Below are 57,671 nucleotides of genomic sequence, written 5' to 3' on the forward strand. Positions count from 1 at the left end.
AAGCGGTGTTTTTCTATTTACAAGCCCAATACCTGATCACCTTGAAAGACTACAACGACATGCTCTCAAGATGATTTGTGCTCTGCGAAAGTTGAGTTATTAAGCCAAGATCGTATGCAAGAAATAAGGTTACTCCACCAGCAAACAAGCACTCTGCAGTGAGATATCGATAGTAGTGCCCCTTCACCAATAAAAAAGGGACAAGATTGCACAGTAAAAGAGGAGCAAACACCGTCCAAAAAGGAAAAGCAGGTTGGTCCAGATACATCAATATAATAACGGCGACAACCCATAGGATGCGAATGGCAAGCATAGTCCAATCCTGCCATGACCACCGATTCGTGATAAGAACACGCATATAATGCAACTCCATTCACTCTTAGTGAAATGAACGACAACTGGCCCGACCACGCCCGAGATTCCTTGTCATATCCAGGTCATGACTTCTTGTCACTCGGCTTTATGACAACTGTTCTGTTAGGGTGAGGATGGCTGAGATGAATCCGTAAGAATACGGAAAATTATATCTTATTCAAATTGCTAAAAAAAGGAGTGGTTGCATTGTCGCTGCTGCAAATTCGTGATCTCACAAAAAAAATAAGAAACAAGACCATTGTCGATCAGGTAACACTGGATATGGAAAAGGGAGAGATACTTGGATTGCTAGGTCCTAACGGAGCAGGAAAAACGACGACGATTCGGATGATCGTCGGCCTTATGTCTAAATCAGGAGGCCAAGTGCTGATTGCTGGTACGGATGCTCATGTACACTTCGAACAAGCCATGAAGCATGTTGGCGTGATTGTGGAAAATCCCGATTTGTACAAATATCTATCCGGCTATGACAATTTGGTTCACTTCTCACGAATGACGCCAGGAGTGACAGAAGCAAGAATCCGGGAAGTCATAGCTCTCGTTGGATTGGAGCATAGCATCAACGACAAAGTAGCCACTTACTCCCTAGGCATGCGGCAGCGCTTAGGCCTCGCCGTGGTTCTCGTCCATAAGCCTTCCCTGCTTGTACTGGATGAACCGACCAACGGACTCGATCCGGCCGGGATCCGCGAACTGAGAGGCCACTTGAAGCATTTGGCACAAAAAGAAGGAGTGGGAATTATGATTTCCAGTCACCTCATGTCCGAAATGGAGATGATGTGCGAGCGCGTCGCCATATTACAAAAAGGAAAGCTTGTTGGCATTCACAAGATATCGGATATGGCAGACGATGAACGAACGCAAGTCCGATTCGAGATCGACCGACCGGATTTAGCGGTACAGATCCTGCAATCGATCATGTCCGGCGATGAAATCACGACCGATCAACGGCACATACAAGTTCAAATCGCCAAGGCGAACATTCCGGAGATTAGCAGGAAGCTTATGGCAGCTGGAATTAACGTGTACGGTGTTCACCTGGTCAAGAAGACACTGGAAGACAAGTTCATGGAGATAACGGGAGGAGAAGAACATTGATTCCATTCATTCGAAATGAAAATATGAAGATTTATAAACGGAAGCGTACGTGGGTGATGATTGCTATCGTCCTGATATACGTGCTGCTCCAAATCGTGAATTTGAAAACAGCCGATACCAGCACTGCAAGCGATAACTGGAGGGCACAGCTCGAACAAGAGAACATGCAGTTTCGGAAAGAAGCTGCTAAGCCGGATGCGTTGAAGATTGAAATCAAGCAGGCCGAGAAACACCTTGTACTGAATCAATACTATTTGGATCAAAACATTCCGCCTAGCACCAATGCATGGAGTTTTGCGGTGAGCCAGGTACAAAACATCATATTTGCGGTTTCTCTCATCTCCGTCATTATTGCCGGCGAGATCGTTGCCGCCGAATTCGTATCCGGTACAATTAAGCTGCTGTTGACGCGATCGGCGAGCCGCACCCAAATTTATTTGTCCAAGTACATCGCTGCCATCCTGTTCGGTCTGCTATTATCTGCAGTCGGCATACTAGGGTCTATCCTTCTTGGAGGCTTCATATTCGGTTTCGATGGGTTAGTGGACAACTATTTCTATGTAAAGGGTCAAGTCGTAGGAAAAATTCCGATACTGCAGGCTTTACTGTCAGGATACGTGCTCAATATTCCATTTCTGCTAATCGCAATTACATTAGCTTTCATGATTTCTGCTGCCTTCCGGAGTACGACATTCTCTATCGTGATCTCCCTGCTCGTATCGCTGACTGGGTTCATTATCGCGATTGCGATGAACGGCTGGGCCTGGACGAAATACTTCGTCTTCTCTCATACTGACCTAACGCCGTTCCTATACGGGAATCCTTCTGTTGGTGGGGTAACATTAGGATATTCCCTTGTGTTTGTAGGGCTCCATCTCGCGGTCATGCATTTGATATCATACCCTATTTTCGTAAAGCGTGATGTGATCTGATAAAGAAACCTATAACGGAAGATAAAGGATGAACCTAATGAAAAGAATAAGGAGCACCGTACTCTTCGCAATATTGCTGTTGATTGCGGCCTGCGGAGCGAGTGAGGAGACGGCGACGAAGAAGCTGGATTTGCCGGTGAACGATCTGACTAAACTTATCATTGACCATCGGAATGGGGACATTCAGATTACCGGAACCTCCGATTCGGATAAGATCGAAGTCGTTGCTCTGGTCAAAGCCAACGGGGTCAGCATGGACAAATTGAGGATAAAGTTGGAAGCCCAGGGTGATACAGCCTATTTAGATGCATGGTTTAAAGGGCAGTTCCTTGCTACGGGATCGGGGGCAGTCGATCTGGAAATCAAAGTTCCGAAGGAGCTTATGCTGGATATAACGTCACATCGTGACGGCAATGTCCACATTTCAGATCTATCGTCTAGTGCCAAGATTGACAACGTTAATGGTAATATCCAAGTGGTAAACCTGTCCGGCTCGCTTGAAATCGATAATCGAGACGGCGACATCACGGTACGCGATATCGGTACGGATGTATCCATCAACAATATCAATGGACATATTACAGTCGACCAGGTAGGTGGCTCAGCCAAGATACTTGTGGGAGACGGCAGTCTGGATATTAACCATGTGGCGAAAGATGCATCCATTACGCAGTCAGGTAACGGCACAATCAATATCGGCGAGGTAAAGGGAAACATCCTTCGGAATAAATAAAAGCAAATGAACCTTCTTAACTTTTCACCCTGCTTGTGGTACGGATTGAAATCCACAATGCTAATACCTCCGCCGCCGCAGAACTTTACCGCAATGATGCAAACGCGCGTTAACCCGCAGCCTTGCGGGGCTGAAAGCTTTGCGGTAGAATGCACCTAACACTTGAATAAGCTGCCTAACGGCAACGACGGAGAGAGTAAGCGAACAGCCTTTGCTGCCAGGGACGGAGCGCCACCGACTGAGAGCGCCCGAGCGAAGAATCCGCCGAAGTTCACTCCCGAGCCGGTTCCTGATAGCGTATCCTACGAGGATTCGCGGTAGGGCAACCCGTATCCCTGCGTTAAAGGTTAGAGTGAGAAATGAATCCGAGGCCGTATCCGGAGCGGCGAGATGCATTTCTAATGAGGGTGGTACCACGACTTCTCGTCCCTTGCGGAGGAGAGGTCTTTTTTTTGTTATACGCGAACCTACGACCTATATAAGGAGAGATTGATCATGAGCAACGCTAAATTGGAGGAGCTTCGCGGACAGCTCGACTCCGTGAATCAGCAGCTTTTGGAGCTTCTATCGGAACGAGGCCGCATCGCGCAGCAGATCGGACAAGAAAAAGAAAAGCAGGGCGTACCCAAGTACGACCCCGTTCGGGAGAAAAAAATGCTCGACGAGCTGGCCGCCTTGAACAAGGGGCCCTTCGATAACGAGACGATCCGCCATCTGTTCAAGCAGATGTTCCAGGCCTCGCTTAAGCTGCAGCAGTCGGATCATGTCAAGCATCTGCTTGTCAGTCGCAAGAGACATAAGGAAGATACGGTCGTATCCGTCGGAGACATCGCGGTCGGCGGCGGCAAGCCGATTCTGGTCGCCGGCCCTTGCTCCGTGGAGAGCTACGAGCAGGTCCGCAAGACGGCTGCCGTGCTGAAAGCTTCGGGAATCTCGGTCATGCGCGGAGGCGCGTTCAAGCCGAGGACGTCTCCTTACGACTTCCAGGGACTTGGCGTCGAAGGCTTGAAAATCCTGAAAGAGGTTGCGGACGAATTCGGGTTGAGAACGATCAGCGAGATCGTCGATCCCGCGCACGTCGAACTGGCTTGCGAATATATCGACGTCATTCAGATCGGCGCCAGAAACATGCAAAATTTCGAACTGCTCAAAGCCGCCGGCGACGTGAGGACGCCTATTCTGCTTAAACGCGGGCTCGCCGCGACGATCGACGAATTTCTGCACTCGGCGGAATATATCGTATCAAGAGGAAATACGCAAGTGATGCTGATCGAGCGGGGCATTCGCACTTATGAGAAAGCCACGCGCAACACGCTCGACATCTCGGCCGTGCCGATCCTGAAGCTTGAGAGCCATCTTCCGGTGCTCGTCGACGTAACCCATTCGACCGGCCGCAAAGACATTATGGGGCCATGCGCCCGGGCCGCTCTCGCCGCGGGAGCCGACGGAGTGATGGTGGAAGTGCACCCGGATCCGGCTACCGCCTTGTCCGACGCCGCCCAGCAGATGAATTTCGACGAATTCCGACGGTTCCTGGAGGAGGTCGGCTTGCCGACGCAACGGCTTGCCGGCAAATGATGTAGAAACAATAGTTCCAGGAAAAAAGCTCCAGTAGTTCCAAGTGCACTTCCACATATAACCATATAATTATAAGTTAGAATTACAACTTGTAGGCGGCGGACAGCTCTTTCGGAAGGGGGAGGCTGTATGATGGATTTATCCCAAACGATCTCGGCGCTCTTCGCATTCGGCATGTTTCTCGTAACGTTGCTCGCTTACATTGAGAAGAGGAAATAATCCGCGTGGTTCCTGGTGTGAAACCATACTGTGAAACAACCGCCTAATACAAGTTGAAGAGCCGGATCGGTTGCCCGATCCGGCTCTTATGTCTGCCTTGAACGCCTATTGAACAAACTCGACCTCGTAGCCCTTCTGTTCCAGAAGCGATACCAGGCCGCCTTCCCCGACCATGTGCAGGGAGCCGACAGCGATGAGATAGGTGCCGTTATCCCCATGCTGGAGATAGTCGTCGATCTTGTCCGTCATCTCGACATTCCGCTTGAGCAGCAATGCTTCATTATACTCGTCGAACAGCTCGCCCATCGATTCGCGTCCTTCCTGTTCGAATTGTTCGTGGACGGCTTCTAACGCGTCTATCTCCCCGGCCCGCCACATGTCGATCAACTGCTGCATCCCTTCCATTGCTTTGCCGCTATTGCTCACCGTCTGATGGAAATAGTGCTTTTGCAGCTCCTCGGAAAGCCCGTCGAACAAGTCGAGCTGGGATTCCAACGACTCCAGTTCGATGACCCCTTTTCCTTCCTTATGGGCTTGCTTCGCAAAATGCAAGTCGATCCCATCGGTCAGCATGAACCGCATGGCCGGGAGGCTCTCCAGCATCATCGCCGCGTACCAGGGCTCGTATTGATCGAGCATCGGAGCGGCAGAGGCCAGCAGCGACTTTTTCAGAATCGACTGGAATCGTTCGTAGTCTTTCTCGTCCACGACATCCTTAAGCGTCGTCCCCTCCGGCAGAAGCGCTCTCTCGTTCACGAGCTCGAGCGTCCGCTTCTGGTCGGCTCTCGTCAAATCCAGCTCCAGCGCAACGAAGTCCGCTTCGTCCAATGCCTGCTCCAGCTGCGGATCGAGCGGGTACATCCCCTTGTTGGCGATATGGATCGTTCCGACCAAATAGCCGGGATGGGCGCCGCCTTCTACTTTCCATAGGAAACCTTTGGCGGGCTCAGCCGGTTCCGGGTAAGGAGATTGTCCGGGACTCGGGGAAGGAACCTCGTCCACGACGGGAGCTTCGGAAGCGATCGGCGTCCCGGAAGCCGTCGAGCCGGGTGCCGTCTCGGTCGCCGAGCTGCACGCGGATGCGAGCAGCAGGAAGACGGCCAACAGCGCCGGCGCCGCGAATCGCGCAAGATGCCGGATCATTTCATCTCCCCTTCGATTCGCTTCATGAATTCCTCCATCGCGCTGTAGCCCTGCTGCTTCAAATACCAGCTGTTGGCCGCCGCTTCGATCATGCCGGCGACGTCCCTGCCCGGCTGAAGCTGGATTTCCAGGTGGGGGATTTGCACGCCGAGATAGTCGGTGTACTTCTGCTCCATCTCCAGCTCGTTGTTCAGCGCTTGGTCCTTCCACGGGCACAGCTCGATGTCCAGAACGATGCGCGTCTCGTCCTGGAACGCCTTTCTGCCGTACAGACGAACGACGTTGATCAACCCGATGCTGCGCAGCGCGAGAAATTCCCGCGTCGTCTCGTTATGCGTGCCGAGAATCGTCTTCGGGCTCAGCTTCTTCAGCACGACGATGTCGTCGGCGACGAGCCGATGCCCTCTGCGGATGAGCGTGTGGGCCGTCTCGCTCTTGCCTATGCCGGATTTTCCCCGCAGCAAAATGCCGATGCCCGACACGTTAACGCATACGCCGTGAATGGCGATCTCCTGAGCCAGCGCTTGCGTTAAGTAGGCGTCCAGCTTGCCGAGAAATTCCGTCGTCGCATCCGGCGTCCGAAGCAGCGGAATGCCTTCCTGCTGGCAGTAAATCATCAAATACTTCAGACCTTCTTGGTTCGCGGTTACGATAAAGCAAGGAGGATGATATTTCACGACGTTGCCGATGTGCAGCTTCCGTTCTTCCTCGGTCTGCTTATGCAAGTAATTGATTTCCTTCCGGCCGAGTACCTGCACCCGGTTCATCGGGAAGAAATCGAAATAGCCGACGAACTCAAGCCCCGGCCGATGGGCTCTCGAACGCGTGATGACGCGATCCAGACTGTCTTCTCCGGCCAGAATCTCCAGCTTGAACTTCTCCTGCAATTGTTTCACCGTAATGGATTTCAATCGATTCCCCCCTAACGCCTTCATTATAGCAAAAATAACCTCATCTTCCACATCGGCAGCCGGCTTACATAAGTTCTTTCATTCTCTCATATCTATGGAATATCGAAAGAGATGGAGGTTATCGAATGAACGTCGACAAGCTAACCCGGTACTGCCAGCTGAAAGCCCAGATCAAGCAGACGGAAGACGAACTCGAACAGCTTCGCAGGGAGATCACGAACGAAATCTCGCAGGACGCGGAATTCGCCTTCGGCGACTACACCCTCAAGATCGTCTACCAGGAAAAAAGACACTACAACGACCAGCAGTTGGCCGCCGCCTTGCCCGATCCCGAGCTGTGGAGAGCGTTTTTCAAAGCCGATGCGGCGAAAATATCCGCGCTCGTCAAGACGGGACTGCTAAGCGAGAAATCGCTCGAAGGCACCTACACGACGACTCGCACGCCTTACTTATACGTGACGTCCACGCTTCGCGAGACGCAAACGTAAAGCCCGAAGGCGCAGTTGCCTTCGAGCTTCAAGTCGCATGCTTGGGGGCCGGATGCGGTCCTTCCCTTACGCGTTATCCCTTTCGTTCAGCCTTGATCCTGTCCGCCAGCACCGCCAGATCCTTGCCGTTCTTAATGGCGGCGGCGTTGAGGGCGAGACTGTCCACGTAGGACTCGGTCAACTGATTCATGGGATCCCTCGCATCGTTATAGTCATCTTTGATTACCTCCCGATTGAACTGGGGTTTCCCTCTCACAATGGGGAAAAAAGGTCGCAACTTATATAGATTCGCAACTTCGGGCGATTAGAATCGTTAAAATAAGTAAAAAGCCTTATTCTGCAAGGAGACCGTACGTCTATGTACCTGAAAGAAGTGACAATATTGCAAGACCGCTTCCCGTCCCGCGGCGGTTATCCGTTCTCCGTTCCCGCCCTGCGCAAAACCGACAGGCTGCGCTTCGAAGCTCCCGTGACGTTCTTCGTCGGGGAGAACGGCTCCGGCAAGTCCACGCTGCTCGAAGCGATCGCTTGGCAGTGCGGCTTCCACACGGGAGGCGGAGGCGTTAACCAGATTTACGAGCTGGAAAACAGCGAGGCGGCTTTCGGCCCCTATATCCGCCTTTCCTGGCTGCCGAAGGTGCGCAACGGCTTCTTCCTGCGCGCGGAGTCGTTCTTCGACTTCGCCAGCCATCTGGATCGGGAAGCCAGAGAGCAGCCCCGGTATCGCGACGAGATCTACGCTTCTTACGGAGGGAGGTCGCTGCACGAGCAATCGCACGGCGAATCGTTCCTGAGCCTGTTCCGCAGCCGCTTCGGCAAGCAGGCGATCTACCTGCTGGACGAGCCCGAGGCGGCCTTGTCGCCCGCGCGCCAGCTTAATCTGCTGTCCATCCTCCACGGGATGCGGTCGAGCGCCCAATTCATCATCGCGACGCACTCTCCGATTCTGCTCGGCTTTCCGGACGCGCGCATCTATTCGTTCGACGAAGCTCCGATCGCCGAGATCGCGTACGAGGACACGCTGCATTACCAGTTGACCCGAAGGTTTCTCGAAAACCGCAGCGCCGTGTTCCGCGACTTGTTCGGCGGCGATTGACTTTTCGCAAGCCAAGGCGTCTCAACAACACAGAGGGGCATGCAGCGTTATCCGGCAACCCGGAGAACGCGCATGCCCCTTCTGTCCGCTTCTGATCAGCGCCGGACCGGCTTGCCGACTTTGGCCGACACGGAAAAATAACTCAGCTCAACGGGCGAGACAGCTTCCTTCCTTAAAGCTCCGTCCTTGCTTTCATTCGAGCAGTCCCCTCGGTATTTCCCTTCCTTCAGCTTCATGTCGATAAAATCGACGACCTGCTGCAGCGAGGCGATCTGGCTGACGATCGTTTCCCGGTGGCTCCTCAAGCGCTCTGCCAGCTCCGGGTATTCCGCAGGATCCGCGTCAACGGAAACCGCCAGGAACGGCCGCATTTCCTCCAGCGGCATCCCCGTTTTCTTCAGGCAGGAGATCAGCCGGATCGTATTGACGTCCTCCTCCCGGTAGACGCGGTGCCCGTTGTCCTTCCGGTTCGCCCGGGGCAGCAGCGCGATCTTCTCGTAATAACGGATCGTGTCCTCGGAAATTCCGGTTTGCGCGGCGGTTTGCTTGATCGTAAACGTCTGCCCTGCCTTCATTCCGTTCCCTCCCGGATATCGCTTTTGGGTGCATTATACAACTTGGAGCTGACTCCAAGTCAACCTTGTTATTTTCGGGATATTAAATTTGGTTTACGCGCCTTGACTTGGAGCCGACTCCAACATCTAGAATGTACGCTATCCGGCGGGAAATAGCCTGCCCCATACAGGAGGAGACGTACGATGAACGCGAACCAAAGCGAAAATATTGCATTGATTACGGGCGCAAACCACGGCATCGGGCTGGAGTTAAGCCGGAAATTGCTGGCGGAGGGCTGGCAGGTAGTTGTTTTGAACCGCTCGGACTTTCCGGCGGACGATACGAAGATCCGGGAAGCGGTCGAGAGCGGGCAACTTCGCGTGTATAAAACCGAGGATCTTGCCGATTATGCCAGCTTGAGACGGTCTTTGGAAGAAATCAAAAGCAAGGAGCGGCGGATCGATGTTCTGTTTAACAACGCCGGCGGGAGCTTCTCCCAATTGAGCTATTCGAAACAAGGGCGCGAGAAGCATTACGAACTGCAGACGGTCGTTCCCTATATCATTGTGATGGAATTGATGGAGCTCTTGAACAACGGCCTCTTGAAAACGGTGATCAACACCTCGTCCTCCGCACTTGCCTATACGAAAGAGTTTAATCTGGAAATTTTGGAGCGACCCAAAACCTTCCGGAAGCTGCTTGGCCCTTACGCCGCCTCCAAGCTGGCGCTTTCGTTATGGACTCGGGCCATCGCGCCGCAGCTTGCCAAGGCCGGCATCAAGATCCGCAGCGTAGACCCGGGCGGTAACAATACGCTGAGATCGGGGAAAAAATCCGGACTCCCTCTAGCGGTTGGCTTGCTTATGAGACTGTTTTTCGCTCCTCCTACCCACGGGGCTAATCGACTGTACGAAGGCGCTCTCGGGAAGCACCGTAACGAGACCGGCGTGTTTTTGCTGAAAGATCGGATTGCGGACCTGAAATTCGCGGATCAAGCGCAGAACGTTTTGGAAAGGCTTCATTCGATTTATGAGCGCGAGTTTCTTGACGCGACCTCGCTCTAAAGTCACCGCTGCATACACATAGAAAAAGCCTTCAAACACTCGGGGGACTGACCCCTTGCGTGTCTGAAGGCTTTTTCTTTAGGATGCGAATGCGTCAAGCCGCCTTCGCTTGTTCCACTTTGCCGGCTCTGGGCAGCAAACCGGCGATGAAGATTTTGACCAGCGCGATGGCCAGCAGCAGAATGAAGATCGCGTGCATGCCGGCCGCCATTTGCGACGGGACGTCCTCGGTCACGACCCGGTTGAACAGCATGCCGAATACGGCCACCGCCACCGTCTGCCCGAGCGTCCCCATGAAGGAGTTCGTCGAGGTCGCGACTCCGCGCATGTTGGCGGCGGCGGAATTTTGAATCGTCACGATCGCCGGCGTGCTGATGCAGCCCATGCCGAAGCCTACCAGTACGAGCAGCCCGATCACGTGCCAGTATGAGGAACCCTCGTGCAGCGTGTACAGCCACAAAGCTCCGACTGCAACGAGAATCGTTCCAAGCAGCATGAATCTGCCCGCCCCGAAGCGGAACATGTACCTGCCCGACAGATTCGAAGCGATCGGCCAGGCGAGCGACATCGGCATCAGCATCAATCCCGATGTCGTGGCGCTGAGCCCCATGACGTTCTGAATCCACAGCGGAATGTAGATCGTCACCCCGGCGACGATGCAAAATCCGAAAAAGCCGAGCACGTACGGAATCGTAAGCCGCCGCTCGCGGAACAGCGACAGAGGCAGCATCGGCTCCTTGGCCTCGGATTCGACGAACAGGAAGACGGCCAGAAATACGAACGACACCGTAAAGAGACCGATGATGGTCGGCGAATTCCACGCGTACGTCTCGCCTCCCGTCAGCAGCGCGAGCAGCAAGGACGAGACGCTGATCGTAAACGTCAACGCGCCCCAGTAGTCGATTCTGCTCTTGGCGACTTTGTCGAATTTCTCGTTCAAGAAACCAAGAACGAGGACAAAGGAGACGATGCTGATCGGAATGTTCATATAGAAAATCCAGCGCCACGAGATCGTATCGACGAAATAGCCGCCCACGAACGGACCGATCAAGCCCGCGATCGACCACATCGAGGACAATACGCCCTGCACCTTGCCCCGCTGCTCGCCGGTATACATATCGCCGATAATCGTGAAAATAACCGGGGTCAGCGCGCCCGCTCCGATCCCTTGAATCGCCCTGTACCAGATCAACTGGGTCATCGTCTCGGCCGCTCCGCATAGAATGGAGCCGATCAGGAACAGCGACAATCCGATCGTGAAAATCAATTTTCTCCCGAACAGGTCGGCCAGCTTGCCGAAGATCGGGGTCGTGACGCAAGTCGTTAACGTATAGATGGAAAAAATCCAGCCGATCAGGCTCAGCCCTTGCAAATCTTTGACAATGCTTGTCGTCGCCGTCGTCACGACCGTCGAGTCCAACGCACCGATGAACAGCGCGGACAGCAGCCCGATCGTTACGACCGTCCGGTTTGTTTTCATCTGAGACATGTTGCTTTCCTTCTCTCTTGCTTATAATGCTTGCTTCGATACTCTACCGATCATAGGCTTGAGCCTATTCTTTGTCAACGCGAACAGAAGGGTGCGCGCAGACGCCAAGAAGCGCCCTCTGCGATCTGCAATCGCGGGCGCTTCTTGATCGGTGCCTTCCAACTAGCCTCTATCGGATTCCTCCCAGTAGCCCTTGATCCCTTTTTCCAAACGGACCAAAGCTTCCAGGTAGAAGTAGTCTCCCCACACGACGAAGTCGTCCGGAGAAGAGTTGCCTCGTACGTGATACGAACCTCTGGAGATCAGGCCGTCCACGTCGGGCTTATCGATCGTCGCGTAATTGCGCACGAGCGATTCCATCGTCCGCCGCACGCCTTCCTCGAAATGCGCCCGATCGGGGTCATCCCGCTCGATCAGGTCGAGCAGCTCCAGCAAGCCTGCCGACACGATCGCGGAAGCCGAGCTGTCGCGATAAGTCGCGTCGTCGACCGGAACGTCAAAGTCCCAATAGGCGACATGGTCTTCCGGCAGATGGCTCAGGAAGAAACGCGCCAGCCGCTTGGACGTCTCGAGATATTTCGCGTCCCGCGTGTAACGGTAAGACAAGGCGAAGCCGTATACTCCCCAAGCCTGCCCGCGCGTCCAGGTCGATCCGTTCGTATAGCCCTGCGCCGTATCGCCGCCGACCGGCTCGCCGTTCTCCGGCTTGAAGTGGAACGTATGATAGGAGGAGTCGTCCCCGCGCACGAGATAGCGGCGGCTCTTGTCGGCATGAAGGACGGCGGTCCGCCGATACCGTTCCTCTCCGGTCTGTTCGTACGCCCAGTGCAGGAGAGGCAAATTCATCAGGCAGTCGATAATGATGCGCCCGCCGTTCACCGGGTCGCCGGCCGGCCCCCAAGCCTGAATGTACTGCCCCTGCTCGCGCCACCTGGCCATCAGCTTGTCGGCCGCCCTTAACGCGAGCCGCCTCGCCTCCTCGTCGCGCTCGATGATCCATTGCGCTTTCGCGGAAGGCGAATACAGGAAGCCGATGTCGTGGTGATCGAGCACCCGGTTAGCCTCCAGCCGCTCCCGGAAGCTGGCCACCGTGCGGACGGCGGCCTCGCGGTAAGCTTCGTCCCCGCTGTACTCGTAGCACAGCCACAGCATGCCCGACCAGAACCCGTCCGTCCAGTCGTCGTTGTTCGTCAGCACGTACGACTTGCCTCCGTCCGTGCTGACGTGCGGAAACCGCTCTCCGAACCTCTCGATATTACGCTTCGTCTTCGCCAGCGCGTCCTCGATCGCCGTTTGCCACAAGCTCATCGGTTGTTCCCTCCCAAATCCGGACTGCCCAGCAGCGCGACTTCGGCCGCCTCCGCGCCGTCTGAACTCCCCCATGTACAATCAGCCCCGGCTCTGCCTATATTGTCCGGGCGTGATGCCTTCGTATTTCTTGAACACGCGCAGCAGCGATTGGCTGCTGGCAAAGCCGCATTGCTCCGCGATGTTCTGAATCGCGCCGTCCGTGGACGTCAGCAGCGACTTCACTTTGTCGATTCGCCGCTTGTTGACGAAATCGATCAGGTTCTCCCCGGTCTGCTCCTTGAAGAACCGGGACAGATAGGTCGGATTGATGTCGAAGGCCAAGGCGATGCTCGTCAAGCTCAGATTCATGTCGCTTAAGTTGTCCAGCACATGCTCCACGACCTGGCTCTTCAAGTCGGTGTTGTGGCTTTTCTTCTTCTGCTGCAAATAGTCGCACACCGTTTTCAGAAATGCCAAGATCTCCTCTTCCATCTCCGCGAAAGTCTCGCACTGCGTAATCTGCTTGATCAGATCCGTCTTCTCGACCATAATTTCCGTCGTGCCGAGCTGGAACTGCTCGACCGCTTTCAGCATCGTGCCCGCCAGCTCGAACATGAGCAGCTTGGCCATCTGAGGAGACAGCGTGCCTTCCGAGAAATTCGCCACGAGAATGCGCTGCAGCACTTCCGCCGCCTGCTCGTAATCGCCCGCGGCCATCTGGTTGATAAGCTGACGCTCTTTGTCCAGCGGATAGTACAGCTCGTTTTTAGGCCGCTTGACGGATTCGTACGCGATAATCTGGTTGGAGCCGAGCACCAGCTTATACTCCAGCGATTCCTCGGCTTCCTCGTAACATTTCGGAATCGAAGACCAGAGCGTATGAACGTCGCTCACCCCGATGGAGAAACGAATGAAGAACCGCTCCTGAATGAATTTTTTTGCATCCGCCGCAATGTGCAGCAGCTCTTTTTTCGCTTCCTTCTCCTTGCCGAGAAAGTTGACCAGACAGGCGATTTTACCGTCGATCTCGGTAAAATAAGCCCGGTAGCCGGACGACAGCATTTCGCCGAAAATGTTCGTGACGATCAGGTAGACGAATTGCGATTTTTTGTCCAAATCCAGCTTCTCGTTCGCCTGGAACAGCGGAGCGTAATCCTCGATCTGCATAAGCAGCACCGCGAAGCGGTCCGTCTCGAAGCGCAGGTCGTGCGACTCGATCGCCTGCGACAGCGCGGATTCCGTATCCACCCGGCCGGCCAGCAGACGATTCAAAAATTGATTGCGCAGCACGAGCCTCTGCTCCTGCATCCGCTTGTTGGCCTCGTCCTGAATCGCCGCGCTCTCCGTCATGTACGACTGCAGGACGGCGAACTCGTTCGACATGCTCTTCATATTCGTTTTAACCTTGCTGGACACGAAGTCCATCATGTTTTGAATCGGAGCGTAATTCCGTCTCGTCAGCCAGAACGCCGACAGCCCGCCCAAGACGACGCACAGCAGCATCGCCAGGTAGATCAGGTTTTTCAGCAGCGTCACTTTGGCCAGATAGACTTGCTCCGGCAGCACCGAAATGTAGGTCCAATTCGTCTCGTCGGACCGGACGTAAGAGATTGCCGCGTTGCTGCCTTCGATTCGCTCGACCATAAAGCCGCGAGCATTCCGCATCAGCTCCAGAGGGAGCTCCCGCAGCTCGCTTTCCGTGCCGGTCGTCATAATCGGGCGGCCTTCCCGGTCGAGCACGTACACGGACCCTTGACTGGCCAGCTCGATGTGAGAGACGGCTTCCTTGATCCTGCTCTGGTTCATCAGCACGACAAGCGTAGCTCGGGACTGCTTCATCTCCTGCAGCGGCAGGGATTGCACGTAAACAAGAGAGTTCGCTCCCTGCTGCATGTTCTCGTTCAACGTCATGAACGTTCCGGGATCGCCCTTCTCCACCCAATCGAGCCACTCGCCGTAACTGATCCCGGAATTTTTGTGCAGCACGGAATACAAGTCGTCTGCCGGCATAAATGTCGTTGTCGTAATACCGGAGTTATGATTTTTAAGATAAATGTAGACGTCGGTAATATCGCCGTTCGCGAACGTATACGACTTCAAATTCGTGATGATGTCCATCGTGCTGAACCTGGCTTCCGTCGTATTAAGCGTATCGCGGTTCAAGTAGGCCGTCATTTTCGGATCGAACGATAACTGGGTGCCGAAGCGCCTGATGTCGGCGGTCTGATTGTCGACGAATTGCCGGACCTGATCCAGAAGCGTGTCGTTGGACTTGCGCACTTCCGTGACCAGCATATCCTGCGATCGCAGCAATACGACCAAGGTTATGAGTATTGGAATAAACAGGACGAACAGATAAGAATACAGCCAAAACTTATAAACCTTGCGCTTCATATCAGTCTTCACCGCCGATGTCGAGTATCGTCCGAGTCCGCGATTGCGGCGCTTACTCTTTCACAGCTCCAATCATGACGCCTTTGGCGAAAAATCGTTGCAGGAACGGGTAAATCAGCAAAATCGGAACCGTAGCAACCATAATTGTAGCATATTTAATGCTTTCTCTTACGCCTTCCTGGTCGGCCATCGCATCGCCGAGCTGCATCGAGCTCGTATCGTTCAGGACCAGGATTTCGCGCAGAATGAGCTGCAGCGGGAACAGCTCCCGGTTGCGCAGGAACAGCATGGCGTTAAACCACGAGTTCCAGTGGGCGACGCCGTAGTACAGAATCATGACCGCCACGACGGGCATCGACAGCGGAATGACGATTCGGAACAGAATGCCGAACTCTCCCGCTCCGTCGATCTTCGCGGATTCGATCAGGCTCTCCGGAAGCGCCTCGAACGACGTGCGCATAATGATCAGATTCCACGTGCTGATGGCGACGGGAACGATCAGCGCCAGCAGGCTGTTGCCCATATGCAGCCAATTGTTGACCAGCAAGTACGTCGGAATCAGGCCGCCGCTGAAGTACATCGTGAAGATGATCGCGATCATGATCGGCTTGCGAAGCAAAAACTTCCTCGACAAGCCGTAAGCGCCCAGCGCCGTGAAAAAGAGGTTGGTGAGCGTGCCGACGATCAGAATAACGAACGTATTGCGGTACCCGCTGAAAATGTTCGGATTGTCGAGCACGCGAGCATAGGCGTCCCAACTGAAGCCGAGCGGATTAAGCAGCAAGCCTTGGTGCGCGATCAGACGGTTCGAGTCGCTCAAGGACGCCATAACGACGTGGTAAAAGGGATACAGCGTAATGACGACGAGCAGGAGCATGAGTATCCCGTTGGCAAAGTTGAAAACGCGATCGGACGCGGTCAGTTTCATCATCTATCGTTCCCTCCTTACCATAGCCGGTTCCCGGATACGCGTCGGGAAAACCAGTTGGCGCTGATGAGCAGTGCAAAGTTGATAATCGCCTGGAACAAGCCGACGGCGGAGGTGAAGCTGTAATTCTGTCCTTCGGCGATCCCTTTGCGGTAGACGAAGGAAGAGATAATGTCCGCAGTCTCGTAGGTGTTCGGATTGTAGAGCAGGATGACCTTCTCGAAGCCGATATCCATCAGACCGCCGATGCGCAGAATGAGCAAAATCATAATAATCGGAATCAGGCTAGGCAGCGTAATGCTCCACATCTGCCGGAATCTGCCCGCTCCGTCCACTCTGGCCGCCTCGTACAAATCCGGATTGATGCCGCTGATCGCCGCCAGGAAAATAATCGACGACCACCCCAGCTCCTGCCAGATGCCGGAAGTGACATAGACGCTGCGGAAGTTGGCGGCGTCGCCGAGCAGGGTGGTTCGCTGGCCTCCGAAAAACTCGATCATCGCGCTGATGAAGCCGTCGCGGTTCGTAAAGTCGAGAATCAAGCCGCAGATGACGACAAGAGAGACGAAGTGAGGCAAATACGTGACCGTCTGGACGACGCTCTTGAACAACTTCCTGCGAATTTCGTTCAGCAGAATCGCCAGCAGAATCGGCGCCGGAAATCCGAAGACGAGCTGGTAGACGCTGAGCAGCAGCGTATTGCGCAGCACCCGCCAGAAGTAAACGCTATCGAAGAAATCCTCGAAATTTTTTAAGCCGACCCACGGACTGCCCAAGATCCCCTTAGGAATGCTGTAGTCCTTAAAAGCGATGATCGACCCGTACATGGGCAAATACTTGAAAATGAAGTAGTACAACACGACCGGCAGCACCATCAAGTAAATGGCTTTATTCTGTACCAGGTCCTTTTTCAGCTTCTGCATCATAGGCGCTCTCCCGCTTCCCAAGGGTTCATAGTCCGACTACCTTTCGCTTGCTTCGCAATCGGCCGATGCCGGCCATTTGGCCTCATCCTGAACTCCATACTATCGAGACGGGGGGCGCGTGTATATTTTCAACTCTTTAGGACGTATGCAAATCTAGACAAATCGCGGATTACAATTCTTTACGCGGTTCATTTATTTTTGGAATGGCGCGGCAAACCCTTGCGGGATAGGTGGTTTGCCTCCTGGCATTAGGGAGGCTGCAGCTGCGGCTCCAGGGCCAAGTTTTGGCCCTGAGGACTCCCCAAGAGTGGCTGGCTCCAATATCGCACATTAAAAAAGGCTCCCGGACAAATCCGGGAACCTGTAGCCGATCAGCCGTCGGAGCCGTCCAACTTCTGCATCAGCCTGAAGATCAATGCAGCACCTTCGGCGCGCGTTCCGGTCTCCAACGGGCCGAACTTCGTCTTCGAGCGGCCTTCGCCCACCCCGAGTGCGTTGGCTTTGCGGATTGCCGCTTGCGCCCATCCGGGAGCCGCATCAATATCGGCAAATTCGGTAGATTCGTTGTCCGCCGCGATGACGCCCGTCTTGTATTCGTAAGCGCGAACGATCATCGCCGCCATCTCCTGACGGGTAATCGAAGCGTTCGGCGCAAATTTCGCGCCGCCTGCCCCTTGCACGATGCCCGCCCGCACCGCCAGAGCAACGTCATGCGCGTACCATGCGTTCGGATTCACGTCGGCAAAGTCGACCGTTGCCGCTTCCCGAAGATCCAGCAGGCGAACGAGCAGCGTCGTAAATTCGGAACGCGTAATCGAACGGGCAGGCTCGAACGAATCGAGCGATACGCCCGTAATCAGCTGTCTGGCCGCGAGCTGCTTCACTTGCCCGCTTGCCCAGTGCGAATCGGGCAAATCCGCGAATTGCTTCTCGTATGCGAGAACCGCGTATCGGCCCGGCTCGCGCACGTCTGCCGCCAGCTTGCCGTCGCCGTTCACTCCGCCGACGTACTTCAGCTTGCCGTCCGCTTCGATCCGGTAAATTCCGACCAAGCTTCCGTCGATAACGGCAGGCAGCAAGAGGGACAGCGGCTCTTCAAACTCGCCCAAATCCGCCGATGCGCCGCTCGACCGCGTCAGGCTCAGCGTAAATCCGACTGCTCCTCCGGCCGTTCGGATGGACGCTCCGGTGCGCTTCCGCTCCGCGGCCAGCAGCGCGTTAAGCTCGCCTTCCTGCACCGCATTCGTCCGCAGCACGATGCTGCCTCCCTGCGCGGAGTCGTCTTCCGCAAGCTTCTGCCACAACTTGAGCAATGACGCCGGAACGTCGATTCCGATGCCGTTCGTTTCTATCGCCAGAGCGTTGTCCGCGAGCCACTCGGCGGCATTGCCCGGCAAAACCAGTTCGGAGACCGGCTTGTCGAAGCTCAGCTTGACCTGTCCGTTAACCGCAGCCTCTTGCTGAAGCCTCTCTCCGGTAATTTCCACCCGCTCCGGCAACGGTTCGGGGGTAATCGGAGGAGAAGGAGGAGTAACTGGAGAAGGATTTGTCCTGCCCTCGCTGCCACTTCCGTCACCGTTGCCGTTCCCGCCACCATTGCCATTGCCATTGCCATTGCCATTGCCGTTACCACTACCATTTCCATTACCGTTACCATTGCCGTTGCCTTCGCCCGGTCCCTCTGCACTCTGCTTAACCGTCAGCGTAAAAGATGCCGACTTGCTCGCATAAGCCGCGGATATAATCGTCGTCCCGGCAACATGGGCGCGAACAGTGCCGTCCGCGTCTACGGCGGCGACCGTCTCGTCGCTGCTCTCGTATTGAACGCCCGCCGTTACAAGCAGACGAGAATCGTTGCTGTACAGCGCCTCCGTACGGATGGACGCGGTAGCGCCCGCGAGCAATGACTCAGGGGCCGAGACGACTAGACCCTCAAGCGTCGGCGCGTCCGGCTTTAATGTAATTTCCAAATAGGACTTGTAGATACCGTTCTCGTTTTCCTTGCTTCGGATATCGGCAGACAGGTCCGTCGTCAGCTCCTTCAGCGAGACGCTGAAGACCCGATTCGGTCCCGTCAAGGAACGGGCCACGTCCGACACGTCGAACGATCTCCACTGAAGCTGGTTGGAGAACAGGATTTTGTCCATCAATGCTCCCGCCGCGGGCTTCGTATTCCATGTCACCGCGCTCTCGGACCAATCGTCGGCAATCCGAAAAGCTCCGATCTCCGCCGTTCCTGTACGGCTGTCGTTAATTCTGCTGTACACGAACAGCTTGGCCGAGTCGATCTCCGCGCCGGCTTCCAATTCGTTCAGATCGAATTTCAGCAGCACCTCGCGCAAGTAATTGCCGGTTCCGTTTTTGATATTCAAATACCCGACCGAGCCGAAGTTGGTCGAAGCGCTGCTTCCGGCGTTGACATAGGCATCCTCGGCAACGGGTATGACGATCGGCTGCTCGAACTCCACCGTGCGGTTCGGGTCGAAGCGCAGCTTGATCGCATAGGTTTGCCCCATGCCGCCCTGCGTGTCGATCTCCAACCGGAGATAGGGCATCGTCTGCAGCACCCGAACTCTCGAATCCGCTGAGATCGTCTCTCCGGCCACCTTGGCGAGATCAACGACGACCTTGTTCGCCTTCCAGGTCGGATCGGACACCGCTACCGTCAACTCCGTTCCCTGCTCGCGTACTTGGACGGAAGCCGGACGATCCGTTCTCACGCCTGCTGCCGCGGTGCCTTCCCAGAAGTTGTAGGAGCTTAAGCCCAGCTTCTTCTCTTTAACGGCATGCACCTGGTTCGTCTGGCTGAGAATCTCGATATCGGGATTAACGCTGTAGCTCTCCGTCGCCGAAGCATCCTGATTGGGCAGCAGAACGTAAGCGTAATCGCCGTTGTCCGGCGCCGTTCCGTGCCCGAAGGCCAGGCTCAAATAATTTCTCGTCACTTCGTCGGCGCTCTCGCCCGAATTGATCGCCTTCCACGAGCCTGTTCTCGCTTCCCGCAAGGCGGAAATCGCCGGACTGTGCGGGAAGTAGTAGCCGATCCGCTCACCCGGAACGTTCCCTGCCAGATGCGCCCACCGAACGTCGCTCAACGTCGCCTGCCAGCCAAGCTGGCTCGGCTGCGCTTCGCCGTTGACGAGCAGGACGTTATCGCCGGCATCGTTGATCTGGCGATTCTCCACGATCGTCTCCACGTTGCGCTGGTCGGGGCTTGCAATGCCCGAACCCAGCGCAACGATCTCGTCGTCGAACATGAACCAGGACTTTTTCGCTTTCAGATTGCTTCCCGTGCTCTTGCTCAGGGACATATCCAGACCTGCCGAACCGTACAGCCCGTCGATCGACGAGCCGCCGACCCAATCGCTGCCGTTATAGAAGGAACCCCAAGCCGCCGGCGCTTTCGCATAGCCGTCCGTCGTCGTCCCCGGCAAACGGAAGCTGTTCACCGTCGGCCAGTATTGGTTGCTGAACTGCTTCAGATCGTCAGTGTACAAGCTTGTCATTCCGATGCCGGTGTACCAGCCTTTGGCATTTTCTCCATTGCCGAACTCGAAAGCCGAGATCCGGTCGGAGAACATGCTGATGCCGAAGCCGAAGCCTTCCCGCAGATGCGCGACACGGTCCATCGCCGAAAATTGCTGATGCTTCACAAGCGGTCCTCGCGGCGTAACGACGGGGTCCGTCGCGATGCTCTTGAGCACGTTAATATCGTACAGGGACAGGCCGCGATAATACGATTCGAAGCTGGTATCCGCGGCAATCCATTCCTTGATCTTGCTTTTCATGCTTGCCGCATAAGGCTCGGGAGCTCCCTGCGTCAATCTTCCTATCATGCGAATAATGCCCCGTCCCGTCAGATGGTCGGAATCCCGCGAGCGCGAAATGCTGCGCCCTCTGACCGAATCCATAATCGCCCCTTTGTAGATCAACGGTTCGAAGACGTTCTCCACCCACCGGTACACATTTTCCACGTTCGGGTCCGTTATCTCCCACGGCGAACCGCTGTACAAGTAGAGCAAATCCGATACCCGCCCCAGCAGAACGGAACCGTAGCCTCCGGTATAAGCGTTGTTGCTGTGCTGGATCAACGAGCCGTCTCGGTAAATGCCGTCGCCCGAGCTCGCATACTGGAACTCGCCCGAGATGGAGCCTCTGGCCAGGTCGACTCTCGCGGAATTATCGCCCAACACCCCGGACAGCGTGACGACGAGAGCTTTGTCCAGCAGATTGGCGCCGGTCTCAACGACGCTTGCGTTCTGCACCCGTTTGCGAGGATCGGGCACAAACCGGTCTATCGTCTGCAAGTATTGGCTGCGCTTGGCTTCGGGCAGCTCGTCGTACAGCAGCACAAGGACGTTGGCAAGCGCTTGGGGCGCGCCTATCTCCCAATCCCACCAATTGTCGCTGATCGACTTGCCCGGATGATACTGATATTGATGCATCCATTCCAGCGCTTTCAGCGCGTCGCTCAGCAGTTCGGCATTGCCGTAGTAAGCCGAATGAGGGTTCGAATACGCCGCCGCCATGTCGACAATTCGGCCGTAAGCGCTCGAAATGTTGGCCGACTTCGTATTCGTCTTCGTAATGACGCCCGCGAACAAGGCGGTCGGATCGGCCTCCTTGCTGAGCAAGTCCCAGCTTCCCGTCTGCTCGGCATTCGAGACTTTGGCATTGAGCAGCTCGATCTCCAGTTGAATGTCGGGATCGCCGACCTGGATTTCCTGCCCTCCCAGCAGCAGGTCGCGCCATTTCGCGCGCAATGCGGCATAGCCGTCCAGCATCTCGGACGATTCGATCATCACTGTGCTCTGTGCCGCGAACAGCCCATCCGTGGTAGCTGCGCGAATGACAGCGGTTCCAATATCGTGAGCCGTAACCGTGCCCTGCTGATCAACGGTCGCCACGCCCGGATTCAAGGAGCTCCACGTCAACTCGTAACCGGAGCTGTCCGCGGGCAGCACTCGGGGAACCAGCGTAAAGCTGTCGTCCTTGCGCAGCTTGACCGTCGCCGGCTCCAACGCAAGGCTGGTCATGCCGTCCCATTCCTGAAGCGTAATATCGTCAAACCATGCCGTTCCCGTGCCCGTTTCGAAGAACGGCTCCAAGCGGATGTAACGGGTCGATTGCGGCGCGTTCAGAATCATCTCCCGATACGTCCAGTCGTTCGTTCCGGTCAGTTTGCTGAGACTGGGACCGTCCCCGATTTTCACGTTCGATCCGTCCTTGGAGATCAGCGTCTCCCAGTACTGGGTTCTGATGAATACGCCCTGGTTGGCGGCAACGTCCTCTGTCTTGATCCAGGCTCCCAGCTTAAACGTCCTTCCTCCGGCAGGCACCTGGTCCACCGTCACGTCCTGGCTTAATCCGGTTCTGGCCGTGGCCGGGTGCTTGACTTCGACCGAGCTGCCGCCGGAACGGTACACAGCGTCCGTCACCGATACGAGCCCGCCGGCGGTAGCCTTCCATACTCCCCAGCCGTCGGCTCCCGCTCCGTTCACCCAATCCGCTTGGCCGGTTTTCACCGTTTCGAAGCCGCCGTTATACGCCAGATTCGAGGAAGCTGCCCGAACGCTCGGCTGGGCAGCCGGCGCTGCCGCAGAAATCAGCTGAACCGCCATCGATATCGCCAGCACCCTGCTCACACCTCTTAAAAGCGCTTTCAAGAACATCACCTCTGGATAAATTGGATTGAATCATGCCTGGAGTAAAAAAGAGGCTGTCCCAATAAGCCAGGGCAACCCAAATGATCAGAAAAGAATGGGGATATATCTCCATGTTCAGGAATCGATCATTTGATGTTGTTATCCTCTAGTGGCTTATGGGACGGCCCCTCGCTGCTATTAACGCTGTTGGAAGCGGTCGAAAGCGGCTTGCTGAATTTCAATCGCACGATCGATGCCCATTTTCTTGAATTGCTCCAGCGCTTTGTCGAAGCTGTCGATTTGGGAGGAGCCCATGATAATCTTCGTCACGACTTCCTCGCGGTACGTGTTGACGTCGGTCATGATTTTCGCGTATTCGGAAGCTTCGTCCGGCGTCATCGCGATCGGCGGAATGAGCACGGAAGCCGCGTTGCCCGCGAATTGGGCGAATACTTTGACCGCTTCCTTCTGCGCGTCCAGCGCATAGTATTGGTCGTTGTAACGGTCGTCGTCCGGTCCCGGGAACGGATAGTTGGCGATAAAATGTTTGCCCATCGCTTGGCCGATCGGCAGCTTGTCCGGGTTGGCCATGATCAAGTCGGTATATTTCGGCTGTCCGTCCACCAGCGTGTAGGTTTTGCCTTCGATGCCGAAGTTTTTGAGCATTGCGCCTTCTTCGCTGAACAGGTAATCCAGCGCCTTGACCGTCTCGGCCGGATTTTTGTTCGTGCTGGAGATGAGCGCTCCCGTGTTGCTGTAATCCCAGCCCGTCTCGGTGAAGCGCGGCTCGTCGCCTTTGTTGAGCACCGGATATTGCACGCCGGCCAGCATCGCGCTCGGGTTGCTCTCCTGCAGGGCAGGCAGCCATGCGCCCAAGCTTCCTCCGATATATCCGAACGTAGCGGCCGCTTTGCCGGACGTCATCTTCGCTTCCTTGGCGCTGTTGTCGTTGGAAGCGTAATCCGGATCGATCAAGCCGTCCTTGTACCACTGCTGCATGCGAGTCAGGTAGTCCTTAAACGCAGGCTGCTGCGGACCGTACAACACTTTGCTGCCGTCGAGATAGAAATCTTTGCCGATGCCGTACGCTCCGAGGAAGTCCATCGAATCCTTGGAACCGAGCAGCGTCGTCTTCTCCGAAGTGTACGGGAAGATGCCTTTCTTCTCTTTAATCGTGCGCAGCACGTTTTCCCACTCGTCGATCGTCTCCGGCATCGCCAGCCCCAGCTCGTCGAGCCAGTCTTTACGGATCATCTGGCCGGAGAACGTCTTGTATTTGCCGTGATCGCCGACCTTCAGGTTCGGGAACACGTAGATGTCGCCGTTGTCGGACTTGATCTGCTTGGCGATCAGCGGGTTCTCGTCCAAAATTTTCTTCAAGTTCGGCGCGTGCTGATCGATCAGTTCGTTCAGCTTAATGATGGTTCCGTCTTGGAACAGCTTGGCCGGTCCGCCTTGGAAGTTGCCCATGTTCCAGATGATGACGTCCGGATATTCGCCGGAAGCGATCATGACGCCGAATTGCTGTTGGGCGTCGGCGCTGGTGCCGGTCGGATGCTCAAATTTGAATTTGACGTTCGTCTTCTTCTCCCACTCTTGAACCATCTCCACATCGCTTAAGCTCTGCACGACCGCTTGGGCGTTAGGGTTAAGCGGATGCCATACTTTCAAATTAACGGGCGCCGCCGAAGCGCCTCCGGAGCTTTGCGCTTCACCGGATTGGGACGGCGTGCCGCTCGCGGAGCCGTTGGAGTTGTTGCTGCTCTTGGAGCAAGCCGTGGCTACGGCTCCGAATGTAAGTACGATAGCGAGCAGAAGCGCGAATTTGGAGAAAGCCTTCTTCTTCATCTGTTACTCCCCTTTTAAGTTGAGTTGGATGTTCCGGCATGACCGCTGCACGTTGCAGGGCGGCCTGCGGTTCATCTGCTTTTCATGGTATAGGGGACCCGGGGATCGTGTATATTCGCAACTCTTGAAGCCGTATTCAAATCTAGACAAATCGCGACTAACCATTCTTTACGGGGTTCATTTATCTTTGGAAAGCCTTGAGGAAAGCCCTGTGGAATGCCTTTGTCCGAATAAGAGTCTATCACAAAACTCGGGTCTCGCAGCTGGTGAAAAGAAACAGAGCGCCATCCAATATATGGACGACGCTCCGCCGGTTAGTGTCGAGGGCTTTTCTGAATGACCTGCACCGCTTTCGTCAGTTCGCGCAAAATGTCGGACTGCAGCTGCGGCTCCTGGTAGATCGCTTTGATATAAGCTTCGCCGGCTTGTCCGGACGTATAACGCGGCGGCAGATGATTCAGCGCCAGCAAGACGATGTCCATCTGGCATTGCCCGCAGTTGCACTTCAGAATGCCCGCTTTGACGTAATGCTCGTCGAACAAGCCGCTGACGATCGGTTCCATCGCATTAAAAACGGATAGTTCCCGGGAAAAGAACATAAGTACACTCCCCACTTGCTTCCTTCCGATACATGCCGTTCGGACCGGAAGCGATATCTCTCTGTTATCTTTATATATCGGCTTCATGCTTGTGTAACTATAGATGGAATTATTGGGCGGTATACGCCTTTATGCAGGATTGGCAAATGCAGGCTTTATTCCGCGTCCCCTCCGGCAGCAGGTCGAACAAAGTCGGAGGAAACTTCTCGCCGACGCACCAGCAGGAACCGGACGGCGCGTTCGCGACGCTGCCGCAACCGTTGCCGCGGCCGCACAGCGGGCATCTGCCCGGATCGATCGTCTTCCCGTTATCCGCTCCCATCGCCGCGCGCCTCCTCCTGCTTCCATCTCCCATTGTAGCAAAAAAGACCGCTCCCGCAACAGCGAGGAACGGCCTTGCCATTAGATTCTGGCTTTCAGGAATTGCACCGCGGCGGCGATGTCCGCCTCCGGATTCTTGCCGACCTCGCGCTCGATCGTCAAATATCCGCCGTAGCCGATGTCGCGAAGCGCCTTCAGGTAGGCGCCCCAATCTACTCCGCCTTCTCCGAGCGGAACTTCGCGGAACGCGTCTCCCGATTCGGCGTCCTGGGCGATCTTCTCATGGTCGAGCGGTTCGAAGCCCAGCGCTCCGTAGACCAAGCGCGGATCGACCTCGCGCAGCCGGATGCCGTCCTTCGCGTGCGTGTGCACGATGTAATCGCGAAGATTGTACACGCCTTGCGCCGGATCGTCGCCGGTCACCATGACCATGTTCGCCGGGTCGAAGTTGACGGAGACGCCTTTGGAGCTCAGTCCGTCCAGGAAGCTCTTCAGATGCGCCGAAGTTTCCGGACCGGTCTCGATCGCGAAATACGCGTTCATGCTCGTCGCGTACCGGCTCAGCTCGTCGCACGCCAGATGCATCGCTTCGTACACTTCGCTGTTCTTGTCGTCCGGCACGATGCCGATATGCGTCGTGACGACGTTCGTGCCAAGCTCTACGGCAAGATCGAGAATACGCTTGGACTTCTCGACTTTGGCCGGGTTGGCCAGCTTATCCTGGAAGCCGTGGCCGCCCAGATCGCCGACGAGCGCGGAAATTTCCAAGCCAAGCGATTCGATGTACGATTTCCATTCCTTGCGGGCCGCGGAAGACAGGTTGGCCGGGTCCATCTCGCCGGATACGGCATAGATTTGCACGCCGTCCGCTCCTACGCCTTTCGCCTTTACCAAGCCTTCGCGAACGCCGACTCTGAAGCTGTCGACGATGACACCGATTTTCCAAGGGGTTACGATTCCGGACATTCCTTACCACTCCCTGTTTAGATTTCGTTCCAGATTCTCCTCGCGTTGTCCAAAGCGATCTTCGTCGCCTGCACGCAAGGCTCCATGCCTTCGAATTCGATGGACAAGTAGCCGGCGAAGCCCGATTCCTTGACGATGCGCAGCGCTTCTCGGGTATCGAGATCCCCGTGACCGGCGATCGCGCCCCGCAGATAAGCTCCGTTCGCCGATCTGAACCAGCCGTCTCCAGGGTTCTCCGTTGCCGGCCGGATGTAGAAGTCTTTGACGTGTACGATAGACGCCAGCTTGGCGTTGTTGCGCACGCCGACCAGCGGATTCTCGTCGACGCAGACGAAGTTGCCGATATCCAGCGTCGTACGGAAGTTGCTCCGCTCGACTTCGTTTACGATCGCTTGCACTCTGTCGCTCGCTTGCACGTAATAGCCGTGGTTTTCGATGCTGGTCGTGATGCCGTATTGCGCCGCATAATCGGCAATCCGGCGGCAAGCTTCAACCAGCTTGGGGAAGTCCTTCATGAATTGACGGATGGACCGATCCTCGGAGTTCGCCACGTCATGGCGCATCAGCTTGACGCCCAGCGCGGCGGCGACATCCACTTCGCGCTTGACGCGCGCGATCTCCCGCTCGAACGACTCGTCGTCCAGGCCCGCGAAGTTCGCGCCGATCGCGTAATTGGAAATCTCGATGCCCGCTTCCGCCGCCTTGGCGCGGATCGCCTCGACCAGAGCGGAATCGGCGGTCAAGTCGACGCCAAGAGGCACGATCTCGACATGTTCGCCGCCCAGCTCGGCCACCTTGCCGACGACGTCGACGTAGTCCAGCTCACCTCTCTCTACCGCTTGCCACAAGCTGTAAGAGCTGATCCCGAGCTTCATAGACGAACCTCCTCGCCCTTAGCCGCGGATTCGTAAATTCCGCACAGAATCTTCATAATTTCCACGCCGTCCTCGACCGGGCTGATCTGCTCCGTTCCGTTCAGGATGCAGTCGACGAAATGGTCGACCTCGTTCTGGAACGCCGGATCGCCGGAAAATCCGGCCGTGCTGTCGGTCTGAGGCTGGATATTCAAAATCGTGTCATGCTTCTCGGTCACGATCACTACCTCGGGATCGATCTCGAAGCTGCCTTTATCTCCGTACAGACGGACCATGCCTTCGTCTTTTTTCGCATGCAGCGAGTAGCTGACGTCGACCATGATGGACGCGCCGTTCTCGAAACGGATAATCGCGCTCGCCAAATCTTCGACCGTGTTTTTCGAAGCGTCGTAGTCGGCCGCTTTATAGAAAGAAAGATGCTTGACGTTGGAGCGGTTGCCCAGCTTCTTGTACGTGTTCGCGCTGACGGCCGTCGCTTTGGGCTTGCCCATCAAGTACCAGCACAAGTCGATGACGTGAACGCCGATGTCGATAAGCGGGCCTCCGCCGGAGCGCTCGACGTCCGCGAACCAGCCGCCCGGATTGCCGAGACGGCGAAGCGTCGACGCTTTGGCGTAATATAGCTCTCCGAACTCGCCCTGATCGGCGAATTCGCGCAGCATCTTCACGTTCGGATCGTATCTGCGCACGTAGCCGACCTGCAGCAGCTTGCCGGTCTCGCGCACCGCTTTCTCCACTTCGTAAGCCTCTTCCATCGTGCGGCAGAGCGGCTTCTCCACGAGCACGTGCTTGCCCGCCCGCAAGGCGGCGATGCTGATCGGCGCATGCGTATTGTTCCAAGTGCAGACGCTCACGGCGTCGATGTCCGCGTCCGCGAGCAGCTCGCGGTAATCCGAGTAAACCTTGTCCGCTCCGTACTTATCCGCCACTTGACGCGCTCTGGCTTCGTTCACGTCGCAGATCGCGACGATCTTCGCGTCCGGATTGCGCGCATACGAATTCAAATGCATCTCCGAAATCGATCCCGTACCGATGACGCCAATTCGAACTTTTTGCATCTGTCCAGCACTCCCTATGCTCACATTTGTTCTCAATTCGTATTATAATGGGATGAAGGGCCGATGCCATGCAAAAGCATGCTCATTATTTGCACGATTGTGCGGTTTTGGAGGGATCTCTTGGACAAACATGCCGCTTTTAAGGAACCGATGCCGATGCCGAATCCGTCCTTTCCCATTAAAGTCCACCCCCCTCTCTCCTCTAAAGTTGTCAGCGGTCAGACGCTGTTCGTTCACCATTGGCACGAACATATGGAATTTCTATTTTTCGTATCGGGCAGCGCGGTTATTGAATGCGGTTCCAGTCCGGTGTCCTGCCGGAGCGGCGATCTGTGCGTCGTGAACAGCAACGAGCTGCATTACGGGTTCAGCACTTCGGACGATTTATCCTATTATGCGATGATCGTCGACATCTCTTTGCTGCACAGCCATGCGATGGACGCCGTGGAGACGAAGTTCATTACGCCGATTATCCGCAACCGGATTTTGTTCCAGAATCTGGTCTCGGGCGACGAGGAGATGAACCGCTGCATGCAGTCTATCATTCAGGAATTGCAGCGGCAGGAGCTCGGATACGAGTTGTCCGTCAAATCCCACCTTTACCGGATGCTTTCCCTGCTCGTACGCAAATACGTCGCCACGACAACCGAGCTGGACGAGTACCGCAACCGGCTCAAGGAGCTCGAGCGGCTCGCCCCCGTGTTCGCTTACATCGACGATCACTACAAGGAGAAGCTGTCCGTCGAGCAGCTGGCGGACATCGCGGGACTGAGCCGGTACCACTTCAGCCGGCTGTTCAAGCAGGTGACGGACAAGTCTCTGATCGAATACGTCAACCTGATCCGGATCAACAAGGCCGAAAACATGCTGCGAAGCAAAAACATGAATATTTCGGAGATCGCGATGGAGACGGGGTTCAGCGATATTTATTATTTCAGCCGGACGTTCAAGAAGCTGAAGAAGATGTCGCCGACGGAGTGGAAGAACGGCGCCCTCTAGAAGGCCGGCCGCCTTCGGCCGGCTCTCTTCGGTCAGTCCCCTTCGGCCAGCTCGCCTTCCAACTGCCGCTTCCATTCCTCCAGCTTCCGGACGGACGAATCGTCCCCGGATTCGCGCAGATACCGCAGCAATCGTTCGTACACGCTGCCTCTATAAGGGTCCAGCTCGAGAAGCTTCCATAGCAGCCGTTCCCGGACAGGGCCGTCCGTCTCGTCCGCGAGCCGGGCCAGATGGCGGATGTACGCCGTCCGCAGCTCGATTCGTCTGCCGTCCGCCCAATCGTAATGCTCGGTTTCCAAGTAATCTCCCCGGTAGAGCGCCAACAGCTCGTCCGCTTCCTCGACGCCTCCGCGCCGCATAAGGGCGTTCAGCCGCTCCACGTCGCTGTCCACATGATCCGCGTGCATCCAGTAACGCTCGTCCCCGAATGCCACCGTATCCGCAAAGCCTCCCGCTCTCAGCATGTTGCGCACGTTGTACAGGGTCGTATGGAACAACGCTTTGGCGCGTTCGGAGTCGATCTCCGGCCAGAGATGATCGAGAATATGGTAACGGTAGACCGGCTCTCCGCCGTGGCTCCACAAATAGGCGAACAGCTCTTTCGTCTTCCGGGTCCGCCACGTGACAAGCCGCCCGTCTCCGTCGTACAGCTCCAAGCTTCCCATCGCCTTCAAGTTCAGCCTCTGCCTTGAAGCCGGCTTGTCGGCCGGCGGTTCGCCCGCGTCCGTTCTTGCCGGAGCGGCTCTTCTCGCCGCTCTCTCCCGCAGCGATTCGTACCGTTCGATCGTCTTGCGCAGCCGGTCTTTCGCGACGGGCTTAAGCAAGTATCCGATCGCGCTCTTGTCGAACGCCTCCAGCGCGTATTGGTGATAAGCGGTCACGAATACGATCTCCGCGTCGGGACACCGCGCGCCAAGCAGTTCTCCGGCCACGAGTCCGTTCGTTCCCGGCATCTCGATATCCAGGAAGATCAGATCCGGCTGCAGCTTCTCCGCTTGCTCCACCGCCTCCGACACCATCCTGAACTTCGCGACGACCTCCACGCCTCCGATCTCCTGCAGCAAAATTTCCAGAACGTCGAGGGCGATCTCTTCGTCATCTATTAGCAGCGCTCTTAACATGGATTCCCTCCGGTATATGAAGCTTGACTTGCGTGCCGTGCCCGATCAGGCTGCGATACTCCAGCTTGCCTCTGTACAGCATCTGCAGCCGCCGGTTCACGTTGCGAATGCCGACTCCTCCGGTCCGGCCTTTGTCCAAGGCGTCCAGCGTTTCCTCGTCCATGCCGATGCCGTCGTCCTCCACCACGATCTCGATGCCTCCGTCCCCGCGGCTTACGATAATGTCCAGAGCGCCTCCCTCGGGCTTCGGTCCTATTCCGTGGCGCACGGCGTTCTCCACGATCGGCTGCAGCGTAAGCGGGGGGAGCATGCATCGTATTCCCTCTTCGATCCGGTAACGAACCTGCAGCCTGTCGCCGAAACGAAGCTGTTCGATGGCGAGATACGCTTTAACCAGCTCCAACTCCCGCTCCAGATCCACCCGTTCTCCCTGGAAGACGAAGGTGAACTTCGCCCGCAGATAGGTCGTCAGATGATGAATCGTTTCCCTGAGCTTGTCTACGTCTTTATAGCTGAGCCCTACGAGCGCGTTCATGCTGTTGTACAGAAAATGCGGAGTGATCTGCGCCTGCAGGAAATCCATCTCCCTGCGCACGGCTTGCTCGGAAGAGTTCTTCATCGCGAGCAGCGACTGCGCTCTCGCCTTCAGCTCCGCAAGCTCGAACGGCTTCTGCAAAATGTCGTTCGCTCCTGCGGCGAACGACGCCACCGTATCCCCCGTCTGCCCCGATGCCGTAAGCATCAGCACCGGAAGCTCGGCCAGGCCGTGCAGCGTGCGGATTTCCCGGCATACGTCGAGGCCGGAGATGCCCGGCATCATCAAGTCCAGCAGCACCAAGTCGGGTTTCGGATGCCGCAGCAGCGCCGCAAGCGCTTCCGCTCCTCCGCCGACCGCCGTGTAGCCGCAGCCTATCGCGGACGCCGCGTGGATCAGAATTTTCAGATTGGAAGGCTCGTCGTCCACGATCAGCACGTGGAACTTGTGTCCCGGCTCGTGATACGTCGTTCCGGCCAGCGCAGGAAACGCGTGCTCCTCCATTTCGGCGGCGGCAGCGACTTCTTCCGACTCGGCATCGATCGGCAGCGTAAACGTGAACCGCGAGCCGATTCCGACCTCCGATTCGACCTCTAACCGCCCTCCCTGTAATTCCACCAATTGCTTGGAGATGCTCAGCCCGAGTCCCAGGCCGGAATTCGCGGCTTGCCCCTCCTCGTCCTCGTACTGCACGAAGGCTTGGAACAGTCCGGCCAGCGCTTCCTCGGGAATGCCCTTCCCCGTATCAGTCACGGATACGGCCAGCTCCCCGCTCTGACGTTCCGCCGTCACCTGCACCGTACCCTGTTTCGTATTTTTCAGGCCGTTTTCTATCAAATTGTGCAAAATCTGCCTGAGCCGGTTCTCGTCCGCCCTCACGAGCGGAAGCGCAGCAGGCAGCGCGTTGACGAGCTTCACCTCCCGGTTCGCCGAAGCGATCGAGAGCGTCTCGATGACGAACCTCACCGACATCGCCACGTCTACCGAAGTCGGCTGTATCGTCAGTTGACCATGGCGAATCCGGTTCAGGTCCATAATATCGTGCACCAAGCCCGAGAGCCGTCGCCCGAGCAAGTGCAGCATGTGGATGTTCTCGCGCTGTTCGCCTTGCAGCGGAGACTGCCGATCGTCCAGCAGCGCCTGCGACAAATTCACGATTCCGTGAAGGGGCGTGCGCAGCTCATGGGACGTCTTGGCTAGAAACTCGTCTTTCTGACGGTCGTATTGCAGGAGCTGGGCGGCCAGCCGCTCGCTCTTCCGGAAGGCGCTCTGCATCCGGTCCGACATGAGGAACGCTTGCGAGAACACGAGCAGCATAGGCGTAACGATCATGAAATACGGGTTGTCCAACGCCAGCTTATAGCGGGTCTGCCCGTAAATCCAAGTAACGATCAGGAAAAAGCAGCCCATCAGCATGTAATAGCTGTCGTGCGGGCTTCGGCGATGGCTGCGGAAAATCGCGTAGAAAATCAGAACGAAGGCGGTGATCTGCAGCACGATTCCCACCCACCAGAACCAGAGCAGGTAGCGGCTGGGAGCGAGCATGAACATGGCCAGATATACGAAGCCGTACTTGCACAGCCATAGAAACAGGGAGTTGTTCTTCTCCCCCAGATAGCGGTACACGTACAGACCGAACAGCACGAACGTAAGGTACGCGAACAGGAAAATCAGCTTTTGCAGCCAAGCGAAGGGAATGTCCGGCACGAGCGCGGTGGCCAGAATCTCGTCGTCTATCGAGAAGAACAGGCCCGTCGACAAACAGAAGAAACAGAAGTGCATCAGATGCCGCTCTTGGCGCCACTGCTTGAACATGCCGGCGTAGTACAGACCGAACACGAGCATCGTCGTCACGAGAATCATGTTCGCCAGACGAGATTGGTCCCGCCGCTTCATCACGTCCTCGGTCATCCCGAATTCGGGCGCCTGCACCAGCCCCCCTTCCATGAATCGGAAGCTGGCCACTTGAATGATGATCTCCACCGTTCCGTCCCGCGACGGCGCGGTTCCGAAGAAAGGAAAGTTGCTGGGCACGAACTCCCCCTCGCTCAGCGCCGTGCGTCCATTGCCGCCCAGGTCCTCCCCGTTCATGAAGATCCGGCTCGACATGCGGATCTTCTTCGCGCGCAGGCTGAACGAATCCGGCTCGCCTACGCGGACGATCAGACGGTATGTACCCGCTCCGTAGCCGTTGCTGCCGTCCGCGTCCGAGCCGAGCACTCCCTGCCAGTTCCCCGGCACGCTGACGAACGTACTTTGCTCCTTCAGGAGCGAGGAGCCTTCTCCGCGAAAATCTTCCGGAGCGAGCAGCATCCCCTCGTAGAACTCCCATTCTCCGCGCAGCGGAATCATCCCTCGTTCGCCGTAGTTCCAGCGGGACGAATCCAGCACTCCGCCTTTCGCCTCGGGATATTCGGCCATCGGATTCAGCCAGCTGAACATATTAATGAAGGTAATGATCAGGAATAAGAGGATCGTTCCGAGCAGAATCGACAGTTGTTTGTTCATGCCTCCATCATATAACAATCGCGGTGCGGATTCGATCCTCTTTTTTGCGCGTTGCGGGGTCGATTTTACTCCTATGGGGATGAGTACTATACTTAATTAAGTAGAGATGCGCGGTTATCGTCGTGAAGCCGGAAAGAGAGGAAACGGAGATGTCTCGTAAAATATTGGTCATGACCGCCGTCGAGGCGGAAAAAGAAGCGGTGCTGAGAGGACTGCGCGGAATTCCGGACAGCGAGGTAAGAGTCGCCGGCGTCGGACCCGCGGCCGCGGCCGCGAGCACGGTGTTGGCGCTGGCCCGAAGCGGCGCGGAATACGGACTCGTCGTCAGCGCCGGCATCGCGGGAGGCTTCCCAGGCGTCGCGTCGGTCGGCTCGATCGTCGTCGCCAGCGAGTCGGTCGCAGCTGACTTGGGCGCGGAGACGCCGGAAGGCTTCGCCGGGGTGGACAAGCTCGGCTTCGGCGCGAACCGGCTGGAAGCCGACCCCGCAATCGCTTCGCGGCTTGCGGAAGCGCTTCGGAACGCGGGGATTCCGGTGCATTGCGGCCCCGTGCTGACGCTGTCGACGGTGACGGGCACCGCCGCCACCGCGGAAGCGCTGGCCCTAAGAGTGCCGGGAGCGGCCGCCGAAGCGATGGAAGGCTACGGAGTCGCCGAAGCGGCGAGCCGTTACGGCATTCCCTTCCTGGAAATACGCGCGATCTCCAACGCGGTCGGACCGCGCGACAGGGCCGCCTGGCGAATCGGCGACGCCCTTGCCGCGCTGGAAGCGGCCAGCATACATCTGACGGAGGTGTTGTCCTCATGAGAATCGCTTATTCGCCCTGTCCCAACGACACGTTCGTCTTTCATGCGCTCGTGCACGGCCTCGTCCCCGGTGCGCCGGAGTTCGAAGTCACCTACGCCGACATTGACATCACGAACACGCTTGCCGCAAGCTCCAACGAGCTCGACATTATGAAAATCTCCTACGCGGCCCTGCCGTGGGTGTTGCCCGAATATAAACTGGTGCCGTGCGGCGGTGCGTTAGGAAGAGGCTGCGGGCCGCTCGTGCTTCGCCTCGGCTCGGACGCCTCGGAGTCTGCCGACGCCGCGGCCCTGTCCGGCAAACGAGTAGCCGTCCCCAGCGAGCGTTCCACGGCTTATCTGCTGTTCCGGCTCTGGGCGGCGCGCAACGTGCCGGGAGGCGTCGGCGAGATCGTCGTCATGCCGTTCCACGAAATCATGCCCGCCGTTCGCGACGGCCGGATCGACGCCGGGCTCGTCATTCATGAAGCGCGATTCACGTACCGGAACTACGGCCTGTCCCAAGTCGTCGACCTGGGCAACTGGTGGGAAAGCGATACCGGCCTGCCGATCCCGCTCGGCGCGATCATCGCCCGCCGCTCGCTCGACCTGGAGCGGATTCGCGAATGGATTCAGGCTTCCGTCGCCTATGCATGGCAGCACCCGGAAGCTTCGGAGAACTACGTGATGGAGCACGCGCAGGAAATGGACCCGCAAGTGGCTAAATCGCACATCGAGCTGTACGTCAACGAGTTCACCGCCAGTTTGGGCAACGACGGCTTCGCCGCCGTGACCACGCTGCTGGAGCGAGCGATCGCAGAAGGGCTCGTTCCGGCGATGGATCTGGCCGAGCTTCGTTCATAACGAATAGGGCGCGCAGCTCCCGAATCGCCTTTCGCGGGAGTAGCGCGCCCTTCCTATTTTTAAAAGAAGCTGTTGACCAGAAGTCCGGTCGTCGGGATTTGCAAATAGGATTCCATCGTCGCCTGGTAGGCGGCGAATTGCTGCAGAGCCATCATCGGCTTGTTCAGCAGCGCGCTGGCCGGAACGTCCCGGAAGCGCGAAGCTTCCTTCTCCAGGGCTCTGGCGATTCCGCCGACCGTCCGCGCCGACCGCTCGGGGTCCGCGCTCAGGCTGGCCTGGAACGCCTTCTCGTCCACCCGAAGCGTTCCGTCGCCGTTTCGGCGAATGCCGACCGTGCCGTAAGCCGTCTCGCTTGCCGTTTCTTCGAAGCTTTTGCGAATTAGCGGATTCAAGTAACCTGCGGCATCCTTCAATCGTCCGATCGTTTCATTATAGGTGTCGACCAGCTTGTTCGCCTGCTCCAGCGCCTTCTTCCCGTCAGCGCGCACGTCGACCGCTACGGCCTCGTTCGTCGTCCGCAGCAGCGTGGCCGTCGCTTTGCCCTTTTCCAGTTCGACGACGTTGGATTGGGAGGTCTGCGCGCCGCCGCCGTTCAACGAATACGAGGCGTTCGTCGCCGCGGACGTCGCTTCGGCGATGCCCGACCATGCCGCGGCATGGCCGCTCTCGTCCGTCACCGCGAAGGCGTTGTCCGTGCCCGTACGGTCGCCGGAGAGCTCCAATCTCGCCGTGCCGCCAGGTCCGTCCGTCACAAGCTTGGCGGTGACGCCCGCTCGGGCGCCGTTAATCGCGTCGCGTATTTTGTTTAATGCCTGTTCGTTCGTATCCGATGACAAAATCTCGCTCGTCACCGTCGCCTCCCGTCCGCCGATCGACAGCTTCAGGCGATGCACGCCGCTTTCCAGGCCGGTCTGGGCGCCGCGCTCCATCTCCGTGCCGGCGTTCTTCTGGGCGGACGCCAGAGAATGAACCTCCACCCGATACGTCCGGACCGATGCGCCGTTCCCCGCTTGGGCCGCGATCGCCGACGGATCGGAAATCCGCGCCTCCCTCGCTTGGAAAGGAGAGTCCGTCCTGCGGCCCAGCTCCTGTGCCGAATACTGAAGCTTGCGGGCCGACTCCAGGAAGTCGGCAATGCCCGTCGCGGCCTTCTTAACGAACTCCTCGTAAGGCGAAGGATAAGATCTCGTCCACATACCGGACGGTTGACGGTATCCGGCATGGTGAAATGGAGAATACATATAAGGGGAAACCGGATTGACGGCTTTGTTCAGGGGCGTCGCGGAATAGATCATTCCAATCCTCCTCCTTGGTCTATACCGATTCGAGTTTCATCTATCTTAACTATAACATCCGTCCTATTTTTGCACAATTATCCAGTTGACAGGGAATAGAAGCCGGCCGCGTGCGGGAACCTAATCTTTATGGAGGCATAGCGTAAATCGATCTATTTTATAGATCATTCCTATGCATAATAATGTCTATTTCCGAACATAAAAATGAATTAGAATGGTAACAGGTGCGCGCGTTACGTATTGGCACCCGTGTATGACTAACATGAATGCAGAGGGATGCACAATGTCAGTGGACAATGAAAAAATGCAAGAATTATGGCAGCAGTTTTTCGGCCCCAATCTTGGTTACGTCCAAGAGCAGTACGACATCTATCTTCAAGACGCGGAAGCGGTAAGCCCCCAGTACCGCGAGCTCTTCGCCCAATACGGCGCTCCTCCGCGCGTTGACGCCGCCTCGGCGTACCCGGCTAGCGCACCGCAGGGTTCCGGCGGATCGGCTTCGCTCGACGCCAACCTGCTCAAGAAAGCTATCGCAGCCGGTCAACTGGCTTGGAATATACGTTCGTTCGGCCACCTGGCCGCCGATATCGATCCGCTCGAACTCAGCCCGAAAGCTAACACGGAGATGATCGAGCCCGCTACTTACGGCCTTACCGAAGCCGATCTGAGACAGCTTCCTCCGGATTGCGTCTGGGAAGACGCTCCTTACCCGCTGAGCAACGCTTGGGAAGCCGTGCAGAAGCTGCTTCAAGTGTATACCGGCCCTATCGCTTTCGAATTCGGCCACGTCCACGTCGAAGAGGAACGGAAATGGCTCAACAAGCAAGCCGAGACGGTCATTCCGTCGACCAAGCTGCTTACTTCGGAGAAGGAATCTTTACTTAGAAAATTATATGAAGCGGAGCAGTTCGAAGATTTCCTTCAACGTACTTTCGTCGGGCAGAAACGGTTCTCGGCGGAAGGAATCGAAGCGCTCGTTCCGTTGACCGACGAGATCGTACACGAACTGACGAACGACGGCGCCCGCCACATCGCCATGGGAATGGCGCACCGCGGTCGCCTTAACGTGCTTGCGCACGTTCTGGGCAAGCCTTACGGCAATGTTTTCGCGGAATTTCACCATTCTCCGAACAAAAACCTTATCCCCTCCGAAGGCTCGATCGGCATCAACTACGGCTGGACGGGAGACGTCAAATACCATCTCGGGGCGAACCGCTCGATTTCTTCCGGCGAGACGGCGGAAACCCGCATCACGCTGGCGAACAATCCGAGCCACTTGGAATACGTCAACCCGGTCGTCGGCGGCTTTGCCCGCGCGGCGCAAGAAGACCGTTCGCAGCCGGGTTACCCGGTGCAAAATCTCGACCTCGCCGCTTCGATTCTTATACACGGAGACGCGGCGTTCATCGGCGAAGGCATCGTGGCCGAGACGCTGAACTTCAATAATATTAAAGGCTATACGTGCGGCGGGACGATTCATATTATCGCCAACAACCGGATCGGATTCACGACGGAGAGCCACGACTCCCGCTCGACGCATTACGCGAGCGACTTGGCCAAAGGCTTCGAAATCCCGATCGTTCACGTCAACGCCGACGATCCGGAAGCGGTCATCGCCGCCGCGCGCATGGCCAGCGAATACCGGACGCTGTTCAAGAAAGACTTCGTCATCGACTTGATCGGCTACCGCCGCTACGGCCACAACGAGACGGACGATCCGGAAACGACGCAGCCTCTTATTTATAAGAAGGTTAAAGCTCATCCGAACGTCGCCCGCCTGTACGCAGACAAGCTCGTTCGCGAAGGCGCGCTGAGCGAGGAAGCCGCCAACCAGATCAAACGCGACGTGCAAAACAAGCTGAAAGACGCCTACGATGAAGTCAAAGGCAGAGAAGGCAACAGCCCGGTGCGGCAGTCGCATCCGCCGGAGTTTTCTTTGGATGCGCCTAAGCCGGTTACGGCCGTCCCGCTGGAGAAGCTGCGCAGCATCAATGCCGGACTGCTGAAGTTCCCGGAGTCGTTTAACGTGTACGGCAAGCTCAAGCGGATTCTCGAACGCCGCGCGGACGCGCTGAACGACGGCGAGAAGGTCGACTGGAGCCATGCCGAGACGCTTGCGTTCGCTACGATCTTGGCCGACGGCACGCCGATCCGGCTGAGCGGACAAGACGCGGAGAGAGCGACTTTCGCTCATCGCAACCTCGTTCTGCACGATACGAAGACTGGCGATACGTTCTGCCCGCTGCATGCGATTCCGGAAGCGAAGGCTTCGTTCGCGATCCATAACAGCCCGTTGTCCGAAGCCGGCGTGCTCGGTCTGGAATACGGCTATAACGTGTTCGCGCCTGAGACGATGGTGATCTGGGAAGCGCAGTTCGGCGACTTCGCCAACTCGGCGCAAGTTCTGATCGACCAGTTCATCTCGGCCGGCCAATCCAAGTGGTCGCAGCGTTCGGGTCTGACGATGCTGCTCCCTCACGGCTACGAAGGGCAAGGTCCGGAGCACTCCAGCGCAAGGCTCGAGCGTTTCCTGCAGCTGTCCGGCGAAGAGAACTGGACGGTCGCGTACCTGTCCAGCGCGGCGCAATATTTCCACCTGCTGCGCCGTCAAGCTTCCGTCCTGAACACGGATCAAGCCCGTCCGCTCGTGCTGATGGCTCCGAAGAGCATGATCCGCAACCCTTACGTCGCTTCGTCCGCGGCCGAGCTGAGCGAGGGCACGTTCCAGACGGTGCTCGAGCAGCCCGGATTGGGCGGCCAGCCGGCCAAAGTCGAGCGCATCGTGCTGTGCACCGGCAAAGTGGCCATCGACTTGGCCGAAGAGCTCGCCAAGACGCCGGATACGAACCGCGATTGGCTGCATATCGTTCGCGTCGAGCAGCTGTATCCGTTCCCTAAGCTGGAACTCAAAGCGATCCTCGATCGCTTCCCGAACCTGTCCGAAGTACTGTGGGTTCAGGAAGAACCGAAAAACATGGGCGCATGGGGCTATATCGAGCCTCGTATTCGCGAGCTTGTCGACGTCGCGAAGGTGTCCGTCAGCTATAACGGCCGTCCTAAGCGGTCGAGCCCGGCAAGCGGCTATCAGCAAATCCATACGTTCGAGCAGCAGTTCATTATTAACCAAACTTTGGTCCAGAAGAAAAAAACGAAATCCGCAGTTAAATCCGGGAGGTAACTTCAATGCATGACATTCTTGTACCGGCGATGGGCGAATCCATTACGGAAGGAACGATCTCGAAATGGCTCGTCAAAGTAGGGGACAGCATCAAACAAGGCGACCTCCTGCTTGAGCTGGAAACCGATAAAGTCAACTTGGAAATCAGCGCCGACCAAGACGGCGTTATTACCGAAATTCTCGCCGGCGAAGGCGATACCGTTAAAATCGGCGAACCGGTAGGCCGAATCGGAGCCGCGGGCGCGGCTCCGGCCCCTGCTGAAGCTCCGGCAGCCCCTGCGCAAGCCGATGCCCCGGCATCGGCGCCGACTCCGGCTTCGGCAGCCGCTCCTGCCGCGGCCGCTTCGTCCAACGACGGCGGCTCGACGCTGGCTACGCCGGCAGCCCGAAAGCTGGCTCGCGAGAAGGGCATCGATCTGAACGCCGTGCCTGCGCGCGATCCGATCGGCCGCATTCACGCCAGCGACGTCGCATCGGCGGGAACGGCTCCGGCTCCAAAGGCTGCTCCGGCAGCTCCGGCAGCGGTCGACAAGCCGACTTCGAACGCGAACAAGCCGGAAGTGCGCAAGCGCATGTCCCGCCGCCGCTTGACCATCGCCAAGCGTCTGGTCGAAGCGCAGCAGACGGCAGCCATGCTGACGACGTTTAATGAAGTCGACATGAGCGCGATTCTCGAAATCCGTAAGCGCCGCAAAGACTCTTTTAAAGAAAAATACGACGTCGGTCTCGGCTTCATGTCCTTCTTCACGAAGGCGGTCGTCGGCGCGCTTAAAGCTTTCCCGCTGTTGAACGCGGAAATCAACGGCGAAGATATCATCGAGAAGAAATACTACGATATCGGCATCGCTGTATCCGCGAAGGAAGGGCTCGTCGTTCCGGTCGTGCGCGACGCAGACCGTCTCAGCTTCGCCGAGATCGAACGCTCCATCGTCGAGCTGGCCGGCAAAGCGCGCAACAATACGCTTGAGCTGTCCGAGCTGCAAGGCGGAACGTTCACGATTACGAACGGCGGCATTTTCGGCTCGCTGATGTCCACGCCGATTCTGAACGCGCCTCAAGTCGGCATTCTCGGCATGCACAAGATCCAGCTGCGTCCGGTCGCCATCGATGCAGAGCGTATGGAGAATCGCCCGATGATGTATATCGCGCTCTCCTACGACCACCGAATCGTCGACGGCGCGGAAGCCGTGCAGTTCCTCGTCAAAATCAAGGCAATGCTCGAAGATCCGGAAACTCTGCTTCTCGAAGGCTAATTTTCAAAAAAAACGGCTGCTTCTCGTCGAATCGCGTCCTCCAAGGGACGGCTTCGGCGAGCAGCGGCCGTTTTTATTATATTCTCCCTTAATTGGGGGTCGGATTGGCGGGAGTTATCTCATTGGTCCTTGTTCAGATTGGATGTATTGCGCATAAAACCGGCGGGTTATAAGGAGGACTGACAGAAGAAGCTTTCCAATTGCAAACCGCATGAACTTGTCCTTACTTCGCGCGCTTGAGCCGATCGATCTCCAGTTCCGTTCTGCCAAGCCGCCCTGCCAAATATTCGATGTCTTCCTTGGTGGCGAGCGTCTCGATCTTGCCGCTGATCGATTCCAATAAGGCGACGACATCGTCGTTCGACTCGGCTTCGATCCGGTCCAACTGATTTTTAATTCCATCCAGCTTGCCGTCCATAACGTTAAACCTGGCATCCACAGCGTTAAACCTGTCGTCCATGGCGTTAAATCGGTTGTCCATGACGTCAAACCTGTCATCCATGGCGTTAAATCGGTTGTCCATGACGTCAAACCTGTCATCCATACCGTTAAGCCTGTTGTCAACGACATTGAGCCTGTTATCCACGCTGTCAAATCGGAGATTGACCTCGCGCGAGAACGTTTCCTGGTTTTCCTTGACGGATTTCAGTTCGTCTTGGATCGACTCCAGCATCGCTTTCAGTTCCTGATCCACGGTTGAGCTTTCCTCCTTTCGCGAAGATAGCTCCATTGTATCAAATCGTCCCGGGGTTGGCACCCTGTTTGTAGACAAGCCGGCTTAGTCTTTCGGAGTCGGCTTCGAGGCGCCCAAAACCACTTCTTCCGCAGAACGGCGCGGACTTGGCAGCGCCGGACTGGTCGGATAGCCGAGCCGGAAAGTGAATACTCCCTCGTATCCGGGCATGTTCACAAGGCGCGCCAGCTCCCCGCCGAATACCGGTTCGATGCCGAGCTGAAGCTCGCGGTCCCGTCGCTCGTGCGGCTGGTTCAACGGCTGCGCGGCCAGACCGTTTGCCACTGCCCACAGATGCATCCGCTGCCACAGTCTGCCCGCCTGCATCAACTGCACGCGATCCGTCTGATCCTTGATCGCGATCGTGCCGAAGACGGGCGCCGTAGCGACGTAAGTATTCTTCGTCGCTTTCAGCCAATATTCGTTGGACGTTTGCTCGGATACGGGGAACAGCTTGCCGATAAAGCGGGTAAAGGCCGAGTTGCCCGTCGCGTCCATAGTCGGACCGTCCTTATGCCTCTGAATTTCGCTCCAGTCGTTGCGAAACCAGCGGTGGCTGTCCGCGGACTGAATCGCATCGTTCGCCACCGCTTCCGTAGCGCCGACGATCAGCTTGCCCATCTCTTGCCTGCCCGCGCCGTCGGCAAACCATACGACCCGCACATCCCCAAGAGAATCGGCCAATCTCTCCATCTCGCGCAGAACGGAAGCCTCGACCGGCTTCGCCGAGTCGTACGCCGCGCGATTCGTATGGCGATTGCCGATCGCCCGGTACAGCTCGGAGGGCGACTCCGTTCCTGCTTCAAGCGATAATCTTGCGACATGAATCCGCTCAAGACCGCCCGGATACAGCGTAATGTCCGGCCGATATCCGTATGCCCGTGCGGCCAACTCGGCATTCTCGACAGCGCAGCCATGACTGATGTACATTTCCCTGAACCAAGGGTCGATCGTTCCGATATTCCGGGAGATGTCCGCGAACAAATCGATGGAGCGGTCCTCAATGCGATACAGCCAGGGCTGCGTGTTATGCGCGTTCGCCGCCAGCACGGACGCTTGAACGATGCGCAGCAGCGGCTTGTCTCCTTCCTTAACGTCCGTCCACGTCTGCCAAGGCTCGTACGCCGGCCCGTTTCCGGTGGAGAATGCCCCCTGCTTCACGGCGTGCGTGACGCCCCCTACGGATATCAATGCAGCGGCTGCGGCTGCGCCCTTCAGAAAGCTTCTTCGCGACATCATCGCCATTAACCCGTCTCCCCCTCTGTCAAATACGGCCTTAAAATCGCCCAGATCAGCTCCAGACCCTCCCCGAAACTCCGAGCATCCACTGCCTCCCCGTTCATCTCCAGAAAGGCCAGCCAGTTGTTCGCCACGATCCAGCACGCCGTAATCAGCTTGCGCACGTCCGCGGAACCTTCTGGAAACCGCAGGACGCCGTCCACGACAAACCGGTGCGCGAACCGCTCCTGATCCTGCATCCGACTCTCCGTCATCCGAACGTGTTTCCGCTTCAGCCGCTCGTCCACCAGCAGCAGCGCAACGGCTTCCCGATAGAAGAAGCGGTATTCCCACAAAATTTCGAAGTTTCTCAGCAGCCGTTCGCGCAGCGTCTTTTCCGTCACTCTGACGGGCTCGTCCGGCAGCGTCCATACCGGGTCCCACTCCGCATACATCCGGTCGAGAATCGCTTCGATGATCTCCTCTTTGTTTTTGTAGTGGTAATACAGATTTCCCGGGCTCATATGGGCCGCGGCGGCAATATGATTCGTCGAAACCTTGCCCGTGCCCTGCTCGTTGAACAAAGCCGTCGCCGCTTGCAAGATTCGTTCCTTGGCGTTCAATCCGCTCTCACCGCCGAAATTAGAGTAATTACTCTAATTTAAGTACAAACAACCCCATTTGTCAATCCTTACCGGAAAACCGTGACTTAGCCTCCGGGCGGGCTTATTCGGCGAACGGCAATGCGACGAGGAACAAAGGCAGTCCTCTCGTCAACTTTCTCCCTTTTCACACTATCCCCTTCCGTCAGTCCTCCCTCAGCATCGCACCTATCTTTCATCCCTTTTGTCGGTATCCCCTCCGTTCAGTTCACGCCATACCTGTCCTATCGCTTTTTCGCTCCTTTTGCCGCTATCCCCTCACGTCAGTTCGCGTCGCTCCCGAAATGGGATAGCCTATCGCTAAACGCTAATTCAGATTTCTGAGCTTTTGGGATACAGAGAAATGGAGGATAAATAGGTCATGGCCAATCTCGCAGGAAGCATACGACCAACCTGACCGAACGGGATACCGGCAAAAGAGTGGAAAAGACGCTGCGTACATCTTCAGAATACGGTGCAAACAACCTGACCGGACGGGATAGCGACAAAAGAACGGAAAAGACGGCTTCGCCCTCCCGCAAGCAGGTGCGAAGCCGTACTGGTCGAGCAGACGCTTGAACTCCCTGCGCATCATGAGGCCACGAACTTGCCAGCCGACTATCGCAGCTTGACCGGAATCCAGATTTCGCTCCGGTAGGTCGGCGAAGAAGTGTCCTTCCCTTCGTTCCACAGCATTTCCGGGCCGGGCGCGAGCTCGTAGCTCGACGACGGGAACCACTCGGAATAGATGCGGCCCCACACGTTCTGAAGCGCCGACGGATAAGGCCCGACGGACTCGAACACCGCCCACGTCGAGGCCGGCACCTCCAGCTTCGCCAGATGATCCGGCCCGTTCTCCGTCGTGGCCGCTCCGAGATAATGATCCAGCTCTCCCTGCTCCTCCATTCTCCCTTCGGAGAAATTCACTGAAGCGCTGATCAGGCCGCGCGGCTCCACGTTGGAAATCCGCTTCAGCTCCTCGATCGTCTCCATGCCCAGACTTTGCGCCATCGCCGCGATCTCCGGATTCACCCCCTCGAACACAATCGGCACCCTCTTCATCGCGCCCACGATGCGGAACGCCTCTTTTTCCACGATCCGGTATTGCATAGCCTCTCCTCCTTTTACGGTTAATTGGAAGGTCAGGCGAGGATAAGCCCTCAGCGCTTGGCCGCTCTGTCTCGCCTCGGACGGCGTTACGCCGTGAACGGCCTGGAACGCTCTGGCGAACGCGTCCGCCGAGCTGTATCCGTACTTCACCGCGATGTCCAGCACTCTGTCCTGGCTTCGGGTCAGCTCCAGGCCCGCCTGGGTCAACCTTCTGCGGCGGATGTATTCCGACAGAGGCAGCCCCGCCAGAAAAGAGAACATTCTCTTGAAATGATACTCCGAGCAATGCGCCCGTCTCGACACTTCGCGGAAGTCGATGTCATCCGCCAGATGATCCTCGATATAGCCCAACGCAGCGTTCATGCTTTCCAGCAAGTTCATGCCCTGCGCCTCCTTCCTTCTTAAACGTATCAGATGCCGAGACCGCCCATCCGACATTTCGCGAACCGATTCGCGCGGGTACGGGGCGGCAAAGCATGCAGCTATTCCTATTTTACCAGAACCGAGAAAATCGATTGCCGTTGTATGCGTTTTCTTGATAAGATGAAGCTGAATCGGCCCTAAGCCGCGCAGGCGCACCTGCAAAGGGGAGACGTTATGGGAACGACCAAGCATACGGGCAGGACGAAGCTTCCGGGAAAACCAAACCCCAAGCTGTGGGTAAGCAAAGTACCGTTCGGACTGGGAAAAATAAAGCCTAAGCATATTCGCGATACGATGAAGGTAGTATGGGACAATCGCGATAACCTCCCTTACGCCTACCGGATTCTGACTCAGGGCGTGTGCGACGGGTGCGCGCTGGGAGTGGCGGGCCTGTACGACCAGACGCTGACCGGCCCGCATCTGTGCACGACGAGGCTGAACGTGCTCCGCCTGAACACGATGCCGGCGATCGAGCCCGGGACGCTGCACGCCGATATCGACGAGCTGAGACGGCTGGACAGCGCTCAGCTTCGCAAGCTCGGGCGCATCCCGTACCCGCTCGTCAGACGGAACGGGGAACGCGCCTTCCGCCGGGCTTCCTGGGACGAGGCGCTGGACCGGATCGCGGGCAAAATCCGCGGCGTCGATCCGAAGCAGCTTGCCTTCTACCTGACCGCCCGGGGCATCACGAACGAATCCTATTACGCCGCGGCCAAGGCGGTTAGATATATCGGCACGAACAATATCGACAATGCATCGCGCATCTGCCACTCTCCGTCCAAAACGGCGCTTAAGCGCTCGCTCGGCATCGGCGCGTCAAGCTGCAACTACAAGGATTGGATCGGCTCCGACGTGATCGTCTTCTGGGGCAGCGTCGCCGCGAACAACCAGCCGGTATCGACGAAGTACATGTACGCGGCCAAGCGCGCCGGAACGAAGATCGTCGTCGTCAATCCGTACCGCGAGCCCGCAATGGAGGGCTACTGGATTCCGTCGATTCCGGAATCCGCGCTGTTCGGCACCAAGCTGGCCGACGACTTCTATCAGGTCAACATCGGCGGGGACATCGCCTTGATGAACGGGATCATGAAGACGTGGTTCGAAATGGAAGCGACGTCGCCGGGATCGGCGATCGACCATACATTCGTGCGCGAGCACGCCGTCGGCTACGAAGAGCTCAAGGGACATATCGAGCTCCAGAGCTGGGACGCGATCGAGCGTTCCTCGGGTTTGACGCGGGGCCGGATCGGCGACTTTGCCAGACTGCTGGCGTCTTCCGGCTCCGGCGTGTTCGTCTGGAGCATGGGGCTGACGCAGCACCGCTTCGGCACCGACAACATCTCGCAGGTCGCCAACCTGGCGCTGCTGCGCGGCTTCCTCGGACGCGAGCGCTGCGGCGTCATGCCGATCCGCGGTCATAGCGGCGTTCAGGGCTCCGGCGAGATGGGCGCCGATCCGTTCAGCCTGCCTGGCGGAGAGTTCGCCGGCCGGGACATCGAGCGGATCGAGCGGCTGTGGGGCTTCGAGCTGCCGAAGTGGCAGGGCGACATCGTCGGCGTCTCGCTGGAGAACGCGCTGCTGCCGGACGATCACGAGCGCAAGCTGAAGCTGTTTTACACGTCGGGCGGCAACTTCCTGGAGACGATGCCGGAACCGGATTTCGTCCGGCGCTGTTTGGAAAACGTTGACGTGCGCGTCCATCAGGACATCGTGCTCAACACGTCGACGCTCGCCGACGCGCGGGATGAAGTGTGGGTGCTGCCGGCGATGACGCGCTACGAGCAGCCGGGAGGCGGCACGTCGACGTCCACGGAGCGCATGGTGTACTTCTCGCCGGAAATTCGCGGACCGCGAATGCCGGAGGCACGTGCAGAATGGGCGATCTACGGAGAGCTGGCGGCGCGGGTGAAGCCCGAAGGAAGCGAGGCCGTCGCGTTCCGGGACGCCGCGAGCATCCGGGCGGAAATCGCGAGGGCAGCGCCCAACTACGACGGCATCCAGCATCTGTCCAAGCAGGGCGACGTCTTCCAATGGGGCGGCGCATGGCTGTGCGAGGGCGGCGTCTGTCCGACTGAGGACGGCAAGGGCCGGCTGCTGCCGATCGAGCTGCCGGAGCTTCGCAAGCCGGAAGGCCGCTTCTATGCCACGACGCGCCGGGGCAAGCAGTTTAATTCGATGGTGTACGGGGAGACCGATCCGTTCAACGGGGCGGACCGCTACGACGTGCTGATGAATCGGCAGGATGCCGCCGCGCTGGAGCTGTGGGACGGCGACGCCGTCGTCGCGTACAATCGCTGCGGCGTTTTCCACGGGCGGGCGCGGGTGGCGGACATCGTGCGCGGGAACATCGAGCTGTACTGGCCCGAAGGCAACGTGCTGATGCCCAGAAGCGTATACGAGCCGCATGCCGGTATACCGGAATATAACGCCGCGGTCATCGTGGAGAAGGCGGAGACGTATCATGCGCTGAAGGATACCCGCTTCGTCGAGAAGCGAATCGAGGAGTTGGAGCTGGAGGTGCCCGGATGACGGAAGAGCCGGTGAAAGCTAACGGCCCGAGCGGACGCAGCCCGACCATCGCTTGGACGACGATCAGGCTGAACGCCGGGCAGACAGTAGAAACGGAGGACGAGATCGCGACGGAATTTCCGCTGACGATCCGTCTGGACGGCGAGGAATTCGCGACGCTCGTCTGCTCGCCGGACGATCTCGCCGACCTCGTCGTCGGCTTCCTCGCCTCCGAAGGCGTCATCCGAGGGATTGCGGACATCCGCAGCTGGTCGCTGGACGAGGAGCGCGGCTTCGCTTACGTCGAGCTGGTGCGGCCCCAATCGACCGCCAAAGAACTGCATTCTAAGCGGATCATCGGCTCCTGCTGCGGCAAGAGCCGGCAATTTTATTTTCAGAACGACGCCCGCACGGCCAGAACGATCTCGGGAGGAACCGCGATCCCGGTGGAACGCTGTTTCGAGCTGATGAACCGACTGCAGCTAAGTTCCGACAGCTTCCGTCTAACCGGCGGCGTCCACAACGCCGCGCTGTTCGACGAAGCCGGCGGCATGGCCGCCCGCGCGGACATCGGCCGGCACAACGCCCTCGACAAGCTGTTCGGCCACTGTCTGCGCAACCGGCTGTCCGCTCAAGACCGCGTTCTCGCCTTCAGCGGCCGGCTCTCCTCCGAGGTCGTGCTGAAGGCGGCCAAGATCGGCTGCCCGATCGTGCTGTCCAAGTCGGCTCCGACCGATCTGGCGCTGCGCCTGGCCGACGACCTCGGCCTCACTTGCGTCGGCTTTATCCGTTCGGACTCGATGAACTTGTACACTCACCCCGCGCGGATTCTGCTGGCTTGAGCCGGCTCGTGCGAGCCGCCCGATGGCTGATCTTTCCTCAGCTCCGCATCGCAATCGTATTGCCCGAAGCGTATCTGCGCAGCCCTCTGCGGAAGAGCAGCGTCCCCGCGAGCGTTAATCCGCAGGCGGCGGTCACCGCGCCGACCGCGAACAGCGGGTCGAAGTCGCGCAGCAGGCCGATTGGCAAGTAGCTGATAAAGCCGGCCGGCACGAGCGAGAACAGCGCCAGCTTCACGAACCCCCGGAAGATGTCGGACGGGTACGTCGTCAAGGCGATGAAGCTGTTGAACAGTTGTTGCGTCATTCCTTCCGCGTTGCCGATCCAGAAGGCCGAGCATCCGGCCACGACCATCACCGCGATGAACAGCATGCCGCTGATCAGCAGCCCGAGCGCGAACAGCAGCATGCCCCGGAGCGACGTATCCCCGACCATCAGGTAGACGGCGATTCCGAACAGAAAGTCCCCCGCCGCGGTCACCGAGCTGCGGCTGACGAGCACGCTCAGCAGCACCGGCCTCGGCTGAGACAGATAGACGTCCAGATGCCCCGTCGCCACGATGCCCGCGATCCGCGGGAAGTTGCCGAACAGCACCGCCGCCCAGCCGAACCCTCCCGTGCTGACCGCCCACAGCAGCATCACGTCGTGAAGCTCCCATCCCTGCACGACCGGAAACCGGCCGAAAAACAAGCTCCAGAAAAACAGCCAGATCGCGTTGTTCACGAACATCATCCCGGCCAGCAGCAAGAAGCTGAGCCGGTATTCCATCGCCGCCGCCAGATTGACCTTCCAGCAGGTCCATACGTAACGGGCGTTCGCCATGAGTTTATCCGCCGTTGACATGCAGCTTCTTCACTCCTCTCCGGTACATTCGGCTTACGGCCAGCCCCAGCAGGACGATCCAGCCGATCTGGATCGCCAGCTGCTTGACGAGCAGCGTCGAATCGAAATGCACGCCCATTCTCGCCGGGAAGTAGAGCGCCGCCTGGAACGGCAGCCAGGCGCATACGCGCTGCAGCCATTCCGGCATCAGGTCGATCGGCAGTAGCATGCCCCCGATCGTGAATTGCAGCTTTTGCAGGACGAAGTACAGCCCGCTCGTCTCCTCGACCCAGAAGGCGCACAGTCCGACGATCATCAGCAGCAGGAACGTCACCGTCAGCGCCCCCGCGCTGAGCGCCAGCAATCCGAGCCAGCCGTAGCCGAAAGAGGGAGGTCCGACGAACGGCCAGGCGATGGCGCTGCCGATCGCCAGATGGACAACGAAGCGGGTCAACGCCTCGGACGCGAAGACGGAGAAGTGGTAGCCCGCGTAAGATTGCGGCCGAATCAGCCGAATCGCGACATCGCCGTTTTTCACTTCCTCCTCGATGCGGGAACACAGCGGCGGAGCCGCCAGCGTCAGTGCCTCGGTGAAGACGAGATACCAGACGATCTGCTTCAGCGTGAAGCCGGAGATCGACTTGGAGAAATCCCCTTCGTAAGCGGCGGACCAGAGCTGAATGAAGACGAACAGAATGAAGAGCAGGAAGAAGCCGCGCATCGCGAAGTCCGTCTTGTACGCCAGCTGGTGGCGGAACGCGATTCTGCCGACGGCGGCCGCCTTTCGCCCCGCGACTGCCCACCGTTTGCTCTCGCCGTCCATCTAATCCGCCTCCCCTTTCATGCCATAGATGTGCTTGATGATTTCCTCGAGCGGCGGGTCCTCGACGTTGACGTCCGTGAAGCCAACTCGGCCGACCAGCTCGCTCAGCACGCGCTCGATTGTCGTGCGCTTCAGATCGACTGCCAACCGACAGCCGCCCTCCTCCGTCTCCCAACGGGTTCCGGCGATGTCCGGCAGCGCCGCCCTGCTTCCGTGCCCGGCCAGCTTCAGCGTCACGATCTTGCGGCTAAGCACCTCTCGCTTCATCCGATCGACCGGCTCGTCGACGAGCACGCCTCCGTGATGGATGACGACGGCGCGCGAGCAAAGCGTCTCCACGTCGCCCGCGTCGTGCGAGGTCAGAAACACGGTCGTGCCTTCCTCGCGGTTTCGCTCGCGAATCAGTTCGCGGATGCGCTGCTTGACGACGGCGTCCAGGCCGATCGTCGGTTCGTCCATAAACAGCAGCCTCGGACCGTGCAGGAACGAGGCTGCGATCTCGCAGCGCATCCGCTCCCCGAGCGACAGCTTGCGCACCGGCGTATGCAAGTACGGGCCAAGCTCGAACCGTTCGATCAAGTCGTCTTTGCGGCGCGTGTATTCGTCCCGCTTCATCTCGTAGATCCGGCTGATCAGCTCGAACGTGTCGATCGGCGGCAGGTGGTACCACAGCTGGGATTTCTGTCCAAAGACGGCGCCGATCCGGTAAGCGAGCCGCTCCCGCTCCTTCCACGGCGTCAGTCCGAGCACTTTCGCTTCTCCGAAGGAAGGATGCAGAATACCGGTCAGCATCTTGATCGTCGTCGACTTGCCTGCCCCGTTCGGACCGAGGAAAGCGACCGTCTCCCCCTCCCGCACGGTCAGGTCGATACCGCGCACGGCCTCCTTCGTCTCCCAGTTCGGCTTCCACAGCGAGCGGAAGCTGCCGGACAGACCGGCTTCCTTTCTTTTCACCCGAAACGTCTTGCCCAATCCCCTCGTCTGCAATGCCAGCATCTCGATTCTCCCCCTCATCTCTCTGCCTTGGTAAAGCAAAAAAGACCTCCGGCCCGCCCCGCCACCATGTAGCGGAACTTGCCGAAGGTCTTTTATCCCTCGCGGTGTAACGCGGCCCTGGCCGCAGCCGGTTTCGCTCGGTTCGGCGAGCTCGGCGCTGCGCGCCCGTCGCTCCCGGCTCCCTAGAAACCCTTCCGTTTGATGTAAGATTTTACTCCGGACGTTCGGGAATGGCAAGACATTTTTATACGGGTTGTTCAGAAAGTCCGCTTTTGATCGCGAAGCCTATCGGGAAGCACTCGTGTCAACTCAAATAAAAATCTAACCGAACGGTAGTGGATCACTCATCTGAAAATCTAACTTTAGTCAATGAAAAGCTAAGGGTGGGGGGACCGTTAAGGGCGGCATCGTCACCCGGTAAAGTTATCCACTTGTGTGAAAAGCGATGGGACATCTTGGATGAGCTTCTCGAGATGTTCATGCAAACGAAGGGGATCGGCGCAGGCCTTGATGGTCTGGATCTTGGCGATGGCCGAAGGCTTCAAGACCCCCGTATCGATGAGGCGTTGAAAGGGCGTGCGAGCCGTGTCATAGCGTTTGCGCACTTTGCCATGGATGCGTGTCTTGGAAATGACTTTACGCATAGGGAGAAACAGATTGGCGTACTCGTCGAGGCAGGAGTAAACTGCGTTATGGGACAGCCCCTTTTTGATCAGAACGCCCTATGAGTTCACGCCGTCTGCGGCAACAAGCGAGACAGCCGCTTCATAATCCAGCGCTACGTCCGCAGCCGACAGACTCTCCAGCAGATGCTCCTTCTTCTTGCTGCCGATGATCGGGAAGACGGGGAACGGATGGGCCAGCAAGTAAGCGAGCGCGACCTGCGTCGAAGTGGCGCCGAGCTCGCGGGCCAGTCCTTCGGCTCGTTCCAGGCGGGCGAAATTCGTCTCGCTGTAGTAGGAGCGGACAACTCCGCTGCCGGAAAATTCCGCCGCCGCGTCCCGACGATGTCTCCCGCTGAAGAAGCCGTTAGCCTGCGAGCTGTACGGAATAGCGGCGATTCCCGTTCGGCGGTGCCATTCGACGAATTCGGGGTCGGAGACGACTTGCGTCGGGTCCTGGATCGAGCCGGGGTTGACCTCGGCCAGATTCCACAGATTCTGCACGGCGACGAACCCGGTATACCCGTGACCGCGGGCGTACTCATTCGCCTGCTCGATGCGCTCGATCGTCCAGTTCGAGCAGCCGTAATACCGGATTTTGCCCTCGCGGACGAACTTCTCCAGCGTCTCCACGATCGTCTCGACCGGAACGCTCGGATCGTCTCTGTGCAAGTAATAGAGATCGATATGATCGACGCCCAATCTGCGCAGACTGCCTTCCACGTCGGCGGTGACGTCCGCGGGAGCGAGGCGTCCGACAGCCGGCTTGTCCAGCAGGGGATGCCCTCCTTTGGTCGCCACGACAAGCTCGTTGCGGTTCTTCCGCGACTTCATCCATTTCCCGAGAACCCGTTCGCTGCTGTGAGGCTCGATCGGCAGCCAGTTCGCGTATACTTCGGCCGTATCGACGAAGTTACCGCCCTGTTCCGTATAGAGGTTCAGCAGCTCTTCCGACTCCTTCTCCGGAACGGTCGCTCCCAGATCGGCGGTTCCCAAACAAATGACGGAAGCGATAAGATCGGTTCGATTAATCGCGCTCAGCTTCATACGATAGACAGCTCCTTCTTGATGTTATGATTCGGCGTTCAGCCTTACGGTCGGCTCCGGTCCGCGCCCCGCGGCGCCCGGAACCCGCCAATCTGCGATTTCCGGCGGAACGATCGGCCTCTCTCGCGGACGGGTAAGCTGCGGCAGCCATTCGTAGCGAACCCGGTAGGCCCTGTCGACGGGATTCGATCCGCGGCTGTTCTTATAAGGCGAGCCGTAACCCGCCCAGCCGCCGTTGTCGAACAGCAGCAGATTGCCCTCGCCGGGCAGCCCCCTGGGAATCAGGTGCGGATGATGCGCCCCAATGATCCAGCCGAGCTCATGCCACCGCGACGATTCGTAATTCGGTCCGAGCCGCCAGACAACGGCTCCCGGCGCCTGATAGAAGGTATATCTGCTCCAGGCGCGCCCGGTATCGTAAAAAGTCGTGCCGGTAGGTTAGATGGGCGGTCTTCCCATGCGCATCCCCTCCGGCCCAAATCCCGTACCGATTGGGAATGTCCCGCTCCCACTATTATATCATTTCCCCTCTGCCGCCGCATCCGAACGGGGGCGGGGGGGACCCTCCGCACGGACGTCCCGCTCCGAAGACGGTTCAAAAAAGCACGCGGCGGACCCCCTCCGCCGGTGCTCCTCTTTTGTTCGCCTTTCCTTTACTCGGCTTTCAGAACCCAATCCTTGATCGCGAAATCATTCTTGTTCGAGTCGGTCGAGGAGCCGGTGTTCTCGCAAGGGGCCGGCATCTGATCTGCGACGCAGCCGAACGAGAAGACGGGATTGGTCGAAACCGGAGATCTCCTCTCTGTCGAGAAGTCTCCGGTTTCGATCAGGCCGTTCCCTTATTCTCGCCGGCGGCTCTGCCGATCGGGTTGGCCAGCAGATGCACCAGCGAGACGGGAATATCGGCTGCTTCCTCTTGCCCGCTTAAGACGTCCGACGCTTCGCGTTCGCGTTCGTGGCCGTCTTGCACGGATTGATAAATCGTATACAACAGTCCCATTGCCTGGTCCTCCTTGTTTCTTATCGATGAATCGCATCTAAGATTGAGATACTCCTCCCGCAACAAGCTTAACGAACTCGCTTCCGAAGCTCCGGCAGGCTTCCGCGTCCTCTCCGGAAGGGGACAGTTCGACCTTCAAGCCCGGCAACGCGACGTCCGCTCCCGTCGCCTTCAGCTTGTCGATCAGCAGATCGACCGCCGCTCCGTATTCCGGATAGCAGGAATCGCACGAACCGAACACCGCCGCTTTGCGGCCGGCCAGCTTAATGTCGTCCATCTCCTCGTAAAAATCGAGAAATTCGTCGGGCAGCTCTCCGTCTCCCCATGTATAGGCTCCGAGCAGTATGCCGTCGTATCGTTCCAGCTCCGAAGCGTTCGCGTCCACGACCGATTTGGCGACTACTTCGGCGCCTTGCGAGCGAATGCCCGAGACGATCGCGTCGGCCATTTCCTCCGTATTGCCCGTCAAGCTCGCGTAAATCAGAACGATGTCCGCCAAAGCCGCTGTCTCCTCTCCCTCCGCCTCCGCGCGTAAGCGCAAGGACAGTCGTCTATTCTTGTTTTCTTCATCACCATATTAGTTGATAATGATTCTCATTGTCAATCCGTAGACGCAAGATTTCTTATAGACGTCAAAAAAACCTCGCGCCGATTGCGGCTAATGCGAGGTTTTTCCATACGGTAGCCGCGGCGGCATCAGATCAGGAAGATCGCCAGCAGCGTAAACAACGACAATGTCAAAAGGCCGAAGCCGTAACCCGGACCGAATCCGAAGCCAGGGCCGAACCAGCCCGAAATTCTCGCGTCCCCCGAAGTCCTCAAATACACATTGTCCCTGTCCACGTTCACGATGACGCCTTCGTAGCATTCCCCGCAGCGCGTCTGTATCCTGACTCTGCGGTTCATATGCTGTCTGCACGCTTGATACATGTCCATGCCTCGAACCTCCCGGTTGAATAATGCTCACTTCCCTACAGCGTATGTGAGACATGCAACCGGGGATTGTACAAAACCAGGAATGTGCTTATGCCGGGTAAGATCAACGGCTTCTCGAGACGCACGCTGACGAGCTCCCCGTCCGTCCGGATCCAGCCGTTATCCGCTTGCGCCGCGTCCCAGAGGCACGACGCGCACGGCGCTCACCTTGAAGTCCGGCATGCGGCAGTAGGGATCGAGCGCGGGGTTGGTGACGAGATTCACGTTCTGCGCGCCGCCCCAATGCATCGGAACGAACACCGTATCTTCCCGGATATCTTCGGTCACCTTGCTGCGCACGACGACGCTTCCGCGGCGAGACGTCACCTGCACGAGCGCCCCGTCGGCGATGCGGTGCCTGCGGGCAGTACGGGGATGAATCTCCATAACATTCTCGATTTCCCTGGCGGCCAGAGCGGGACTGCGGCGCGTCTGCACTCCGGTCAAGTAGTGAGAGAGCAAGCGGCCGTTCGTCAGCAGAAGCGGATAATCTTCATCCGCCTCCTCTTCCGGCGGGCGATTGTCCACCGCGACGAATACAGCCCGCCCGTCGCCGTGGGCGAAGCCGTCCTCGAACAAGCGCTTCGTGCCGGGATAATCCGGAGAAGGGCAGGGCCAGTACACGCCTTCCTCTCTTCGCAGCCTGTCGTACGTAATGCCGTAATAATCCGCCACCCCTCCGCGACTCGCGGCGCGAAGCTCGTCGAACACTTGCTCCGGCTCGTGAAACGCGAATTTGTCTCCGCAGCCCAACGCCTCCGCCAGCTCGCACAGAATCCGCCAATCGTGCCGGGATTCTCCCGGGGCGGGACGCGCCGCTTCCCGGAGCAGCACTCTCCCTTCCAGGTTGGTCATCGTCCCCGTGTTCTCCATATAGGACGTCACGGGGAGCACGAGATCGGCCAGCTTCGCCGTCTCCGACAGGAACATATCCGCCACGGCCAGAAAATCGAGCCCGGCCAGCCCTTCCTCCACGAGCGCCGCGTTCGGATTGGACACGATCGGATTCGAGCCCATGATCAGCATCGCCCGAATCTCCTTGTCGTACGTCAGCTTCATCATCTCGTAGGCGGATACTCCCTTGCCCGGCAGCTCGGCCGGATCGATCCCCCATACCCCGGCCACGTATTCGCGGTCCCGGGGGTTTTCGATCAGCCGATAGCCGGGAAGCTGGTCGGCCTTCTGTCCGTGCTCCCGGCCTCCCTGCCCGTTGCCCTGCCCGGTCACCGCGCCGTAGCCGCAGCTGTCCCGTCCGATCTTGCCCGTCGCGAGAATGAGATTAAGAAAATTGCGCACCGCCATATGTCCGTCGCTGTGCTGTTCGACGCCTCTCGCCGTGAAAATCATGCCCGTGCCCGCCTTGCCGTAAGCGATCGCCGCCCGGCGAATGTCGGCCGCCGCGACGCCGGTCAGCTCCGCGATCTCCTCCAGGTCGAGCTTGGCGACATGCTCCCGCAGCTCTTCGAATCCGGTCGTGCGCTGGCGAATGAAAGCTTCGTCCGTCAGCCCTTCTTCGAACACGACTTTCAGCAAGCCGTTCGCCAGAGCCGCGTCGGTACCCGGTCTGACCCGCAGATGCAGATCCGCCAGAGCCGCCGTTCCCGTCGTCCGCGGATCGATGACGATGATGCGCGCGCCGTTCTCTTTCGCCTTCGTGAAGTAGGGCATGAGCGTAGGCTGACACTCCGCGATGTTCGTTCCGGCGAGGATGATGCATTCCGCATGCGGAATTTCCGACAGCCGATTCGTCAGCCCGCGGTCGATGCCGAACGTCTTCACCCCCGCCGAGGCGGCCGCCGACATGCAGAAGCGTCCGTTATAGTCGATATACCGGGTACGCAGCGCAATCCTCGCGAACTTCCCCAGCAAGTAGGCGGATTCGTTCGTAAGCGATCCGCCCCCGTAGACGCCGACCGCGTCCGGGCCGTGCATCCTCCGTACGGCGAGCAGGCGCTCTCGCAGCACGCGATACGCCTCGTCCCAAGAGATGCGAACGAAGCCGCCGTCGGTTTTCAACAGCGGATACAGCAGCCTCTCCCGGCTCGCCGCATGCTGATGGGCATTCTTGCCCTTGACGCACAAGCGTCCCTCGGAAGCCGCGTTCGGCGCCCCTTCCGCCCGGTAGACCGCACGTCCGCCGAACGGACTCGCCGTCTCCTCGACCGTCATTTTGCACTGTACGCTGCAGTACGGACATTGCGTCAGCGCGCTTCCCGTCCCTGCATTCGTCGCCAAAACGCCCTTTTCGACTCCGGTTTCCATCGTCCTTCCCCCTTATGCGGTTCCCGTTCAAGCGTTAGCCGCGGCGCCGAGCTGCGGCCGCCGGCCCTTGAGCCAGTATTCCCTGCCGTCCGGATCCAGCAAAGTCTCCCGAACCGCCGTCAGTCCTTCCCGCTCCAGCCACTGCCACACTGCCTCGCCGTAGAACGCGTTCATCCTGTACCCGTGCAGGCAGGAGACGACCATCTCGACCGCCTCTTCTTCGGTCTGAGCGACGACGAGCAGCTGTGCCTGCTTTACCGGACGTCCGGCATATCCCCCCGCGTAGATTTCCCATCCTGCCGGCGCTTCGGCCAGTCCGAAATCCCGCACGAGCAGCATGCTCCCTTCGGCCACGGCGGAATCGACGGCGATGCGGACGTCGCCCGGCATTCGGACAGAGGGCAATCTGCGCTCCAGCTCGGCACCGACGAGCGCCGCGGCTTCTTCAGCCCCTCCGCCTTCGCCGATGAACAGCTTTACCGGCCGTCCGGCGTCCGGGGCTGCCGAGTAATACCGGACCGCTTCCCTGCACGACGCGCAGCC

Annotated in this window: 47 protein-coding genes and 1 pseudogene (1 of these 48 running past the window's edge); 15 read left to right on the forward strand and 33 right to left on the reverse strand. The window is 58.0% G+C overall.

Annotated features, from left to right (window positions below; all coding sequences use genetic code 11):
• Positions 1-561 precede the first annotated feature (561 nt).
• From ACESLM_RS05140 to ACESLM_RS05160, 5 genes are all read left to right on the forward strand, one after another.
• Positions 562-1,473 (forward strand): ABC transporter ATP-binding protein, encoded by a 912-nt coding sequence (locus ACESLM_RS05140; RefSeq protein ID WP_372630315.1) that lies wholly within the window; start codon positions 562-564, stop codon positions 1,471-1,473.
• Positions 1,470-2,405 carry an ABC transporter permease gene (locus tag ACESLM_RS05145; protein ID WP_372630317.1) on the forward strand — a complete coding sequence of 312 codons (936 nt, stop codon included), beginning with the start codon at positions 1,470-1,472 and terminating at the stop codon, positions 2,403-2,405. The genes ACESLM_RS05140 and ACESLM_RS05145 overlap by 4 nt, the downstream gene beginning before the upstream one ends.
• A 37-nt stretch (positions 2,406-2,442) precedes the next feature.
• A complete protein-coding gene (locus ACESLM_RS05150) occupies positions 2,443-3,138 on the forward strand; it encodes a DUF4097 family beta strand repeat-containing protein (RefSeq protein ID WP_372630319.1) in 696 nt (231 codons plus the stop codon).
• Between the two features lie 495 nt (positions 3,139-3,633).
• Entirely contained in the window at positions 3,634-4,716 is a 1,083-nt protein-coding gene (locus tag ACESLM_RS05155; protein WP_372630321.1) for a bifunctional 3-deoxy-7-phosphoheptulonate synthase/chorismate mutase, read from the forward strand.
• Positions 4,717-4,845: 129 nt separating this feature from the next.
• The gene (locus ACESLM_RS05160) at positions 4,846-4,935 is read left to right on the forward strand and encodes a putative holin-like toxin (protein ID WP_372630323.1); all 90 of its coding nucleotides are present in this window, start codon (positions 4,846-4,848) and stop codon (positions 4,933-4,935) included.
• Positions 4,936-5,040: 105 nt separating this feature from the next.
• On the opposite strand, the gene ACESLM_RS05165 is transcribed toward ACESLM_RS05160, so the two are convergent.
• Positions 5,041-6,078 (reverse strand): TraB/GumN family protein, encoded by a 1,038-nt coding sequence (locus tag ACESLM_RS05165; protein ID WP_372630325.1) that lies wholly within the window; start codon positions 6,076-6,078, stop codon positions 5,041-5,043.
• Positions 6,075-6,989 (reverse strand): HPr(Ser) kinase/phosphatase, encoded by a 915-nt coding sequence (gene hprK / locus ACESLM_RS05170; RefSeq protein ID WP_372630327.1) that lies wholly within the window; start codon positions 6,987-6,989, stop codon positions 6,075-6,077. The genes ACESLM_RS05165 and hprK overlap by 4 nt, the downstream gene beginning before the upstream one ends.
• A 125-nt stretch (positions 6,990-7,114) precedes the next feature.
• On the opposite strand from hprK, the gene ACESLM_RS05175 reads away from it, so the two are divergent.
• Complete coding sequence (locus ACESLM_RS05175) at positions 7,115-7,477, forward strand: hypothetical protein (protein ID WP_372630329.1); 363 nt, start codon at positions 7,115-7,117, stop codon at positions 7,475-7,477.
• A gap of 358 nt (positions 7,478-7,835) precedes the next feature.
• Positions 7,836-8,573 (forward strand): AAA family ATPase, encoded by a 738-nt coding sequence (locus ACESLM_RS05180; protein WP_372630331.1) that lies wholly within the window; start codon positions 7,836-7,838, stop codon positions 8,571-8,573.
• A gap of 95 nt (positions 8,574-8,668) precedes the next feature.
• Here the strand turns inward: ACESLM_RS05180 and ACESLM_RS05185 are convergent, their stop codons facing one another.
• Positions 8,669-9,148: a MerR family transcriptional regulator gene (locus ACESLM_RS05185; RefSeq protein WP_372630333.1), complete on the reverse strand. Its 480-nt coding sequence runs from the start codon at positions 9,146-9,148 to the stop codon at positions 8,669-8,671.
• A gap of 183 nt (positions 9,149-9,331) precedes the next feature.
• Here ACESLM_RS05185 and ACESLM_RS05190 point away from each other — a divergent pair, with 183 nt between their 5' ends.
• Entirely contained in the window at positions 9,332-10,192 is an 861-nt protein-coding gene (locus tag ACESLM_RS05190) for an SDR family NAD(P)-dependent oxidoreductase (RefSeq protein ID WP_372630335.1), read from the forward strand.
• Between the two features lie 94 nt (positions 10,193-10,286).
• On the opposite strand, the gene ACESLM_RS05195 is transcribed toward ACESLM_RS05190, so the two are convergent.
• The 12 genes from ACESLM_RS05195 to ACESLM_RS05250 form a co-directional block, all read right to left on the reverse strand.
• Positions 10,287-11,681: an MDR family MFS transporter gene (locus tag ACESLM_RS05195; protein ID WP_372630336.1), complete on the reverse strand. Its 1,395-nt coding sequence runs from the start codon at positions 11,679-11,681 to the stop codon at positions 10,287-10,289.
• Positions 11,682-11,843: 162 nt separating this feature from the next.
• Positions 11,844-12,989 carry a glycoside hydrolase family 88 protein gene (locus ACESLM_RS05200; RefSeq protein WP_372630338.1) on the reverse strand — a complete coding sequence of 382 codons (1,146 nt, stop codon included), beginning with the start codon at positions 12,987-12,989 and terminating at the stop codon, positions 11,844-11,846.
• Positions 12,990-13,070: 81 nt separating this feature from the next.
• Entirely contained in the window at positions 13,071-15,365 is a 2,295-nt protein-coding gene (locus ACESLM_RS05205) for a helix-turn-helix domain-containing protein (RefSeq protein WP_372630340.1), read from the reverse strand.
• A 52-nt stretch (positions 15,366-15,417) separates the two neighbouring features.
• Positions 15,418-16,296, reverse strand: coding sequence for a carbohydrate ABC transporter permease (locus ACESLM_RS05210; RefSeq protein ID WP_372630342.1), 879 nt, complete (start codon positions 16,294-16,296; stop codon positions 15,418-15,420).
• A 14-nt stretch (positions 16,297-16,310) separates the two neighbouring features.
• Positions 16,311-17,216, reverse strand: a complete 906-nt coding sequence (locus tag ACESLM_RS05215) for an ABC transporter permease (RefSeq protein WP_372630344.1) — start codon at positions 17,214-17,216, stop codon at positions 16,311-16,313.
• Between the two features lie 374 nt (positions 17,217-17,590).
• Positions 17,591-22,885 (reverse strand): polysaccharide lyase family 8 super-sandwich domain-containing protein, encoded by a 5,295-nt coding sequence (locus ACESLM_RS05220; protein WP_372630346.1) that lies wholly within the window; start codon positions 22,883-22,885, stop codon positions 17,591-17,593.
• Positions 22,886-23,062: 177 nt separating this feature from the next.
• Positions 23,063-24,712 (reverse strand): extracellular solute-binding protein, encoded by a 1,650-nt coding sequence (locus ACESLM_RS05225; RefSeq protein ID WP_372630348.1) that lies wholly within the window; start codon positions 24,710-24,712, stop codon positions 23,063-23,065.
• Between the two features lie 314 nt (positions 24,713-25,026).
• On the reverse strand, positions 25,027-25,311 hold the full coding sequence (locus tag ACESLM_RS05230) for a late competence development ComFB family protein (RefSeq protein ID WP_372630350.1): 285 nt from the start codon (positions 25,309-25,311) through the stop codon (positions 25,027-25,029).
• A 109-nt stretch (positions 25,312-25,420) separates the two neighbouring features.
• Positions 25,421-25,633 (reverse strand): cysteine-rich CWC family protein, encoded by a 213-nt coding sequence (locus ACESLM_RS05235; RefSeq protein ID WP_372630352.1) that lies wholly within the window; start codon positions 25,631-25,633, stop codon positions 25,421-25,423.
• An 80-nt stretch (positions 25,634-25,713) separates the two neighbouring features.
• Positions 25,714-26,598 (reverse strand): sugar phosphate isomerase/epimerase family protein, encoded by an 885-nt coding sequence (locus ACESLM_RS05240; protein ID WP_372630353.1) that lies wholly within the window; start codon positions 26,596-26,598, stop codon positions 25,714-25,716.
• A gap of 17 nt (positions 26,599-26,615) precedes the next feature.
• Complete coding sequence (locus ACESLM_RS05245; protein ID WP_372630355.1) at positions 26,616-27,473, reverse strand: sugar phosphate isomerase/epimerase family protein; 858 nt, start codon at positions 27,471-27,473, stop codon at positions 26,616-26,618.
• A complete protein-coding gene (locus ACESLM_RS05250) occupies positions 27,470-28,531 on the reverse strand; it encodes a Gfo/Idh/MocA family protein (RefSeq protein ID WP_372630356.1) in 1,062 nt (353 codons plus the stop codon). Before ACESLM_RS05250 ends, ACESLM_RS05245 begins: the two co-directional genes overlap by 4 nt.
• 120 nt (positions 28,532-28,651) lie before the next feature.
• Between ACESLM_RS05250 and ACESLM_RS05255 the strand changes: the two genes are divergently transcribed.
• Positions 28,652-29,530: a helix-turn-helix domain-containing protein gene (locus ACESLM_RS05255; protein WP_372630358.1), complete on the forward strand. Its 879-nt coding sequence runs from the start codon at positions 28,652-28,654 to the stop codon at positions 29,528-29,530.
• Positions 29,531-29,562: 32 nt separating this feature from the next.
• On the opposite strand, the gene ACESLM_RS05260 is transcribed toward ACESLM_RS05255, so the two are convergent.
• Both ACESLM_RS05260 and ACESLM_RS05265 read right to left on the reverse strand, forming a co-directional pair.
• Positions 29,563-30,651 carry a response regulator gene (locus ACESLM_RS05260; protein ID WP_372630360.1) on the reverse strand — a complete coding sequence of 363 codons (1,089 nt, stop codon included), beginning with the start codon at positions 30,649-30,651 and terminating at the stop codon, positions 29,563-29,565.
• Positions 30,626-33,694 carry an ATP-binding protein gene (locus tag ACESLM_RS05265; protein ID WP_372630362.1) on the reverse strand — a complete coding sequence of 1,023 codons (3,069 nt, stop codon included), beginning with the start codon at positions 33,692-33,694 and terminating at the stop codon, positions 30,626-30,628. The genes ACESLM_RS05260 and ACESLM_RS05265 overlap by 26 nt, the downstream gene beginning before the upstream one ends.
• 149 nt (positions 33,695-33,843) lie before the next feature.
• Between ACESLM_RS05265 and ACESLM_RS05270 the strand changes: the two genes are divergently transcribed.
• Both ACESLM_RS05270 and ACESLM_RS05275 read left to right on the forward strand, forming a co-directional pair.
• Positions 33,844-34,500, forward strand: coding sequence for a futalosine hydrolase (locus ACESLM_RS05270; RefSeq protein ID WP_372630364.1), 657 nt, complete (start codon positions 33,844-33,846; stop codon positions 34,498-34,500).
• Positions 34,497-35,342, forward strand: a complete 846-nt coding sequence (locus ACESLM_RS05275; RefSeq protein WP_372630365.1) for a 1,4-dihydroxy-6-naphtoate synthase — start codon at positions 34,497-34,499, stop codon at positions 35,340-35,342. Before ACESLM_RS05270 ends, ACESLM_RS05275 begins: the two co-directional genes overlap by 4 nt.
• Before the next feature lie 59 nt (positions 35,343-35,401).
• Here ACESLM_RS05275 and fliD read toward each other — a convergent pair whose 3' ends face one another.
• Entirely contained in the window at positions 35,402-36,637 is a 1,236-nt protein-coding gene (gene fliD, locus ACESLM_RS05280) for a flagellar filament capping protein FliD (RefSeq protein WP_372630367.1), read from the reverse strand.
• Between the two features lie 283 nt (positions 36,638-36,920).
• Here fliD and ACESLM_RS05285 point away from each other — a divergent pair, with 283 nt between their 5' ends.
• Positions 36,921-39,815 (forward strand): 2-oxoglutarate dehydrogenase E1 component, encoded by a 2,895-nt coding sequence (locus ACESLM_RS05285; RefSeq protein WP_372630369.1) that lies wholly within the window; start codon positions 36,921-36,923, stop codon positions 39,813-39,815.
• Positions 39,816-39,820: 5 nt separating this feature from the next.
• The gene (odhB, locus tag ACESLM_RS05290) at positions 39,821-41,068 is read left to right on the forward strand and encodes a 2-oxoglutarate dehydrogenase complex dihydrolipoyllysine-residue succinyltransferase (RefSeq protein ID WP_372630371.1); all 1,248 of its coding nucleotides are present in this window, start codon (positions 39,821-39,823) and stop codon (positions 41,066-41,068) included.
• Positions 41,069-41,291: 223 nt separating this feature from the next.
• Here the strand turns inward: odhB and ACESLM_RS05295 are convergent, their stop codons facing one another.
• From ACESLM_RS05295 to ACESLM_RS05310, 4 genes are all read right to left on the reverse strand, one after another.
• The gene (locus ACESLM_RS05295; protein ID WP_372630373.1) at positions 41,292-41,762 is read right to left on the reverse strand and encodes a hypothetical protein; all 471 of its coding nucleotides are present in this window, start codon (positions 41,760-41,762) and stop codon (positions 41,292-41,294) included.
• A gap of 84 nt (positions 41,763-41,846) precedes the next feature.
• The gene (locus ACESLM_RS05300; RefSeq protein WP_372630375.1) at positions 41,847-43,046 is read right to left on the reverse strand and encodes an Acg family FMN-binding oxidoreductase; all 1,200 of its coding nucleotides are present in this window, start codon (positions 43,044-43,046) and stop codon (positions 41,847-41,849) included.
• Positions 43,046-43,642 carry a TetR/AcrR family transcriptional regulator gene (locus ACESLM_RS05305; protein WP_372630376.1) on the reverse strand — a complete coding sequence of 199 codons (597 nt, stop codon included), beginning with the start codon at positions 43,640-43,642 and terminating at the stop codon, positions 43,046-43,048. Before ACESLM_RS05305 ends, ACESLM_RS05300 begins: the two co-directional genes overlap by 1 nt.
• 636 nt (positions 43,643-44,278) lie before the next feature.
• A complete protein-coding gene (locus ACESLM_RS05310; RefSeq protein WP_372630378.1) occupies positions 44,279-45,151 on the reverse strand; it encodes an AraC family transcriptional regulator in 873 nt (290 codons plus the stop codon).
• A 216-nt stretch (positions 45,152-45,367) separates the two neighbouring features.
• Here ACESLM_RS05310 and ACESLM_RS05315 point away from each other — a divergent pair, with 216 nt between their 5' ends.
• Both ACESLM_RS05315 and fdhD read left to right on the forward strand, forming a co-directional pair.
• The gene (locus ACESLM_RS05315; RefSeq protein ID WP_372630380.1) at positions 45,368-47,722 is read left to right on the forward strand and encodes an FdhF/YdeP family oxidoreductase; all 2,355 of its coding nucleotides are present in this window, start codon (positions 45,368-45,370) and stop codon (positions 47,720-47,722) included.
• Positions 47,719-48,543, forward strand: a complete 825-nt coding sequence (fdhD, locus tag ACESLM_RS05320) for a formate dehydrogenase accessory sulfurtransferase FdhD (protein WP_372630382.1) — start codon at positions 47,719-47,721, stop codon at positions 48,541-48,543. The genes ACESLM_RS05315 and fdhD overlap by 4 nt, the downstream gene beginning before the upstream one ends.
• A gap of 37 nt (positions 48,544-48,580) precedes the next feature.
• Here fdhD and ACESLM_RS05325 read toward each other — a convergent pair whose 3' ends face one another.
• From ACESLM_RS05325 to nirB, 11 genes and pseudogenes are all read right to left on the reverse strand, one after another.
• Positions 48,581-49,384 (reverse strand): ABC transporter permease, encoded by an 804-nt coding sequence (locus ACESLM_RS05325; protein ID WP_372630384.1) that lies wholly within the window; start codon positions 49,382-49,384, stop codon positions 48,581-48,583.
• Positions 49,368-50,186, reverse strand: coding sequence for an ABC transporter permease (locus tag ACESLM_RS05330; RefSeq protein ID WP_372630386.1), 819 nt, complete (start codon positions 50,184-50,186; stop codon positions 49,368-49,370). Before ACESLM_RS05330 ends, ACESLM_RS05325 begins: the two co-directional genes overlap by 17 nt.
• Positions 50,187-51,182, reverse strand: coding sequence for an ABC transporter ATP-binding protein (locus tag ACESLM_RS05335; protein WP_372630388.1), 996 nt, complete (start codon positions 51,180-51,182; stop codon positions 50,187-50,189).
• A gap of 410 nt (positions 51,183-51,592) precedes the next feature.
• Entirely contained in the window at positions 51,593-51,826 is a 234-nt protein-coding gene (locus tag ACESLM_RS05340) for a hypothetical protein (RefSeq protein ID WP_372630390.1), read from the reverse strand.
• Positions 51,827-51,904: 78 nt separating this feature from the next.
• A complete protein-coding gene (locus ACESLM_RS05345) occupies positions 51,905-52,891 on the reverse strand; it encodes an aldo/keto reductase (RefSeq protein ID WP_372630392.1) in 987 nt (328 codons plus the stop codon).
• Positions 52,892-52,936: 45 nt separating this feature from the next.
• Positions 52,937-53,263 (reverse strand): annotated as a pseudogene (locus ACESLM_RS05350) (hypothetical protein); the annotation flags it as partial.
• Between the two features lie 454 nt (positions 53,264-53,717).
• Positions 53,718-53,891 (reverse strand): hypothetical protein, encoded by a 174-nt coding sequence (locus ACESLM_RS05355; protein WP_372630394.1) that lies wholly within the window; start codon positions 53,889-53,891, stop codon positions 53,718-53,720.
• A gap of 37 nt (positions 53,892-53,928) precedes the next feature.
• Positions 53,929-54,390, reverse strand: a complete 462-nt coding sequence (locus ACESLM_RS05360) for a flavodoxin (RefSeq protein ID WP_372630396.1) — start codon at positions 54,388-54,390, stop codon at positions 53,929-53,931.
• A 197-nt stretch (positions 54,391-54,587) separates the two neighbouring features.
• Entirely contained in the window at positions 54,588-54,827 is a 240-nt protein-coding gene (locus tag ACESLM_RS05365; protein ID WP_372630398.1) for a hypothetical protein, read from the reverse strand.
• Between the two features lie 159 nt (positions 54,828-54,986).
• A complete protein-coding gene (gene nasC / locus ACESLM_RS05370) occupies positions 54,987-57,128 on the reverse strand; it encodes an assimilatory nitrate reductase catalytic subunit NasC (RefSeq protein ID WP_372630400.1) in 2,142 nt (713 codons plus the stop codon).
• A 27-nt stretch (positions 57,129-57,155) separates the two neighbouring features.
• Positions 57,156-57,671: the final stretch of a nitrite reductase large subunit NirB gene (gene nirB / locus ACESLM_RS05375; RefSeq protein WP_372630401.1), read on the reverse strand. The gene runs 1,545 nt beyond the window's last position; the window shows 516 of its 2,061 coding nt (coding positions 1,546-2,061); its start codon lies off the right edge, out of view; the stop codon is at positions 57,156-57,158.

The organism is Cohnella sp., assembly GCF_041641335.1.
Taxonomy (GTDB): Bacteria; Bacillota; Bacilli; order Paenibacillales; family Paenibacillaceae; genus Cohnella.

Coding starts and splice junctions, on each gene's coding strand:
- ACESLM_RS05150 (WP_372630319.1), top strand. CDS start 2,443: ATGAAAAGAATAAGGAGCACCGTACTCTTCGCAATATTGCTGTTGATT.
- ACESLM_RS05155 (WP_372630321.1), top strand. CDS start 3,634: ATGAGCAACGCTAAATTGGAGGAGCTTCGCGGACAGCTCGACTCCGTG.
- ACESLM_RS05160 (WP_372630323.1), top strand. CDS start 4,846: ATGATGGATTTATCCCAAACGATCTCGGCGCTCTTCGCATTCGGCATG.
- ACESLM_RS05165 (WP_372630325.1), bottom strand. CDS start 6,078: ATGATCCGGCATCTTGCGCGATTCGCGGCGCCGGCGCTGTTGGCCGTC.
- ACESLM_RS05175 (WP_372630329.1), top strand. CDS start 7,115: ATGAACGTCGACAAGCTAACCCGGTACTGCCAGCTGAAAGCCCAGATC.
- ACESLM_RS05180 (WP_372630331.1), top strand. CDS start 7,836: ATGTACCTGAAAGAAGTGACAATATTGCAAGACCGCTTCCCGTCCCGC.
- ACESLM_RS05185 (WP_372630333.1), bottom strand. CDS start 9,148: ATGAAGGCAGGGCAGACGTTTACGATCAAGCAAACCGCCGCGCAAACC.
- ACESLM_RS05190 (WP_372630335.1), top strand. CDS start 9,332: ATGAACGCGAACCAAAGCGAAAATATTGCATTGATTACGGGCGCAAAC.
- ACESLM_RS05195 (WP_372630336.1), bottom strand. CDS start 11,681: ATGTCTCAGATGAAAACAAACCGGACGGTCGTAACGATCGGGCTGCTG.
- ACESLM_RS05200 (WP_372630338.1), bottom strand. CDS start 12,989: ATGAGCTTGTGGCAAACGGCGATCGAGGACGCGCTGGCGAAGACGAAG.
- ACESLM_RS05205 (WP_372630340.1), bottom strand. CDS start 15,365: ATGAAGCGCAAGGTTTATAAGTTTTGGCTGTATTCTTATCTGTTCGTC.
- ACESLM_RS05210 (WP_372630342.1), bottom strand. CDS start 16,296: ATGATGAAACTGACCGCGTCCGATCGCGTTTTCAACTTTGCCAACGGG.
- ACESLM_RS05215 (WP_372630344.1), bottom strand. CDS start 17,216: ATGCAGAAGCTGAAAAAGGACCTGGTACAGAATAAAGCCATTTACTTG.
- ACESLM_RS05225 (WP_372630348.1), bottom strand. CDS start 24,712: ATGAAGAAGAAGGCTTTCTCCAAATTCGCGCTTCTGCTCGCTATCGTA.
- ACESLM_RS05230 (WP_372630350.1), bottom strand. CDS start 25,311: ATGTTCTTTTCCCGGGAACTATCCGTTTTTAATGCGATGGAACCGATC.
- ACESLM_RS05235 (WP_372630352.1), bottom strand. CDS start 25,633: ATGGGAGCGGATAACGGGAAGACGATCGATCCGGGCAGATGCCCGCTG.
- ACESLM_RS05240 (WP_372630353.1), bottom strand. CDS start 26,598: ATGTCCGGAATCGTAACCCCTTGGAAAATCGGTGTCATCGTCGACAGC.
- ACESLM_RS05245 (WP_372630355.1), bottom strand. CDS start 27,473: ATGAAGCTCGGGATCAGCTCTTACAGCTTGTGGCAAGCGGTAGAGAGA.
- ACESLM_RS05250 (WP_372630356.1), bottom strand. CDS start 28,531: ATGCAAAAAGTTCGAATTGGCGTCATCGGTACGGGATCGATTTCGGAG.
- ACESLM_RS05260 (WP_372630360.1), bottom strand. CDS start 30,651: ATGTTAAGAGCGCTGCTAATAGATGACGAAGAGATCGCCCTCGACGTT.
- ACESLM_RS05265 (WP_372630362.1), bottom strand. CDS start 33,694: ATGAACAAACAACTGTCGATTCTGCTCGGAACGATCCTCTTATTCCTG.
- ACESLM_RS05270 (WP_372630364.1), top strand. CDS start 33,844: ATGTCTCGTAAAATATTGGTCATGACCGCCGTCGAGGCGGAAAAAGAA.
- ACESLM_RS05275 (WP_372630365.1), top strand. CDS start 34,497: ATGAGAATCGCTTATTCGCCCTGTCCCAACGACACGTTCGTCTTTCAT.
- fliD (WP_372630367.1), bottom strand. CDS start 36,637: ATGATCTATTCCGCGACGCCCCTGAACAAAGCCGTCAATCCGGTTTCC.
- ACESLM_RS05285 (WP_372630369.1), top strand. CDS start 36,921: ATGTCAGTGGACAATGAAAAAATGCAAGAATTATGGCAGCAGTTTTTC.
- odhB (WP_372630371.1), top strand. CDS start 39,821: ATGCATGACATTCTTGTACCGGCGATGGGCGAATCCATTACGGAAGGA.
- ACESLM_RS05300 (WP_372630375.1), bottom strand. CDS start 43,046: ATGGCGATGATGTCGCGAAGAAGCTTTCTGAAGGGCGCAGCCGCAGCC.
- ACESLM_RS05310 (WP_372630378.1), bottom strand. CDS start 45,151: ATGAACTTGCTGGAAAGCATGAACGCTGCGTTGGGCTATATCGAGGAT.
- ACESLM_RS05315 (WP_372630380.1), top strand. CDS start 45,368: ATGGGAACGACCAAGCATACGGGCAGGACGAAGCTTCCGGGAAAACCA.
- fdhD (WP_372630382.1), top strand. CDS start 47,719: ATGACGGAAGAGCCGGTGAAAGCTAACGGCCCGAGCGGACGCAGCCCG.
- ACESLM_RS05325 (WP_372630384.1), bottom strand. CDS start 49,384: ATGTCAACGGCGGATAAACTCATGGCGAACGCCCGTTACGTATGGACC.
- ACESLM_RS05330 (WP_372630386.1), bottom strand. CDS start 50,186: ATGGACGGCGAGAGCAAACGGTGGGCAGTCGCGGGGCGAAAGGCGGCC.
- ACESLM_RS05335 (WP_372630388.1), bottom strand. CDS start 51,182: ATGCTGGCATTGCAGACGAGGGGATTGGGCAAGACGTTTCGGGTGAAA.
- ACESLM_RS05340 (WP_372630390.1), bottom strand. CDS start 51,826: ATGCGTAAAGTCATTTCCAAGACACGCATCCATGGCAAAGTGCGCAAA.
- ACESLM_RS05345 (WP_372630392.1), bottom strand. CDS start 52,891: ATGAAGCTGAGCGCGATTAATCGAACCGATCTTATCGCTTCCGTCATT.
- ACESLM_RS05355 (WP_372630394.1), bottom strand. CDS start 53,891: ATGGGACTGTTGTATACGATTTATCAATCCGTGCAAGACGGCCACGAA.
- ACESLM_RS05365 (WP_372630398.1), bottom strand. CDS start 54,827: ATGGACATGTATCAAGCGTGCAGACAGCATATGAACCGCAGAGTCAGG.
- nasC (WP_372630400.1), bottom strand. CDS start 57,128: ATGGAAACCGGAGTCGAAAAGGGCGTTTTGGCGACGAATGCAGGGACG.